This window comes from Arthrobacter sp. UYEF3 (assembly GCF_040546245.1).
Classification (GTDB): Bacteria; Actinomycetota; Actinomycetes; order Actinomycetales; family Micrococcaceae; genus Arthrobacter.
Genome location: NZ_JBEPNK010000003.1, coordinates 169,910 through 225,212 on the forward strand (window position 1 = coordinate 169,910; position 55,303 = coordinate 225,212).

General features: G+C 65.9%; 55 protein-coding genes and 1 pseudogene (1 of these 56 only partly in view). 26 read left to right on the forward strand and 30 right to left on the reverse strand.

From position 1 onward, the window contains the following. Both ABIB14_RS03365 and ABIB14_RS03370 read left to right on the forward strand, forming a co-directional pair. A protein-coding gene (locus tag ABIB14_RS03365; protein ID WP_354234069.1) for an L-lactate permease crosses the window boundary here: on the forward strand, nt 1–545 show its final stretch. Its footprint begins 1,210 nt before the window's first position; only the last 545 of its 1,755 coding nucleotides appear in the window; its start codon lies beyond the left edge, outside the window; the stop codon is at nt 543–545. A gap of 78 nt (nt 546–623) precedes the next feature. Further along, complete coding sequence (locus ABIB14_RS03370; RefSeq protein WP_502909598.1) at nt 624–2,018, forward strand: FAD-binding oxidoreductase; 1,395 nt, start codon at nt 624–626, stop codon at nt 2,016–2,018. Between the two features lie 550 nt (nt 2,019–2,568). Here the strand turns inward: ABIB14_RS03370 and ABIB14_RS03375 are convergent. Continuing rightward, nucleotides 2,569–2,745, reverse strand: a complete 177-nt coding sequence (locus ABIB14_RS03375; protein ID WP_354234071.1) for a CsbD family protein — start codon at nt 2,743–2,745, stop codon at nt 2,569–2,571. A gap of 588 nt (nt 2,746–3,333) precedes the next feature. Next, a complete protein-coding gene (locus ABIB14_RS03380; protein ID WP_354234072.1) occupies nt 3,334–3,834 on the reverse strand; it encodes a hypothetical protein in 501 nt (166 codons plus the stop codon). 138 nt (nt 3,835–3,972) lie between these two features. Between ABIB14_RS03380 and ABIB14_RS03385 the strand changes: the two genes are divergently transcribed. The 3 genes from ABIB14_RS03385 to ABIB14_RS03395 all read left to right on the forward strand — a co-directional run bounded on the left by ABIB14_RS03385 (nt 3,973) and on the right by ABIB14_RS03395 (nt 6,678). Further along, nucleotides 3,973–4,338, forward strand: coding sequence for an ArsR/SmtB family transcription factor (locus tag ABIB14_RS03385; RefSeq protein WP_354234074.1), 366 nt, complete (start codon nt 3,973–3,975; stop codon nt 4,336–4,338). After that, nucleotides 4,335–5,429, forward strand: coding sequence for a cation diffusion facilitator family transporter (locus tag ABIB14_RS03390; protein WP_354234075.1), 1,095 nt, complete (start codon nt 4,335–4,337; stop codon nt 5,427–5,429). Before ABIB14_RS03385 ends, ABIB14_RS03390 begins: the two co-directional genes overlap by 4 nt. Before the next feature lie 184 nt (nt 5,430–5,613). Next, nucleotides 5,614–6,678, forward strand: coding sequence for a sodium:calcium antiporter (locus tag ABIB14_RS03395; protein WP_354234076.1), 1,065 nt, complete (start codon nt 5,614–5,616; stop codon nt 6,676–6,678). 81 nt (nt 6,679–6,759) lie between these two features. On the opposite strand, the gene ABIB14_RS03400 is transcribed toward ABIB14_RS03395, so the two are convergent. After that, nucleotides 6,760–7,218, reverse strand: coding sequence for a universal stress protein (locus tag ABIB14_RS03400; protein WP_354234077.1), 459 nt, complete (start codon nt 7,216–7,218; stop codon nt 6,760–6,762). Between the two features lie 132 nt (nt 7,219–7,350). Here ABIB14_RS03400 and ABIB14_RS03405 point away from each other — a divergent pair, with 132 nt between their 5' ends. Further along, nucleotides 7,351–8,691, forward strand: a complete 1,341-nt coding sequence (locus ABIB14_RS03405) for an APC family permease (RefSeq protein WP_354234078.1) — start codon at nt 7,351–7,353, stop codon at nt 8,689–8,691. Nucleotides 8,692–9,062: 371 nt separating this feature from the next. Here ABIB14_RS03405 and ABIB14_RS03410 read toward each other — a convergent pair whose 3' ends face one another. Next, nucleotides 9,063–10,247, reverse strand: a complete 1,185-nt coding sequence (locus tag ABIB14_RS03410; protein WP_354234080.1) for a cation:proton antiporter domain-containing protein — start codon at nt 10,245–10,247, stop codon at nt 9,063–9,065. Nucleotides 10,248–10,515: 268 nt separating this feature from the next. On the opposite strand from ABIB14_RS03410, the gene ABIB14_RS03415 reads away from it, so the two are divergent. Further along, nucleotides 10,516–10,875, forward strand: coding sequence for a DUF2254 family protein (locus tag ABIB14_RS03415; protein WP_354234081.1), 360 nt, complete (start codon nt 10,516–10,518; stop codon nt 10,873–10,875). Nucleotides 10,876–11,153: 278 nt separating this feature from the next. Beyond that, on the forward strand, nt 11,154–11,600 hold the full coding sequence (locus tag ABIB14_RS03420; protein WP_354234082.1) for a MaoC family dehydratase: 447 nt from the start codon (nt 11,154–11,156) through the stop codon (nt 11,598–11,600). 110 nt (nt 11,601–11,710) lie between these two features. Here ABIB14_RS03420 and ABIB14_RS03425 read toward each other — a convergent pair whose 3' ends face one another. The 5 genes from ABIB14_RS03425 to ABIB14_RS03445 form a co-directional block, all read right to left on the reverse strand. Continuing rightward, nucleotides 11,711–12,913: an MFS transporter gene (locus ABIB14_RS03425; protein WP_354234083.1), complete on the reverse strand. Its 1,203-nt coding sequence runs from the start codon at nt 12,911–12,913 to the stop codon at nt 11,711–11,713. Between the two features lie 62 nt (nt 12,914–12,975). Beyond that, nucleotides 12,976–13,782 (reverse strand): SDR family NAD(P)-dependent oxidoreductase, encoded by an 807-nt coding sequence (locus tag ABIB14_RS03430; RefSeq protein ID WP_354234084.1) that lies wholly within the window; start codon nt 13,780–13,782, stop codon nt 12,976–12,978. Between the two features lie 747 nt (nt 13,783–14,529). Beyond that, entirely contained in the window at nt 14,530–15,171 is a 642-nt protein-coding gene (locus tag ABIB14_RS03435) for a DUF305 domain-containing protein (RefSeq protein ID WP_354234085.1), read from the reverse strand. A 123-nt stretch (nt 15,172–15,294) separates the two neighbouring features. After that, nucleotides 15,295–15,774: a hypothetical protein gene (locus ABIB14_RS03440; protein WP_354234087.1), complete on the reverse strand. Its 480-nt coding sequence runs from the start codon at nt 15,772–15,774 to the stop codon at nt 15,295–15,297. A gap of 124 nt (nt 15,775–15,898) precedes the next feature. Beyond that, nucleotides 15,899–18,055, reverse strand: a complete 2,157-nt coding sequence (locus ABIB14_RS03445; protein ID WP_354234089.1) for a heavy metal translocating P-type ATPase — start codon at nt 18,053–18,055, stop codon at nt 15,899–15,901. Nucleotides 18,056–18,509: 454 nt separating this feature from the next. Here ABIB14_RS03445 and ABIB14_RS03450 point away from each other — a divergent pair, with 454 nt between their 5' ends. The 3 genes from ABIB14_RS03450 (at nt 18,510) to ABIB14_RS03460 (ending at nt 20,908) form a co-directional block, all read left to right on the forward strand. Continuing rightward, a complete protein-coding gene (locus ABIB14_RS03450; protein ID WP_354234091.1) occupies nt 18,510–18,851 on the forward strand; it encodes a YnfA family protein in 342 nt (113 codons plus the stop codon). An 88-nt stretch (nt 18,852–18,939) separates the two neighbouring features. Continuing rightward, nucleotides 18,940–20,532, forward strand: a complete 1,593-nt coding sequence (locus tag ABIB14_RS03455) for an ABC-F family ATP-binding cassette domain-containing protein (protein WP_354234093.1) — start codon at nt 18,940–18,942, stop codon at nt 20,530–20,532. A 46-nt stretch (nt 20,533–20,578) separates the two neighbouring features. Then, nucleotides 20,579–20,908, forward strand: a complete 330-nt coding sequence (locus ABIB14_RS03460; protein ID WP_354234094.1) for a hypothetical protein — start codon at nt 20,579–20,581, stop codon at nt 20,906–20,908. Nucleotides 20,909–20,939: 31 nt separating this feature from the next. Here ABIB14_RS03460 and corA read toward each other — a convergent pair whose 3' ends face one another. Further along, a complete protein-coding gene (gene corA, locus ABIB14_RS03465) occupies nt 20,940–21,935 on the reverse strand; it encodes a magnesium/cobalt transporter CorA (RefSeq protein ID WP_354234096.1) in 996 nt (331 codons plus the stop codon). A gap of 7 nt (nt 21,936–21,942) precedes the next feature. Continuing rightward, complete coding sequence (locus ABIB14_RS03470) at nt 21,943–22,500, reverse strand: Lrp/AsnC family transcriptional regulator (RefSeq protein WP_354234097.1); 558 nt, start codon at nt 22,498–22,500, stop codon at nt 21,943–21,945. A gap of 154 nt (nt 22,501–22,654) precedes the next feature. Between ABIB14_RS03470 and ABIB14_RS03475 the strand changes: the two genes are divergently transcribed. Continuing rightward, nucleotides 22,655–23,887 (forward strand): MFS transporter, encoded by a 1,233-nt coding sequence (locus tag ABIB14_RS03475; RefSeq protein ID WP_354234099.1) that lies wholly within the window; start codon nt 22,655–22,657, stop codon nt 23,885–23,887. Here the strand turns inward: ABIB14_RS03475 and ABIB14_RS03480 are convergent. Beyond that, nucleotides 23,884–24,390, reverse strand: a complete 507-nt coding sequence (locus tag ABIB14_RS03480) for an Lrp/AsnC family transcriptional regulator (RefSeq protein WP_354234101.1) — start codon at nt 24,388–24,390, stop codon at nt 23,884–23,886. The two genes, ABIB14_RS03475 and ABIB14_RS03480, sit on opposite strands and share 4 nt — an antisense overlap. A 132-nt stretch (nt 24,391–24,522) precedes the next feature. Here ABIB14_RS03480 and ABIB14_RS03485 point away from each other — a divergent pair, with 132 nt between their 5' ends. Then, nucleotides 24,523–25,686: a trans-sulfuration enzyme family protein gene (locus ABIB14_RS03485; protein WP_354234102.1), complete on the forward strand. Its 1,164-nt coding sequence runs from the start codon at nt 24,523–24,525 to the stop codon at nt 25,684–25,686. Here ABIB14_RS03485 and ABIB14_RS03490 read toward each other — a convergent pair. Further along, entirely contained in the window at nt 25,683–26,969 is a 1,287-nt protein-coding gene (locus tag ABIB14_RS03490; protein WP_354234104.1) for an MFS transporter, read from the reverse strand. The genes ABIB14_RS03485 and ABIB14_RS03490 overlap by 4 nt on opposite strands. A 26-nt stretch (nt 26,970–26,995) precedes the next feature. Here ABIB14_RS03490 and ABIB14_RS03495 point away from each other — a divergent pair, with 26 nt between their 5' ends. Further along, entirely contained in the window at nt 26,996–27,937 is a 942-nt protein-coding gene (locus ABIB14_RS03495) for a LysR substrate-binding domain-containing protein (protein ID WP_354234149.1), read from the forward strand. Between the two features lie 19 nt (nt 27,938–27,956). Here the strand turns inward: ABIB14_RS03495 and ABIB14_RS03500 are convergent, their stop codons facing one another. Continuing rightward, complete coding sequence (locus ABIB14_RS03500) at nt 27,957–28,976, reverse strand: nitronate monooxygenase (protein WP_354234105.1); 1,020 nt, start codon at nt 28,974–28,976, stop codon at nt 27,957–27,959. 36 nt (nt 28,977–29,012) lie between these two features. On the opposite strand from ABIB14_RS03500, the gene ABIB14_RS03505 reads away from it, so the two are divergent. The 8 genes from ABIB14_RS03505 (at nt 29,013) to ABIB14_RS03540 (ending at nt 36,422) form a co-directional block, all read left to right on the forward strand. Further along, nucleotides 29,013–29,945, forward strand: a complete 933-nt coding sequence (locus ABIB14_RS03505; protein ID WP_354234107.1) for an N-acetylglucosamine kinase — start codon at nt 29,013–29,015, stop codon at nt 29,943–29,945. Between the two features lie 59 nt (nt 29,946–30,004). After that, complete coding sequence (locus ABIB14_RS03510; protein ID WP_354234108.1) at nt 30,005–30,457, forward strand: NUDIX hydrolase; 453 nt, start codon at nt 30,005–30,007, stop codon at nt 30,455–30,457. A 238-nt stretch (nt 30,458–30,695) separates the two neighbouring features. Further along, a complete protein-coding gene (locus ABIB14_RS03515) occupies nt 30,696–31,793 on the forward strand; it encodes an ABC transporter ATP-binding protein (RefSeq protein WP_354234110.1) in 1,098 nt (365 codons plus the stop codon). Then, a complete protein-coding gene (locus ABIB14_RS03520; protein WP_354234111.1) occupies nt 31,793–32,503 on the forward strand; it encodes an ABC transporter permease in 711 nt (236 codons plus the stop codon). Before ABIB14_RS03515 ends, ABIB14_RS03520 begins: the two co-directional genes overlap by 1 nt. Further along, nucleotides 32,500–33,246: an ABC transporter permease gene (locus tag ABIB14_RS03525; RefSeq protein WP_354234113.1), complete on the forward strand. Its 747-nt coding sequence runs from the start codon at nt 32,500–32,502 to the stop codon at nt 33,244–33,246. Before ABIB14_RS03520 ends, ABIB14_RS03525 begins: the two co-directional genes overlap by 4 nt. Then, complete coding sequence (locus ABIB14_RS03530) at nt 33,243–34,205, forward strand: ABC transporter substrate-binding protein (RefSeq protein WP_354234115.1); 963 nt, start codon at nt 33,243–33,245, stop codon at nt 34,203–34,205. Before ABIB14_RS03525 ends, ABIB14_RS03530 begins: the two co-directional genes overlap by 4 nt. A 75-nt stretch (nt 34,206–34,280) precedes the next feature. Further along, nucleotides 34,281–35,501 carry a pyridoxal phosphate-dependent aminotransferase gene (locus tag ABIB14_RS03535; RefSeq protein ID WP_354234116.1) on the forward strand — a complete coding sequence of 407 codons (1,221 nt, stop codon included), beginning with the start codon at nt 34,281–34,283 and terminating at the stop codon, nt 35,499–35,501. Between the two features lie 66 nt (nt 35,502–35,567). Continuing rightward, on the forward strand, nt 35,568–36,422 hold the full coding sequence (locus ABIB14_RS03540; RefSeq protein WP_354234117.1) for a PPK2 family polyphosphate kinase: 855 nt from the start codon (nt 35,568–35,570) through the stop codon (nt 36,420–36,422). A 34-nt stretch (nt 36,423–36,456) separates the two neighbouring features. Here the strand turns inward: ABIB14_RS03540 and ABIB14_RS03545 are convergent, their stop codons facing one another. Together ABIB14_RS03545 and xseA are read right to left on the reverse strand one after the other, a co-directional pair. Continuing rightward, the gene (locus ABIB14_RS03545; RefSeq protein WP_354234118.1) at nt 36,457–36,699 is read right to left on the reverse strand and encodes an exodeoxyribonuclease VII small subunit; all 243 of its coding nucleotides are present in this window, start codon (nt 36,697–36,699) and stop codon (nt 36,457–36,459) included. Nucleotides 36,700–36,784: 85 nt separating this feature from the next. Then, nucleotides 36,785–38,068: an exodeoxyribonuclease VII large subunit gene (gene xseA, locus ABIB14_RS03550; RefSeq protein ID WP_354234119.1), complete on the reverse strand. Its 1,284-nt coding sequence runs from the start codon at nt 38,066–38,068 to the stop codon at nt 36,785–36,787. Between the two features lie 196 nt (nt 38,069–38,264). Between xseA and ABIB14_RS03555 the strand changes: the two genes are divergently transcribed. Together ABIB14_RS03555 and ABIB14_RS03560 are read left to right on the forward strand one after the other, a co-directional pair. Continuing rightward, on the forward strand, nt 38,265–39,128 hold the full coding sequence (locus tag ABIB14_RS03555; RefSeq protein WP_354234120.1) for a hypothetical protein: 864 nt from the start codon (nt 38,265–38,267) through the stop codon (nt 39,126–39,128). Nucleotides 39,129–39,150: 22 nt separating this feature from the next. Beyond that, entirely contained in the window at nt 39,151–40,242 is a 1,092-nt protein-coding gene (locus ABIB14_RS03560) for a 4-hydroxy-3-methylbut-2-enyl diphosphate reductase (RefSeq protein ID WP_354234121.1), read from the forward strand. Here ABIB14_RS03560 and ABIB14_RS03565 read toward each other — a convergent pair. Next, nucleotides 40,239–41,525, reverse strand: coding sequence for a DNA recombination protein RmuC (locus ABIB14_RS03565; protein WP_354234122.1), 1,287 nt, complete (start codon nt 41,523–41,525; stop codon nt 40,239–40,241). The two genes, ABIB14_RS03560 and ABIB14_RS03565, sit on opposite strands and share 4 nt — an antisense overlap. A 127-nt stretch (nt 41,526–41,652) precedes the next feature. Between ABIB14_RS03565 and ychF the strand changes: the two genes are divergently transcribed. Then, entirely contained in the window at nt 41,653–42,738 is a 1,086-nt protein-coding gene (ychF, locus tag ABIB14_RS03570; RefSeq protein WP_354234123.1) for a redox-regulated ATPase YchF, read from the forward strand. Between the two features lie 89 nt (nt 42,739–42,827). On the opposite strand, the gene ABIB14_RS03575 is transcribed toward ychF, so the two are convergent. The 10 genes from ABIB14_RS03575 to ABIB14_RS03620 all read right to left on the reverse strand — a co-directional run bounded on the left by ABIB14_RS03575 (nt 42,828) and on the right by ABIB14_RS03620 (nt 51,395). Continuing rightward, on the reverse strand, nt 42,828–43,574 hold the full coding sequence (locus ABIB14_RS03575) for a class I SAM-dependent methyltransferase (protein WP_354234124.1): 747 nt from the start codon (nt 43,572–43,574) through the stop codon (nt 42,828–42,830). Nucleotides 43,575–43,845: 271 nt separating this feature from the next. Further along, nucleotides 43,846–44,475 (reverse strand): maleylpyruvate isomerase family mycothiol-dependent enzyme, encoded by a 630-nt coding sequence (locus ABIB14_RS03580; protein ID WP_354234125.1) that lies wholly within the window; start codon nt 44,473–44,475, stop codon nt 43,846–43,848. Further along, complete coding sequence (locus ABIB14_RS03585; RefSeq protein ID WP_354234126.1) at nt 44,472–44,915, reverse strand: SRPBCC family protein; 444 nt, start codon at nt 44,913–44,915, stop codon at nt 44,472–44,474. Before ABIB14_RS03585 ends, ABIB14_RS03580 begins: the two co-directional genes overlap by 4 nt. Further along, entirely contained in the window at nt 44,908–45,264 is a 357-nt protein-coding gene (locus ABIB14_RS03590) for an ArsR/SmtB family transcription factor (RefSeq protein WP_354234127.1), read from the reverse strand. Before ABIB14_RS03590 ends, ABIB14_RS03585 begins: the two co-directional genes overlap by 8 nt. A 371-nt stretch (nt 45,265–45,635) precedes the next feature. After that, nucleotides 45,636–45,821, reverse strand: a complete 186-nt coding sequence (locus ABIB14_RS03595; protein ID WP_354234128.1) for an SRPBCC family protein — start codon at nt 45,819–45,821, stop codon at nt 45,636–45,638. A gap of 347 nt (nt 45,822–46,168) precedes the next feature. Continuing rightward, nucleotides 46,169–47,284 carry a S1C family serine protease gene (locus tag ABIB14_RS03600; protein WP_354234129.1) on the reverse strand — a complete coding sequence of 372 codons (1,116 nt, stop codon included), beginning with the start codon at nt 47,282–47,284 and terminating at the stop codon, nt 46,169–46,171. 145 nt (nt 47,285–47,429) lie between these two features. Further along, nucleotides 47,430–48,551 carry an enolase C-terminal domain-like protein gene (locus tag ABIB14_RS03605; RefSeq protein ID WP_354234130.1) on the reverse strand — a complete coding sequence of 374 codons (1,122 nt, stop codon included), beginning with the start codon at nt 48,549–48,551 and terminating at the stop codon, nt 47,430–47,432. An 83-nt stretch (nt 48,552–48,634) separates the two neighbouring features. After that, nucleotides 48,635–50,272: a GMC family oxidoreductase gene (locus ABIB14_RS03610; protein ID WP_354234131.1), complete on the reverse strand. Its 1,638-nt coding sequence runs from the start codon at nt 50,270–50,272 to the stop codon at nt 48,635–48,637. Further along, on the reverse strand, nt 50,272–50,925 hold the full coding sequence (locus tag ABIB14_RS03615) for a gluconate 2-dehydrogenase subunit 3 family protein (RefSeq protein ID WP_354234132.1): 654 nt from the start codon (nt 50,923–50,925) through the stop codon (nt 50,272–50,274). Before ABIB14_RS03615 ends, ABIB14_RS03610 begins: the two co-directional genes overlap by 1 nt. After that, nucleotides 50,922–51,395: a hypothetical protein gene (locus ABIB14_RS03620; protein ID WP_354234134.1), complete on the reverse strand. Its 474-nt coding sequence runs from the start codon at nt 51,393–51,395 to the stop codon at nt 50,922–50,924. Before ABIB14_RS03620 ends, ABIB14_RS03615 begins: the two co-directional genes overlap by 4 nt. 78 nt (nt 51,396–51,473) lie before the next feature. On the opposite strand from ABIB14_RS03620, the gene ABIB14_RS03625 reads away from it, so the two are divergent. Continuing rightward, complete coding sequence (locus tag ABIB14_RS03625) at nt 51,474–51,974, forward strand: MarR family winged helix-turn-helix transcriptional regulator (protein ID WP_354234135.1); 501 nt, start codon at nt 51,474–51,476, stop codon at nt 51,972–51,974. Between the two features lie 392 nt (nt 51,975–52,366). Here the strand turns inward: ABIB14_RS03625 and ABIB14_RS03630 are convergent, their stop codons facing one another. From ABIB14_RS03630 to ABIB14_RS03640, 3 genes and pseudogenes are all read right to left on the reverse strand, one after another. Beyond that, nucleotides 52,367–53,392, reverse strand: coding sequence for an SDR family oxidoreductase (locus ABIB14_RS03630; RefSeq protein WP_354234136.1), 1,026 nt, complete (start codon nt 53,390–53,392; stop codon nt 52,367–52,369). A 53-nt stretch (nt 53,393–53,445) separates the two neighbouring features. After that, complete coding sequence (locus ABIB14_RS03635) at nt 53,446–53,910, reverse strand: glycoside hydrolase family 15 protein (protein ID WP_354234151.1); 465 nt, start codon at nt 53,908–53,910, stop codon at nt 53,446–53,448. After that, nucleotides 53,841–55,250, reverse strand: a pseudogene (locus ABIB14_RS03640) (glycoside hydrolase family 15 protein); the annotation flags it as partial. The pseudogene ABIB14_RS03640 and the gene ABIB14_RS03635, both read right to left, overlap by 70 nt. Nucleotides 55,251–55,303 lie beyond the last annotated feature (53 nt).

The following is a 55,303-nucleotide window of genomic DNA, read 5'->3' on the forward strand; positions in this document are numbered from 1 at the left end:
CCGGCACATTGCTGCTGATCTCAGGCCTTATCACCATGGCCCTTTACAAGCTCAAACCGCTGCCGGGCTTCCGTATCTACCGCGACACGCTGTTCCAGCTGCGCTGGACCATCGTCTCGGTCACGTCCGTCCTGGCGCTGGCGTTTGTCATGAACGTGTCGGGCCAGACGAACTCGCTCGGCATCGCGCTGGCCTCCGCGGGCGGGTTCTTCGCCTTCCTCTCGCCGCTGCTCGGCTGGATCGGCGTGGCACTCACCGGCTCGGACACTTCCTCGAATTCACTCTTCGGGCAGCTTCAGGTCACCGCCGCGCAGCAGACCGGCCTGTCGCCAACGCTGATGGCAGCCTCGAACTCGTCAGCCGGGGTGCTGGGGAAGATGCTTTCGCTGCAGAACCTGGCCGTCGCGTCGGCCGCCGTCGGCCTGGACGGGGCCGAAAGTGTCCTGTTCCGCAAGCTGCTGGGCTGGAGTCTGGGGCTGTTGGCATTCATCACCATCCTCATCCTCCTGCAGTCCACACCAATCCTGGGCTGGATGGTTCCCTAGGAAACGGCCGGGCCCGTTACGCCGGAGTCCCGGCCGACAGTTGCCCGGCGGAGCCGGGTGAAGAACGTCAAGCACACGATGGAGAGCAGACCTGTGAGTACTACCGCAAACGACATTAACGCGCAGGCGGGGGCGGCGCTCCTGGCCGCGGCCAGGCACGGCTCCGCCGACGAAGCCGACCGGATAAGCGTCAATACCGACCGGTCCGGGTACACGCCGGGAACGCTCCCGGACGGCGTTGTATACGCCACAAGCGTCGAGGACGTCGTCGAGACCATGGTCCGTGCGACAGCGGGACGCATCCCCATCGTCGTTCGGGGCGCCGGGACCGGCCTCGCCGCTGGTTCCTCCGCCCAGGCCGGCGAGATCGTCCTAGACCTTTCCAAAATGAACCGCGTGCTGCGCGTGGACCCGCTGGAACAGCTCATCGTCGTCGAACCTGGTGTCCTCAACGCCGAGGTCAATGCCGCCGCCGGCGAGCACGGCCTCTTCTACGCCCCGGATCCGGCCAGCACCGCGATCTGCTCCATCGGCGGCAATATTGCCACCAACGCCGGCGGCATGCGATGCGCCAAGTACGGCGTCACCCGGGAATCCGTGCTGGCCTTGAAGGTCGTCCTGCCGGACGGCCGGATCCTGGTGACCGGCCGCGAAACCATCAAGGGCGTCACTGGCTATGACCTCAACGCCCTGTTCATAGGCTCGGAGGGAACCCTCGGCGTGGTGATCGAAGCCACCCTCCGGCTCCGGCCGCTCCCGGTCTCGACTGCGACCGTCGCGGCCTTCTTCCCGGACATTGTCACGGCCGCCCAAGCCGCGTCCGCCATCATCGCTTCCCGGATCACGCCGTCGGTGCTTGAGCTCATGGACGGGCCTACCCTGGCCGCCGTCGATGCCGCTCTGGGGACCGACTACCGGAGCCGCGGCGGAGCCTTCCTGCTGGCGCAGACCGACGGATACGGTGCCTTCCTGGAACAAGACGTGCTGATCCGGGCGATCGAGCCCTTCGCCACGTCCTATGAAAAAGCCACCGACCCGGAGCGCACCGCCGAACTCCTGCGGGCCCGCCGGGAGGCGATCCCGTCCCTGGAACTGCTGGGCGACGTCTGCATAGGGGACGTCGGGGTGCCGCGCGGCCATCTAGCCGAAATGGTGACCGGCATCGAGGAAATCTCCCGCCGCACCGGTGTTCGGATATTCACCGTCGCGCACGCCGCCGACGGCAACTTGCACCCCATGATCGTGCTGGACGAGGGCCAGCCCTCCACGGAGGGGCCGGCGAAGGCCGCGCTGGGCCAGATGTTCGAGCTGGCCCGCAGCCTGGGCGGCACGCTGACCGGGGAACACGGCGTCGGACTGCTCAAACGCGACTGGCTGGTCGACGAGCTGGGCGACGATTCACTGGGCGTGCAGCATGCGATCAAGAAAGTCTTCGACCCGCTCGGCATCCTCAACCCAGGGAAGGCAATATAGGGAGATCAACTCTTGAAGAGGAGGCTCTGCGAACCGTCGAGCGGCAACCTGGAAGGGTCGTCGCAGATTTCGACGACGGCCGGCGGCCGAGAAGCTTGGTAGTCCAGTGAGTCCACGCTGCCAAGCGCTGACGCCGCAGCAACTCCTCATTCGTAAAGTGAGTTTTTCCTGGTGAATAAAAGCTGTCGACGTCAACCACCAGGAGTCGGCGGAGATAGCCCTTTTTCGTCGCCTTATCCAACTCGGCGCTCTCCGGCGGCGTCAGCCCGAGGCGCGTCGCCGGCGACGCGTCCGCCCATCCGGAAGCAACCACTGGCGGCACACCCGCAGCGGCGATAAGGACGTCACCGTCATCATTGACCTGACCCCGATCAGGGACGGCACCGGCCCGTCCCGCCTGCTGGACGTGGTCGAGGGCCGCTCAAAATAGGTCTTCGCGACCCGGCTGCAGGAACGGTTTTAGTGACCGGTCCAGTTATAGTCGCAGAGTTCCAGGCATAACGAAGGGCGCACCGCTGTGTCAGCCGTGCGCCCTCCGCCTGCGTTCTGGTCAGTCCTTCTTAAAGGCGTCCTTGACCTTCTCGCCGGCCTGCTTCAAGTCGCCTTTGGCCTGGTCAGCTTTGCCTTCAGCCTTCAGGCTATCGTCGCCGGTGGCGGCGCCGGCAGCTTCCTTGCCCTTACCGCCAGCTTTCTCAGCAGCGTTCTCAATCTTGTCGCCTAGTCCCATGGTGTGTCCTCCTCTGGTTGGCGGCCGATCAATCCGGCCATACCCCATCCTAAGCATACTTAGCATCAGGATTTCAAGTGGGAGTTTGTCCGGGCCGGTGGAGACAGTCCGTTGCCCCTGCCCGCGAGGCCCCCGCTGCATACGCCGCGGCGTATTTCCAGCCTGGGGGATCGTGGGAAGTGTGTCACCTACCCTGGGCTGCCGCCGGTCTACTTGCGGTGGCCGTCAGGTTTGTCCGCGGCTCGAGGGGATCGGGCCGGATCGATTCGGCAAGCTGAAAGGCTATTCGGAGATCGCGTTGGGCGCCGTCTTGCCGGCGCCCTTCGTTCCACGTCGCTTGGTGGGGCAGGGGCTGGGCGTTTTCTCCGGTTCGTTATTCCCCGCGGCTGCTGTTCATCCGCGGCCCCGTCAGCCTGCGAACCGGCGCGGACCGCCACCTTCATCCAGGCCCTGCGCCAGCTGCCAAGTGCCGAAGCATGGGTGACGATCCCGGAGAACCAGCTCCGTAAGCTTGATTACCTGCGCAACTCGATGACCTCGTCGGAGGCGACGGGACATCCCATCGTCATCGGCGTCCACGAGGCATCCTTAGCGCTGCCGGGGCCCGGCATTCCTTGCTTGATGCAAGGCAACAAGAGCCACGGCGCTTGCCGTGAGCCGGAGGGCGTTGACCCTGTACCACTTCGTCAGCAAGGGTTTGCGCCGCATCTCGCTCAGAGGCTGCGGGCTGAAGAACAGCCTGGGGTTGACGGAACGGAGCAGATACACTGTGGCCGCCGCGCCCGCCGTCGAGCTCCCGGCCGCCACGGCCAGCCACGCCCGGCCGCCGGAACGGTTCCAGCCAGCCAAGAGGGCCGCGATGGCGGCAGGTGCGTTGAGCGGGCCGATCAGGACGTAGTAGCGCCCGGGGCTTCCCGGTCCGAAGGGGGACCGGGGCAGGTCAGGGGTGGCTTCCGCCGCCGCGACCCGGTCCGGGACTTTGACGACGGCCTCGTAAAGATTGCCGAAAAACCAGTGCGCGTGACTGAACGCTGCGACGCCCAGGAGGCGGTCAGCGAGCACGCCCCGGGGGTCTGACGTCTGTGCCATGTCCACAATCTACTCCGCACGGCGAGCTTCGGACCAGCAACTGCGCGCCCGCCCAGCGTCCGTCGCCCGTTCCGGTCCCCGCCATCCAGGACATCGGGACGTCACTCACTCGACTGTCGGGTATGTAAGAATCTATCTATGCATGCAGATAAGCAAATATGCGGCCGGGAACCCGACAGCCAGTACGTGGAGCTTGCCGTCGAGGTGTTCGGCATGCTGGCCGATGCCACCCGGGTCAGGATCATCCTTGCCCTGCGCGACGGTGAACTGCCGGTCGGCCGGCTCGCCGAGATAGTCCATAAATCACCGGCGGCTGTGTCCCAGCATCTGGCAAAAATGCGCTTGGGCCGGCTCGTGACCACCAGGCAAGATGGAACGCGCGTGTTCTACCGCCTGGAGAACGAGCACGCGAGCCAACTCGTCACCGATGCCATCTTCCAAGCCGAACACTCCCTCGGTGGCATCCCCCGCCACCACCACGCCGAAAGCACGGACATGTCATGAGCGCAGGCCACGGTCACCTCCATCCCGGCGCGACGGCCGCACCCGGCCACTCCCAGCCCGGCGACTCCGGACACGGCCACGACCATGGCGGTCACGGACACGGCCACGAGCATCCGACCGGGATCAAGGGATTCTTCTTCAGGCTATTCGTCCCGCACACGCACGACGCCGCAGACTCTATCGACGACGCGCTCGAGGCTAGCGTCCAGGGTGTCCGGGCAGTCAAAATCAGTCTCTTCATGCTGCTCGGCACCACCGTCCTTCAATTCATTGTGGTGCTCATCAGCGGATCCGTTGCCCTGCTGGCTGACACCATCCACAATTTCTCGGACGCCATGACGGCGGTGCCGCTGTGGATCGCTTTCATTCTCTCCCGCCGTCCGGCAAACCGCCGCTACACCTACGGCTTCGGACGGGCCGAAGACCTGGCCGGCCTCTTCATCGTCGTCGTCGTCGCGCTGTCCGCCGTCGTTGCCGGCTGGCAGTCCATCGACCGGCTCATCCACCCCCAACCGCTGCATAACCTGTGGTGGGTGGCGGCGGCAGGGCTGGTGGGTTTTGCCGGCAACGAGGCGGTGGCCGTTTACCGGATCCGCATTGGGCGAAAAATCGGATCAGCGGCGCTGGTTGCCGACGGTGTGCACGCCAGGATGGACGGCTTCACCTCCCTCGCTGTGGTGCTCGGTGCTCTCGGGGTGTGGGCCGGCTTCCCGCTGGCCGACCCGATCGTCGGTTTGCTGATTGCCGCGGCCATTATCGTCCTGCTGTGGGGAACCGTCCGGAGCATCGGCCGCCGCCTGATGGACGGCATCGAACCCGAACTGGTGGAGAGAGCCAGACAGGCCCTCTCCACCACCCCCGGAGTTGAGTCCGTCCCGGCGCTGCAGCTCCGCTGGATCGGCCACCGCCTCCAAGGCAATGCCACCATCCAGGTCGCGGACATGACCATCTCGGCCGGCCAGCAGATCGTCCGGGACGCTGAGCACCGGCTCGGGCATGCGCTGCCGAACCTTGACGGGATGTCCGTCCGCGCCGCCACGGAAGCGGCCGATGTCTCGGCCCCACCCGACCTTCCCGCCTCCCTCCGCTAGCGGACCCAGAACCGGGAATGCAGCTTTAGGCAGTCATCCAACGGTGTCCTCATGACCGGCCGAAGGTACAAACTAAGTAGACCGATGTTTCGTTGGCGTTGCTCATTACCACCGGCTCCGCCTGCCGCGGTCAGGCTCAGCACAGATACGTCTGAATCACCACACCAGGGAAACGGAGTACGTCATGGAATCTTTGCCTCTTGTTGTCCTGGTGCTTATTTTCGCCGCAGCCGCGGCAGTGATCTGGGTGGCCGGAATACAGCTGTCCAGACAAACCGATGTACTGGACACCCGGTTTCATCTCGGGTCCGCTCTTGGCGGGCTGATTCTCTTAGCCATCGCCACGAACCTCCCCGAAATCGCTATCACTTTTAGTGCGGCCGCGGCCGGGAACGTCGGAGTAGCGGTTGGCAACATCCTCGGCGGCATAGCCATCCAGACAGTGGTCCTCGTTGTCCTGGATACCTTCGGAAACAAAGGCAAAAAACCTCTCAGCTACCAGGCGGCGTCCCTGTCCCTGGTTATCGAGGCCGTCACAGTCATCGGCGTGCTCGCAGTGGTCATCGCTGGAAGCCAGATGCCTCCGGGCCTGGTCCTCTTTCGGCTTACCCCCGCAACTGTGCTGATCGTCCTGATCTGGGTGCTGGGTCTTTTCCTTGTGCAACGATCACAGAAGTCCCTCCCGTGGCACAGTCAGGGCCACGCCCCTAACAGCCAGGCGCAACCCCAGGGGCACAGCAAGACCAGCAAGTCAGGCGGCGATAAGCAACCCGGCGCGCGTAAGGCGACGCTGATTTTCCTACTCGCGGCCGGTGCCACCCTCGGCGCGGGAGTAGTGCTTGAACGTAGCGGGGAGGCCATCGCCGGGGACATCGGGCTCTCCGGCGTCCTCTTCGGCGCGACTTTCCTTGCATTGGCAACCTCCCTGCCGGAAATCTCCACCGGCCTGACGTCCGTGAAACAGGGCGACTACAAGCTGGCCTTCAGCGACATATTTGGCGGCAATGCTTTCCTACCGGTTCTGTTTCTCGCGGCCGTCCTCATCTCCGGAAAGCCCGTGCTCCCGCAGGCGCACGCGACGGATATTTATCTCACCGCCCTCGCGATCCTTCTGACCCTCGTCTACATGCTGGGCCTGATTTTCCGCCCAACACGCAAAATTATTGGGATGGGCGTCGACTCGCTCGTCGTCCTCATGCTGTACCTGATTGGAGTCGCAGGACTGTTTGCCGTTGCCTCAACGGGGTAACACCGTCTTCCCGTACGAGAGTTGGGGGAGCATATCGACCGCCACTCAATCCGGCCGGGTGCGATTGCCCGCGGTCACGCCTCAAGAGGTTTTCGGTCGGACGGCCAGGACGGGACATGGTGCGTGGTTGATGACCTGGGTCGAGACCGAGCCGAGGTGTAAGCCGGGAAATCCGCCGTGACCCCTGGAGCCGACGATAATCAGATCCGCGTCCTGGGCGGCGCCGAGTATCGCTGACGCCGGTGAATCACTGTGGACAAGCTGCCCGCTGGCGGTCACGCCTTCTTCTGCGGCGGACTTCAGCGCCTCAGCCTGCAGCGTCCCTGCGATTTTCTCTGGAGACTCTTCAGCGGCAATTTCACCCGCCGCCGTTTCCAGCACCGCCGGGTACCACGCCATCGGAGGCTTGCTCCAGGCCGTGATCAGGCGGAGCCGGCCGTTGCGCTGGCGGGCCTCGTCGACGGCCCAGTTCAGTGCTGCCTGGGAATGTTCGGAACCGTCAAAACCAACCACAATCGTGAATGAGCTGATACTGGTCATTGTCTTCACCTTTCACTGGCCTCAATGAGCATCCTAGACCCCGCGTTCGGGGCGCCGTTCTGAGTGGGTAGTGCTACGGTCGGCACAGGCACGGACGCTGGCCGTCACTGCCATACAGATTGGGCGCACGACATGGATAGCGGACCTCCGACAGCCAAGGCGGCGTTTCATCCCAGGACGGCCGCGCGACGGGACAAGGGGCTGGGCAGGCTCCGCCTGCGTGATGCGGTGGCGATGGCGGTCGGGGGCATGATCGGCGGGGGCATCTTCAGCGTCCTGGGCGTGACCGATGCACTTGCCGGCCATCTCGCCGTCGGAAGCTTCGTGACCGGCGGGGCCATCGCCATGGTGACCGCGCATTCCTTCGCGGCGCTCTCGGAAAGGGCCGGCCGCTCCGGCGGCCTCTTCGTCTACCTGCACAATGCCGGGTTCCCGCGAACCGGCTCCTACACCTCCTGGCTGCTGATGTTCGGCTATCTGATCGTATTAGCGGTCTACGGGTTCACCTTCGGCCACTACGCGGCGCACGCCTTTGGTTTGCCGGGGGCCTTCGCGAACGGATTCGCGGTCCTGATCCTGCTGGTGTTTCTGGGGATCAACCTGCGCGGCGTGGGCGCCTCGGCACTGTCCGAGGACCTCGTTGTCCTGATCAAGGTCGCGGTCCTGGCCCTGATCTCCGCCATCGGGTTTGCGCACTTCTCCCCGGAACGGCTTGCCCCGCTAGATGACAAGGGCCTGGCCGGGGCCATCGTGGCATCGGCATCGATCTTCGTCGCCTACGAGGGATTCGAACTGCTCGCCTACGACTATGACGACCTGGTCAGGCCGCGCTGGACACTGCCGAGGGCCCTCTATCTCTCGGTCGCGATCGTAGCCCTGGTCTACGTCACCGTGACGATCGGCTCTCAAATGCTGGTCAGCGACGAGGTCATCGTGGCCCAGAAGGAAGTCGCGTTCGCCGCAGCCGGTCAGGCGGCCCTCGGGCCGGCGGGGTACTGGATCGCGAGCCTGGGCGCGCTTCTGGCGGCGAGTTCTGCGATCAACGCCACCCTGTTCTCCACGGCCCGCCAGATGCACGAGATCGCCCAGGCAAACGAGCTACCGGCGGCGTTCGCACGGACCCGGGCCGGTCTGCCCGTCACCGCGCTCGTCTTTCTGGCAGTGTTCGGCGGCGCCTTCGCCATGCTGCCGGACATAACGGCGCTCCTGATCTTCGGATCGGCGGTCTTCCTGGCCGTCTTCGGAGCCACCAACCTCCTCGCCGCCCTGGTCCTGGCAGGGTTCTGGACCCGGCTGGTCAGCGGTACCGGGTTTCTGGCCTGCCTCGGCGCCCTGGTCGTCCTGGGGATACAGCTCATCCTCCACGACCAGGCCACGCTGCTGCTCATCGGAGTGTCGCTGGCCTCCGTCAGCATCCTGCACCTCGCCTTTAGCTGGCAGCAGAAACGCAATCCGCGAAGCGGTGCAGTCTAAACCAAACCAGCGACTGAGGAACGACCGGTCCTGGCTCTGACAACCCGCAGTTGCGTGCAGGAGAATAGGCACGTTCGAGGCTCCTTTGGCGGGGGAACCGCTTGAGGATCCCGAATATGCAAGTGGGGCCCAGGCCTTTACCCGTAGACAGCCCGTGCAGGCGAGCGTCGGATTTCAACACTCCACGAGCAGCCCCCCAACTGCAGAGTCGGCCGGAAGTATTCGCCCGGTCTCGTCGGCGCGGGTGTAACGGGTGGCGGGTCGGGGCCTCGATGGTCGCTGCGGCACACCGCCGCGAATTCGGGGGCTTTCCTTAGCCACCGGCTGGGGCTGAGCGGTCGGTCCGAGTATTCCTTCGGCGCGCCGGAGGTTCATCCAGGCTTTGCCGCAGGAGGGCGCGCAGTGAACTGCCTAGCGATGACGACGTCGGTGGAGGAATGGGCGAGGATGGACAACACGATGACGAGTGCCACCAGGTGAAAGAGCTCATCGGAGCGCTCCACCCCGGATTCGAGGACGAGGAGTCCGTAGACGACGGAGGCGAATCCCTTGGGACCGAACCACATGGCCGCGAGTTGCTCCTTAGCCGGCAGCCCTGTGCCGAGGAAGGACACCAGCAGCGCCAGTGGCCTGGCCGCCACGATGGCGAGGGCTGCGAAGACCCACCCTTTCAGGGCGATCTCGCCGAAGAGGAACGTTGGAGTGATCAGGGTACCGAACACCAGGATGGCGGCGAGCTTCAACAGTTCGGATACCAACTCTCCGAATTGTTCGAATTCTTCCCGAAAGCCAGAGCCTGCTGTGGCGACAGTTATTCCGGCGGAGAACGCCGCCAGGAAGAGATTGGCCCCGGTGACCAGACAGATGGATAGCACGAGCAGGCCGATGGATACGGCAACCAGGGGCTGTAGGCCCTTTGTGGCCTTGAGGAAAGGCAGCCGTTCGAGCCAGATTACTGTCAGGGGGACGAGAATGCCGACAAGCAGTCCCAGGCCGATTTCTTCGGCAAGCACGGCGAGCCCGAGATCGGTACCCCCGCCCACGGCGAGCAGCACAAGGACGACGGGAAGTGCCAGCCCGTCGTTAAGACCCGACTCAACGTTCAGCAGGTGGCGCAAGCGCCCCGGGACTTCCTTCCGGCCCACGATGGCCGCAGCGAAAACCGGATCCGTCGGTGAAAGAACAGCGCCCAGCAGGAGGCTTTGAAGCCAGGGTAACCCTACGAGGAAATGAGCGAGCAAGGCGGTGATGATGAGCGTCAAGGGAAGCCCGAAGAGAAGGGCTCGTCCAGGCAACCGCCATGCCCTGCGGAGGTCGGTCAGCCCTACCTTCATCCCGTCGGTAAACAGGACTGAGAAGAGGGCCAGTTGGGACAGCACGCCGACGGCAGGATCGCCGGACTGTATGGGGACAACGTTGAGCATTCCCGGACCCAGAAAGAAGCCGCCCAGAAGAAACAACACTGCTGTGGACAGCACCGTGCGGCTGGCGAGCTCTGAGATCAGAACTCCGAGCAACAGCAATACCGCAAAGGCGAGCGTCAGAACAGGAACCACAGGAGTTTCCCCAATCGGGCCCTACTTTTCGCCTGAAGGCGCAGGAACCGAAGGGCCACGTTAACGTCAGGGGTGGCCGCGACGCTGCGGCCACCCCTGACAGCCTAGGCAGGAAGTGCGATGGACACAACAGGCCTGTCGGACTTCTCGCGGCTGACGGGTCGGCCGGACAACGGGCGCGATTACGGCATCACTCTGCGGGCCGCGGGTGATCTATTGCCGAGACCAAGGCCCAGGCCAAGGCCGAACCGCCTGGCCGGCGCCGGCCTTGGCCGCGGTTGCAGCCGTGGTTTTGGGCGGTGCCCTTCCTGCCCTGGATGCCTCAGTGGACGGGCGGCTGCCCGCAGGCGTGGCGGTCCTTCTCTTTGGCGGCGGTCCCGAGGCGGCAGGTCTGTGCTGCAGGCTATTGCCTGGCCGCTGGCGCTTGGGGCCGAACGTCCTCGGCCAGCTCTCCGCGCTGCTGTGCCGGTTGGCCGACCGCAACCCGGGCCCTGACCTGCTCGCCGATGAGGCTGGAAATGCCAGGGTCATCCTCGTCCAGCCCGGGTTCGGGGACCTGCTGGACCTTGCGGTGGGACAGGTCAGGCTTTACGGGAGGGATAGCGCCGAGAGTCGCGACACGTCATGATGCCGGACGAGATTCAATGGTTTGCGGGCAACCAAATGCATCAGCAGCGTCTGCCCCGGTCTTCCACGGAGAGGGACACTAGGAGTAAGGGACGCTGCCGGAAAGCCCCGGACCCCGGATGGACATAATAATGTGTCCTGCTTCAGCGACTGCGGCCTCAGAACCGCGTGTATGAGGTTTGGCGGGTAGGTTTCATGGTGAAAGGCGGGGCACGCTATGACAGGTGACGGAGTGGCGCACGGGCTGGGTCTTTGCAGGGCCGGTTCTTCGATGACTAAGTGCCGGGGTCCGTGGAGGTGTTTGGCGCCGAAACGGTCAGCGAGGCGGACATTCTGGCTTTCGCGTCCCGCTTCGACCCCCAGGGCATTCATACCGACGCCTCAGCGGCCGCCAACGGCCCGTTCAACGGTCTGATTGCCAGCGGCTGGCACACGATGGCTGTCATGATGCGGATTCTGGTCCGGTATTGCCTTAACGAGGTGGCAAGTCTGGCATCGCCGGGAGTTGACGACCTGCGCTGGCTGATGCCGGTCCGTCCCGGGGATGTACTCTCCCTTCGATGCACTATTTTGCAGGCACGGCCTTCACGGAGCAAACCCGACCGCGGGCTCGTGCACACAGCTATCGAGATCCTCAACCAGAACCACGAAATGGTGGCGACCTTTACGATGATGAATCTTATCCGCCGCCGCCCCGGCCCGGTCCCGTCCGGGGCGGGCGGGTGAGCCGCGCGTTCCGCTGATCAGGACAGGTCTTTGCCCGGCGTGACAGCACTGACCATGCCCATCCGGCCAGGGCGTTTCGGCACCGTGGCGGCCTGGGCGGGAGAGGCAGGTCAGGTATTGTTCGTTTCTGGTCCGGGCCGGTGGCCGGCGCGTCCTGCCAGGAATATGGTGGCCAGCGTCAAGGTGGCGGCGGTTGCGGTGAAGAGCAGCGCCTCAGGGTAGCCGGTGTACGGGGCCAGGAGGGCGATGAGGTACGGTACGGCCAGGCCGGAGTACGCCAGACTATAGAACAGGGCGACCACAGCGCCGAGCTCCCCGGGCGCGGCGATGTCCTCGACCTCCCGCAGACCCACGATGAGACAGACTCCATACCCCGCGCCGAGCAGCAGGGCCGCCACCGCTGCGGCGGGCATCCCGGGGGAGGCCGTGGCAAACGCAGCCGCCGCGCAGCCGGCGGCGATGGTGCCAAGGCCCGTCATCGCCGGGGCGGTCCCGCCGCGGGATGCTCCGGCCTGGTGCAGGCGCCGGCCCAAAGGCTGCGACATCACGCCCGCTGCGAGGGCTCCGGCGGCGAGCATCCCGGGGAAGGCCACGCCGAGGACACCGGTCGGGCCGGTCGCATGCGCCGGGAGGGTGGTGAAGGCCAGCGTGACGCTGCCGAACACCCATGGCGCCATGGGTACGACCACGCGCAGGAAACGCGCCGAGGACACCGAGGCGGGCAAGAAAGGCGTCCGGGAGGCCCGCGCGCCGATTTGCGGCAGCGTTTCGCGTGCGCGCGGGAGCAATACCAGGGCGGTACCGGCCAGGGCCAGGTGCACCACGTAGGGCAGAACCTGTGGTGCGGGCCCCCATTGGGCCAGCAGACCGGCGACGAGAGGGCCGACTCCGAACCCCGCAGTCAGCGCCAGCGCGGCCCGCCGCGCACCCGTGCCGGATGCGCCTTCCCCGGAGAGCTCCTTCACCCAGGCTGTGCCGGCAGTAAAGACGGTCCCGGATACGACGCCGGTGAGCAGCCTGCCCGCGTATAACCCGGCAACGCCCCACTGACCGGTGATCAGTACTGCTGATGCCAGCAGCGACAACGCGGTAAAGGCCAGCATGACCGGACGGCGTCCCCTGGCATCGCTGACCCTGCCGCCCAGGATCAGCCCCGGGATCAGGCCCAAGGCGTAGACGCCGAACACGGCCGTCGCTTCCGCATCCGAGAGGGCCAGCGTGCGGCGATAGAGCGCCAGCAGGGGAACGAACTGGTTCGCCCCGTAACCGGCGGTGAACATCGCCAGCGCAGGCCAGCGCCACGAACCCCTCATGGACAAATTCCTTTCAAGCAAGAGTCACCTGCCACGACCCCAGTCCCCATCATGGAAGCGGTTCAGAGGCTCGAATGCTGGGCCACTGCTTCCTCCAGGGCTCCCTTTCGCGCAGAGAGCGTCCTGTCCACCGCGGCAGGATCTTCACGGTTCAGGGCGATCATCGCACTGCGGGTGACGCCTCCGCGCACCACTGTCAGGGCGCCCTGTTCCATCCCGGCAACGACCGCGGCTGCGACGTCCTCCGGGCTCTCATAGTCGAAGCCATGCTCAGCCCCGGCCTGGGAGCTGTCCATCATCGGCGTACTGGTCGCGCCGGGATAGACGTTGAGAACATGGACACCCTCATCGTAGAGTTCCCGGCGCAGGGCCTCCCCGAAATGCGCGATCCCGGCCTTCGTTGCAGCATACGTGGAATAAAACGGCATGCCGATCAGCCCGATGCCCGATGAAACGTTTACGACCAGTCCGTCACCGGAAGCCCGGAGCGCCGGGATGGCCGCCCGGGTCAGAAGGATCGGCGCGGTCAGGTTCAACGCGATCTGGGCCAGCACCTCGGACTCATCCAGGGACTCCAACCGGCCGGCGCGGACATTCCCGGCGTTATTGATCAGGACGTCAACGCCCCCAAGGTGTTCCTGTGCGGCCGCGACCGCCGCGGCTGGGGCGCCGGGCGCTGTCAGATCCAGGGCCACCACGTTCGCCTGACCGCCTCGTGCACGCACCATAGCGGCGACCTCTTCCAACGGTTCACTCCGGCGGCCCACCAGGGTGAGCCTGGCCGAACGCGAGGCCAGCTCCAACGCCATCGCCGCGCCGATACCGCTGCCGGCACCAGTAAGCAGAATAGAACGCTCTTGCAGATCCATAAAAGTCCCTTCAGAAAGCAAACGACCAACACCTGGTTAAGAACGGTCAGTGACCCCAGGAATTCCTGCCTCCAAACCACAACCGCCGCCTCACCGTCCGAATTCCCCCATCTTCAAAACCACGGAACTGCGACGTCGGTCCGCGGGCCTGGCCGGGTCGGGTTATCGCAGCGTTCTGGGCCGGTCCGCTGCAGTTTGGGGCCGAAGCCAGTGGAGGGCGGCTTGTTGCGCGGTCCCCGTGAGGTGAGGAGGGCCAGACCAGGATGGCGGCGGGGCCAGCTGTGAAATACGCGGGAGTGTACATGGCTCCTCCGGTCCAGGATCAAGTTGGGCGTCTGCGGCTGGCTGCGCCTGAAGCCGCTGTCCACGCCAATGAACCTGTGAGTAAGTGCCGTCCGAGGCAAGCGAGACGCCCGAGGCCTCCGGTAGGACGTCATCGACCAGCCCGCGCTGCCGCCCGGCACCCGAGGCTCTGAAAGGCGGCGGCCGGGAACCGGAGGCATGCGCGTCCGGCGTTATGTTCCGTCCGCAGCAGTCCCCGCCCGAACCCGGGGACTCGCCCCCGAATGCCTTGACTTAAATCCCCGTGGCGCCCCTTCTATGTGGGGCTAGAACAAGTGCCGCACTCGTCACGACTGCGGCCAAGGGACGGACTGTGAGGGGGAAAGGCATGGGGACTTCAGGGCCGGGGAGGGACTGTGAAGAGCGGCACCGGCCCCCAAGGGACCGGTGCCTGAAACGAGCCGGTTAGAGTGCGGCCAGCAGCTTCCGCATTTCCTGGATTTCCGCTTCCTGAGCGGCCGCGATGTCTTTACTGAGCCGGACGGCGTCGGCGTTCTTCCCTTGCGTCATTTCGGTCTTCGCCATCATGACGGCGCCTTCGTGGTGGGCAATCATCTGCTGCAGAAAGAGCCTGGCTGCCTCCGTGCCTTGGGCTGCGTTGAGCTTCTTCAAATCATCGTCGCCCATCATGCCGTCCATGCCGTGCCCGGCGGACATCGTCGCTGACTCGTTCCAGCTTTTTAGCCAGCCCGTCATAGTTGCGATCTCCGGGCCCTGGGCAGCCTTGATCTTGGTGGCCAGAGCCGTCACCGATGCCGGGATGTCCTTCTTGGTGAGCATCATGTCGCTCATTTCCACGGCCTGGGTGTGGTGGGGAATCATCCCCTGGGTAAACATAGTGTCGGCCGGGTTGTGGTCTGAGGCTGCCGTCGCGGTGCCGGAGCCCATGCCGGGCATGGCGCCGTGGTCCATGCCCGGCATGCCACTGCTGCTGGAGCCGGTGCCCGGCGTGGTGCTGCTCGAGGAGCCGGCGCCGGAGGCGCACCCGGCAAGGGCGATGACAGACGCCAGGGCAGTTGCGGAAACGGCGAGAAACTTGGTGTTCATGGAAATTCGAGTCCTTCAAGACGTCAGGGGCGCAGTGCACCCCCGTGGGGGACCCTGGACGGCGGAAGTGGCTCGTCAGGGTAGGGCGTAAGGGACCGGAAAAGGGACCGGCGGTGCCCTGTGTTACGTCCTGCTGATGCAGAGCTCGCCCGGTGACGGACTGACGGGCAAATAGAACCACCGAACGGTGCCTGCGAGGAGTGCACCATCATTGGTGTTGACGGCGTGGACAATGGTTCGCGGCATCGGGGCGGCGAGGGATCCGCCGGCGGCCGACGGGATGCAGCCAGGAGGCATGGTCTGCATGCCGGGGCAACTGCACGGGTCCGGGTACTGGGCCAGCGAGGTGCGGGTTGTGTGCGTAGCCGCAGATGGAAGCGATACGGAGGGAGCCGCCGCGGCACTGTGCCCTGCCTGACCGTCGGCTGGTCCGGCGTGCACCAGCCCGGCCGGCGCAGCCGTGGCGGTGTCGGGTGGGTGCATGGAGGAGGTGCCGGTCATCACGTGCATGCCGAAAATTCCGGCGATGACGGCCAATACGGCGGCGATCATCCCGCCGCGGTGGAGGAACGCGGTCAGGCTGCTTTGGCGCGTTGCGTTCATGTGGTTCCTCCTTTCCACGGCTCTCTTCTTTTCTTCAAGGACACCGGCGGGACCTTCAAGGCTACCCGCCGGACTGCGGGGGATGTGCTGCGGGGGATGTGCTTGCAGCCCGGCCACGGCAGGGTCAGCGGACCTGGGCCGGGTTCAGCTTCACTCGCCGCAGCAGCTGCGCGTTCAGGGCGACCACAATTGTGGAGATGGACATCAGGACTGCGCCGGCGGCGGGGGAGAGTATGACGCCGGCGAAGGCGAGCACGCCGGCTGCCAGCGGCACCGAAATGACGTTGTAGCCGGTGGCCCACACCAGGTTTTGCCACATTTTCCGGTAAGTGGCCCGGGACAGATCAACCATCGACAGGACCGCGCGGGGATCATTGCCGGCCAGAACCACTCCGGCCGATTCCATGGCCACATCCGTGCCGGCGCCGATCGCAATGCCCACCTCGGCCCTGGCCAGTGCCGGGGAGTCGTTGACGCCGTCACCAACCATGGCCACCTTTAAGCCGCGGCCCTGCAGCTCGGCGACCTTCTTGTCCTTATCAGCGGGGAGGACTTCGGCGAAGATCTCATCGATGTTCAGCTCCGATCCCACGGCCGCGGCCACCTGGTGCGCATCCCCGGTAATCATGGCGACCTTGATTCCGCGGTTCTGCAGGGCGGCAACGGCTTGGCGCGACTCCTCCCGCACGGCGTCTTCCAGGCTCACGGCGCCGAGAATCCGGTTCCCGTCGAGGACGTGCAGCACAGCCGCACCACGATCCATCCACGCCTTGGTGGCGGTAGCAAGGGCTGCCGGTACGGCGGCGCCGACTTCCCGGAGCAGGGCCGGGCCGCCCACGGCGATGTCCCGGCCCTCGACGGTCGCGCGGACGCCCCGGCCGGTCATGGAGCTGAAGCCGGTGGCCCGCGGCACGTCCAGGCCCTGGTCATGGGCTGCCCGGACAATGGCCCGTGCCACGGGGTGTTCGCTGTCTGCCTCCACCGCGGAGGCCAGGGCGAGCAGCTCGCCCCGGCTGACGCCGTCGGCCGCAGCCACGTCCTTGAGTTCGGGTTCACCCTTGGTCAGGGTTCCGGTCTTGTCGAACAGGACGACGTCGATGGTCCGCATGCGTTCGAGCGCCATCCTGTTCTTGATCAGCACGCCGGCCCGGGCCGCCTGCTCGGTGGAAATGGCGATCACCAGCGGAATGGCCAGGCCCAGGGCGTGCGGGCAGGCGATCACCAGGACGGTCACGGTCCGGGTGACGGCCTCGGGGACGCTGCCCAGCAGCGACCAGACGATGAAGGTGATGACGCCGGCCCCGGCGGCGAAGTAGAACAGAAACGCGGCGGCCCGGTCGGCCAAGGCCTGCGCCTTGGAGGAGGACGCCTGCGCCTCGGCGACGAGGCGTTGGATGCCGGCCAGGGCGGTGTCGTCCCCGGTAGCGGTGACCCGGACCCTGACCGTGTTGTCGGTGGCGACCGTGCCGGCCACCACCGGGTCGCCCGCCGAGCGGAGCACGGTCTTGGATTCGCCGGTGATCATCGATTCATCGAATTCAGCCTGGCCCTCAACCACGGTGCCGTCTGCCGGCATCCGCGCCCCCGACCGGACCAGGACGGTGTCTCCGGTCCGGAGGTCCGAGACGCTGACGGTTTCGGTTCCCGTCTCGGTGATGCGTTCGGCCTCGTCGGGAAGCAGCGCGGCGAGGGCGTCGAGGGCGCCCTGGGCGGAGCCGAGGGCACGCATCTCGATCCAGTGGCCCAGCAGCATGATCGCCACTAGCAGAGCCAGTTCCCACCAGAAGTCAAGATCGAAGCCGCCGATACCCAGGCTGGTGATCCAGGAAGCAATGAAAGCGACGCTGATGGCCATGCCGATCAGCAGCATCATCCCCGGCTGCCGCGATTTCAGCTCACCGAGTCCGCCCTTCAGGAACGGCATGCCGCCGTAGAAGAAAATCACGGTACCCAGGATCGGCGGGATCCAGGCCGCGCCGGGGAATTCCGGTGGCATGTAGCCGAGCAGATGACCGAACATCGGGCTGAAGTAAACGACGGGCACGGACAGGGCCAGCGTCAGCCAGAACCGGTCCTTGAACATCGCCGTGCTGTGCCCGGCGTGTTGGCCGTGGCTGTGGACGACGTGATCGTCATCGGTGCCGTGGCCGCCGTGGTGGTCGGGGTGCCCGGGGGCGGCGGTGGCGACCGCTGCGGGCGGCGGCGCACTTCCGGGTGAGCCATGGCCGGGCCTGTGTGAGCCGCTGGCGTGGTGGTCATGGTGCTGGGTGTGGTTTTCCATAAGTTCTCCTCGAGACGATCGGCCGGCCGCTTACCAGCGGTCCGCAGAGTGGTCGGACCCGAACTAGCTGCGGACCAGGCTGTACCCGGCGTTGGTCACAGCCCGGCGGACAGCGGCGTCAGCGGCGGTTCCTTGAACCAGCAGAAGCGATCGGCCGCCCGGGACGAGGTCGACCGATGCGGCGCTCACCCCGTTCAAGGCGCCCACTGCAGCTGCAGCCCGAAGCGGAGGAAGACACCAGGGGAAGTTCTTTGCCGGAGTGTGTTTCGCGCATGTCAGTTCCATTCTTCTCGTAGAAAGAGGTGATGGTGCTGTGGTTGAACGGCTGTGATGGCCGGCGAGGCGCCGTCCGGGACATACCAGTTCACTGACAACGCTTCAAATATACCCCCAGGGGGTATGGAATGCAAGGGCCGGCCGCCCGGCCTGGTTCCGGTGCGGCATGATGAGGGACATGACCATCGCAAAGTCCGTGTTGCTGTTCATCCTGGCCGCAGCCGCCGAGATCGGCGGCGCCTGGCTGGTGTGGCAGGCCGTGCGGGAAGGGCGGGCCTGGTGGTGGGCCGGGCTCGGAATCATCGCCCTGGGTCTCTACGGATTCGTTGCGACCCTGCAGCCCGACGCGCATTTCGGCAGGATTCTGGCCGCGTACGGCGGCGTCTTCGTCGCCGGGTCGCTGGCCTGGGGAATGGCTTTCGACGGATTTCGGCCCGACCGCTGGGACGTCATCGGATCCATGATCTGCGTCGCGGGGGTGGCCGTGATCATGTTCGCTCCCCGCGGGCCTGTTTCTTAGGACGCGATCAGCGGAGGGACGCGTCAGGCCGTCCTGCCGGTTCGGGATAGTCTGAAGCCGCACCCCAACCCCTGAGAGGACAGCATTTATGAGCCTGATCCGGCTGCATGACGTCAGCGTCCGCTTCGACAACACCCAGATCCTTCGGGAAGCGTTCTTCCGGCTCGAGCCCGGGGACAGGGTGGGCCTGATCGGCAAGAACGGGTCCGGCAAGACCACCATCCTGAAGCTGATCCTGGACCAGGTGGCTCCGGACACCGGCACGGTCAGCGTGGAGCTCGGGACCAGGGTGGGCTACTTCTCCCAGTTCTCCGAGCTGAACGGCGAATCCACCATCACCGAGGTCCTTGACGGGCTGTTCGGCGAGATCAAGGCCGTCGAGGCCGAGCTAGCCGCGATTGACGCGGCCATTGCGGAGAATCCCGCGGCCGAGGAACTGGACCGCCTGATCGGACGCCAGGCCGGACTGTTCGAGGACATGGACCGGCTCGACGGCTGGGACTACCCCCGCCGCATCGATACGGTGCTGACCACCCTGGGGTTCGATGAGCCCCACCGCCACTGCGCGATCGACGCGCTGTCCGGCGGCTGGCGCAACCGCGCCGCACTGGCCAAGATCCTGCTCGAGGGGCCGGACGTCCTCCTGCTCGATGAGCCCACCAACTTCCTGGACGTGGCCGGCGTCGAATGGCTGGAAAGCTGGTTCCGCGACTTCAAGGGTGCCGCCGTGATCGTCTCGCACGATCGGAAGTTCCTCGATGCGGTCGTCACCAGGATCATCGAGGTGGAAAACTTCCACCTGCACGAATACCCCGGAAACTTCGGCGAATACGTGGTCCAGAAACAGTTCCGGCTCAAGACCCTTGAGCAGCAGTTCGTGCACGAAGCCGAACTGCTGGCGTTTGAGGCCGAGGGGATCGCGGACCGCCGTGAAGCGGCCAAAGCCGCGGGCCGCGGACTGGGCAACCAGCTCGCCAAGATCAAGAAATCCCGGACACCCCGGCCGGTGGACCAGATCGTCACCGAGATCTACGGCGGACTGCACGTAAAGGACGTCCTGTGCCGGGTGGAGGGGCTGGGCAAGTCCTACGGCGACAAACTGCTGTTCGACGATTTGAGTTTCGAAATCCGCAAGGGCAACCGGATCGCGGTGCTCGGCGCCAACGGCAGCGGAAAATCCACACTGCTGAAAGTGCTGACCGGCGAGGAGTGCGCCGATTCCGGCGGCGTGGTCTGGGCCAAGGGCCCCGGTTTCGTTTCGTACAACCGGATGCTGGAGGACCTCGACGACGGCGATACGGTGTCCCACGCGGTCAACGCCCTGCCGGACAGCCTCGCCTTCAGCGCCACGAAGAAGTCCGTCAACCGTTTCCTCGCCATGTTCCAGTTCTCCGAGGCGGACCTCAAGCAGAAAATCGGCAACCTCTCCGGCGGCCAAAAGGCCCGCGTGGCCATGGCGCAGTGCTTGCTCTCCGGCGCCTCGGCCCTGCTGCTCGACGAACCGACCAACCATCTGGACCTCTCCAGCACCCAGATGATGGAACGGGCGCTGCTGCATTTCCCCGGCGCCGTCGTCGTGGTCAGCCACGACCGTTTCTTCACCGAGAAGATCGCCACCCGCCGGCTCATCTTCGGGGCGGCGGGCGCCGGTCGCGGCGAGGTCGCGCAGCACGCGGCCTGAGCCGAAAACTGCGGTAACGCGGGATAAAAGGCGGGATAATAGGAGCATGTCCGAACAGCGCCGGGAACACGAAGGTGACCCGTGGGAGGAATTCGACCGGCTCGAACCGGCCTCGCCGGACCGTGTCAGCGGCGTTCCCGGCGGTGAGCCCCACGGCTTCGGCTTCCGCACGGGGGTACGCAGCGCGCGCGTGGCCGTCGGCTTCGCTGTGTACGCCCTCGCACTCGGCACAGTGCTGGTCCTGCTCGGGGCGATCTACTTCATCGGCCACGGGCAATGGCTCTGGCTGGCTCTCATGGGATTGATCGAGACCGGCTTCGTTCTAGCGTTCGTCCGGCTCGTGGCCCAGGCCCGCAACCGCCGCTCAACGCCTTAGCCCAACGCCCTAGCCCAACTCTGCAGCCCGGTTAGAGCCAGCCCTTCCGCTTGAAAATGGCATACATGATCGTCGCGGTGCCGGCCATCATGCCGATCGCCATCGGGTAGCCGAAGGTCCACTGTAGTTCCGGCATCCGGACGAAGTTCATCCCGTATACCCCGGCCACAAAGGAGGGCGCGAAGAAGATGGCCGCCCATGATGAAATCTTCTTGACCTGCTCATTTTGTTCCGCGCTGGCCTCGTTCTGACGGTTGGCCGTCAGTGTGCCGTCCAGGGTGAGCGCATTCTGCAGCAGGTCGCGGAACGAATCGGCGCGGGAGATCAGCCGCTCTACGTGGTCCTCGACGTCGCGGAGACTGTGCTGCAGTTCCGTGTCCACGTGGTATTTCTCGAAGCCGCGACGCAGCTGCTGCATCATGGCCGGCAACGGATGGATAGCACGCTGGAAATGGATGACCTCGCGTGCGAGGTCGTAGATGCGCCGGGAAACCAGCGCGTCCCCGCTGAAGAGCTGGTCCTCGATCTCGTCGATGTCGTTCTCCAGTCCGGCCACCACGGGGAGATAGTCATCCACTACCTGGTCCAGGAGGGCGTAGAGGACCGCTTCGGGGCCGTGGCACAGCAGGTCCGGGCGGCCCTCCAGGCGGTGCCGGACCTGGCCGACAACGCCCGTCTCGGCATGCCGAACAGTCACCACAAAATTCCGGCCCGTGAAGACGTGCAGTTCGCCGAATTCCACGGTCTCCGACTCGTCCAGGTACCGGGCCGGACGGAGGACGGTGAACAGGTTGTCGTCGTAGCGCTCCAGCTTGGCGCGCTGGTGCGCGGAAATCGCATCCTCCACCGCCAGACGGTGCAGTCCAAACTCGGCCGCGACGGCGGCCATTTCTTCTTCCGTCGGCCGGTACAGGCCGATCCAGGCCATGCCGCCGAGTTCGGTCAGGGTCTCGAAGGTCTGTTCAAGACTGCTCGGCTCGGCACGGCGGATGCCGTCAACGTAAACGGCGTTATCAATGATAGTCACTGGGACATTATCCCGTGTTTGGCTGGCGTTCCGCGGACCCTGCATGGCGCGACGCGGACCGCCCGGGCGCCAGCGCGCTGCCTTGGGCCAGCCTGCTGATGAGCGGCTCGGTGCGGTACGGGATGTGGGTGTGCAGGGCCAGCACGGTTTCGGTCCGGATGACGCCCTTGATCCTCAGGATGGACCGCAGGGCGGCCTGGAGGTTGTGCGTGTCGGTCGCCACCACCCGGCACCAGACATCGCCGCGGCCGGAAATCTCGTGAACCTCCAGGACCTGGGGGATCAGGCGCAGTGCGCCCACGACGCCGTCGAGTTCACGGTGGTTCACCTCGATCGTAACGAAGGCGACGACGTCGTACCCCACAGCCTCCAGATCGATTTCCCGGCCGCCGTCGTGCAACAGGCCGGAGCGCAGCATCCGCCGGACGCGGGTCTGGGCGGTGTTCCTCGCGATCCCCAGGGCGTCGCCGAGCTCGCCGATCTGGATCCGCGGGTCCTTGATCAGTTCGAGCAGAATCTTCAAATCGGTAGGGTCCAGACTGTTCAAATCATCACTCCGGTTCATGCTAGGCGACAGTGATTGATGGTTTTGCTCAATTTTGACACAAAACTTATCCCGAAAGTTCATGATTGCCGCACTCTGTAGATATCGAACTTCACCGGGCCGGCGCCTCCCCACAGGGAGAACGTGCGGCCCGCTTCAATGCAGGGGCGCCGCCATGACAGTCTTTAGCGAACTTCGCATGCGCCCGGCCGCGGCAGAACGCTGGGGCTGGGATGCTTCCGTCACCGCACGGCTGGTGATGGCTGGCGTCGTCATCTTCACCCTGCTGGTCGGCGCCAACCTCGCGACCCCGCTATATCCGTTGCTGCAGGCCAAGCTAGGCATCACTGCCCTGGACGTCACCGTGGTCTTCTCCGCCTACGTCCTCGCGCTCGTGGCCACCCTGATCCTCGCCGGGCACTGGTCGGACCACATCGGCCGGCGCGCGGCCCTGGTCCTGGCCGTGCTGGTGGGCCTCGCCGGCGGCATTGTCTTTGCCAATGCGGACAGCCTGCTTGCACTGTCAACCGGTCGGGCGTTGCAGGGCGCCGCGGTGGCGCTGGCCACCGGCGCAAGTTCCGCCGCCCTGCGTGAGCTGCTGCCCAGCCGGCCCGAGTGGGCCTCGCGGTTCACGCTGCTGGCATCCTCCGGCGGGGTGGCGGCCGGCCCGGCGATCGGCGGGGTTCTTTCCGTGCTCCCCGGGCCGACCTCCACGCCGTACTACCTGCACTCGGTTGTCCTGATTGCCCTGCTGGTGCCGCTCTACTTGCTTAAGGCCCGGCCTGCCATTACGTCGGTCGCGGGCCGGCAACCGCTGAAGGTCCTCGCACCCCGGCGCCCCTCCGTATCGAGCGAGGCGCGGGGCGCGTTCTGGCTGGCGTCGGCCGTGGGGTTCCTCAGTTTTGCGGTCTTTGGCTTCTGCCTCTCGCTGGCTCCCGGCTATTTCGCCCAGATTGTCCATGCGAACTCGCGGCCGCTGATCGGGCTGCTCGCCGGACTGACACTGGCGGCCTCGGCGCTGAGCCAGCTGCTGGCGGTGCGCGGGCGTTTCGTGGTGCCCATCGGGCTGTCGCTGCTCTCCGCCTCAGTGCTGCTGATCGCGGCAGCCGCGGCGTGGAGCAGCCCCTGGCTGTTGATCGCCGCCAGCATCACCGCCGGCCTGGGCCAGGGGGTCTCCTTCCGGACGGTCTTCAACGACGTCGCCGGAAAGGTGGAGGCGGCCCGCCACGCCCAGATCATCAGCACGGTCTACGTGATCACCTACCTCGGCAGCGCCTTCCCGGTGATCGGGCTGGGGCTGGCGGCCGGCGTCTTCGGCCTGCAGGCGGCCGTGGCGGCCTTCGTCGTGTTGTGCGCCGTCGTTGCCCTCGGCCTGGCAGCCGTCACGCTTCGCAACGCGCGGGGTTAATCCGGCAGGGGGCCGTGGTTGCCCTGGATGTGGTCGAATACCAGGGTGGTCTCGGTGTGGCCCACCACGGGATCGGTCGCCAAATTGTCCAACACCCAGTCGCGCAGGTCCTCCGTGGTGGCGACGGCAATGTGCAGCAGGTAATCCACCGACCCTGAGGTGTGGAAGGTGGACAGCACGGCGGGCAGCTTGGGGACCCGCGCGGTGAAGCGGTCGATCTGTTCGCGGTCGTGCGCCCGCAGCCGGACGGCGATCAGCGCCTGCACTGATCGTCCCACCGCGGCGAGGCTGAGTTTGGCCTCGAAGCCCTCGATGATCCCGCGCTCGGACAGGGCCCGGGTGCGCATGAGGGCCGTGGACGGGGCAATCCCCACGAGCTCGGCCAGTTGCTTGTTGGAGATCCTGGCGTCCGCCACCAGAGCGGCCAGCAGTCGCTCGTCAATGGCGTCCAAAGGTTCGCCGGTGCCCGCTCCCGGCCGAACATTCTTCGTGGTGCTGCTCACGGATCCTCCTCGATGTGGTGTGAGTTCATCATAAACACCACAATCTGACAGTTCTATTCGTAAGCTCTTCAAAACTCCGAATTATTGCCAGATACTTTCAGCATTCAATGGCGAATATTCATAAGGAGTACGGTGCTTTCTCAAGACTCGCTGGCGGTCCACGCCGGCCGGAACGGCCTCACGGAGCTCGGCGTCCACGCCGTTCCGATCGATCTCTCCACCACGGCACCGCTGCCTTCGGTCCACGACGGCGGCCTAGCCTACGAGCAGATGGCCACCGGCGGTCCGCATTTGGACGGACAGAGTACGGTCTACCAGCGGCTCTGGAACCCGACCGTGGCCCGTTTCGAAGAAGGCGTCGCCCTGCTCGAGGACGCTCCCGAGGCAGTGGCGTTCGCCACCGGCATGGCAGCCCTGAGCGCTGTGCTGCTGGCCGTCGTCGGCACCGGGAAGAGGCACGTGGTGGCGGTCCGGCCGCTGTACGGCGGCAGCGACCACCTCCTGGCCTCCGGAGTGCTCGGCACCGAAGTCACTTTCACCACGCCCGACGGCGTGCGGGCGGCCCTGCGCGCCGACACCGGACTCGTCGTCCTGGAGACGCCGGCCAACCCTACCCTGGAGCTCACGGACATTTCCGCCGTGGTGGCCGCCGCGGACGGCGTGCCGCTGCTGGTGGACAACACCTTCGCCACCCCGGTGCTCCAGCAGCCCTACCGGCACGGCGCGGCCCTGGTGCTGCACAGCGCCACCAAATTTTTTGGCGGCCACGGCGATGCCATGGGCGGCGTCGTGGCTGTGTCCCCCGAGTGGGCCGTCCGGCTGCGGCAGATCCGGGCCATTACCGGCGGCATCCTCACGCCCTGGCCCGCCTACCTGCTGCACCGCGGAATCGCCACACTGCCGGTCCGGGTCCGGGCACAGCAGGCCGGTGCGGAGAAGGTCGCGGCCGCCCTGTCGGAGCACGAGCTGATCCGGCGGGTCTATTACCCGGGCCTGCCGGAATGTGATCCGTGGAGCCTGATCGGATCGCAGATGGCGGGGCCCGGTTCGCTGCTGGCGTTTGAGCTGGCCAGCGCCGAGCACGCCCAGCGCGTCCCGGCGGCCGTCAGCATGATCACGCACGCCGTCTCGCTGGGCGGCGTCGATACGCTCATCCAGCACCCCGCCGGGCTGACCCACCGGCCGGTGGCCGCGGAGGCCAAGCCGCACGCCGGCCTGCTGCGGGTCTCCGTGGGCCTGGAGGATCCGGCGGACATCCTGGCGGACCTGGTGCAGGCCCTCGAGGCGACCCGCTAACGCACTGCCGCCGTGGCTGCATTCCGAACGGCGGCGTCCCCTGATCCGGCGGGATGCACGACGACGGTGATCACCGCCGTCGTGCAGGCCAGCCCCATCACTGCCAGGGCCAGGGCAGTCCAGCCGAGAGACTGAAAGAGCAGGCCGCCGGCCCAACCGATGACGCTGGAGCCAAGGTAGTAGGCGAGGTTGTATAGCGAGGCTGCCTGGGCCCGGCCGGTGCTTGCGATCACCCCGGTCCAGCCGGAGCCGATGCTGTGGGCCGCGAAGAAGCCGCCGGTAAAGAGCAGCAGGCCGGCCAGGATCAGGACCAGGAACTGGGTAAGGGTCAGCGCGAGACCGGCGACCATGAGGGCCGTGCCCGTCACCAGAACGTTGCGCCGCCCGAAGCGCAGTGTCAGCCCGGCGGCCCAGCGCGCGGAGACGGTGCCGGACAGATAGGCCAGAAAGATCAGGCTGATGAGCGTGGCCGGCAGGCTGAAAGGCTCGCCGGACAGCCGGAAGCCGAGGAAGTTGTACACCGCCACGAAGCCGCCCATCAGCAGGAACGCCTGGACGTAGATGGCCAGCAACCGTGGGTTCCGGCAGTGGGCGGCCAGCGTGGAGAGGGCGCCACGGAATCCGGCAGCAGCAGCAGGACTGAAATTCCGTGCCGGCGGCACCAGGACCAGGAACAGGACGGCGGCCACCGTCGCCATGACCGAGACGGCCAGCGCTGCGGCCCGCCAACCCCACAACTCGCCGACCGGGCCGGCCACCAGCCGGCCCGCCAGCCCGCCGAGAGTGGTGCCCGCGACGTAGGTGCCCGCCGCTAGGGCGGCGTGGGCCTTGTTGACTTCCTCGTTGAGGTACGCGATGGCGATAGCCGGGATGCCCCCCAGTGCCATGCCCTCCAGCGTGCGGAGGCCCAGCAGGACCGGAAAGTTCGGCGCCAGCGGGGTCAGCAGCCCCAGGACGGTGGCGGCCGAGATGCCCCACGCCATGGCCCGCACCCGTCCGATGCGGTCGGCCAGGAAGGACCACGGAATGACCGTCATGGCCAGGCCCACGGTGGCCAGCGAGACGGTCAGTGCCGCCTCGGCTGCCGTCACCTGGAGCTCGCGGGCGATCAGCGGCAACACGGCCTGGGTGGAATAGAGCTGGGCAAAGGTTGCGACGCCGGCAAACGCCAGACCCGTGAGGATCCGGCGGTAGGCCGCTGAACCCTTGGCGTGGCCGGCCCAGGGAGCAGGGGCCGGCCGGTGGCGGTTGCGAGGGGAGCGGGCGGGGGAGGGACGGGGCATGGAACCAGCGTAGGCCTTGGCTATAGCTGCCCTTGCTCGCCGAACTCGGCCGCAGCCAGCACATCACCGCGACGGCCGACGCGCTGGGCCTCCCGCAGTCCACGGTGAGCCGGGCGATCGCGCGGGCCAGTGCGGTCGTGGGCACCGAACTGCTGGTCCGCGACGGCCGGGGCGTCCGGCTGACGGCCGCCGCCAAGGTCCTTCTGCCGCATGTCGACGCCGCACTGGCCGAATTCCAGGCCGGACTGGGCCTGGTCCGGCACGAAGCCGAGGTGGTGCGCGGACGAATCGCAGTGTCCTTCCAGCACACCTTCGGCGAGGCGGTGCTGCCCCTGCTGATCAGTGCCTTCCGGCAGCGGCATCCGCAAACCGAGTTCAACCTCAGCCAGGGCTCGCGGGACGGCTGCCTGGCTGAACTGGCAGCCGGCGACGCGGACCTGGCGTTGACCGCCCCCATCGCGGCGCCGGGCCGGCTGATTTCCTCGGCGGCCCTGTACCGGGAACCGCTGAGGCTGGTCGTCCACCACCGACACCCGGTCGCCCGGCGTCGGCGCGCCCGCCTCGCGGAGATCCGGCAGGATCCCTTCGTGGCGATGGGCCCCGGCTACGGCATGCGCTCCCTGACGGACGCGCTGTTCCGCGAAGCGGGCTTCCGGCCGCGCATCGCCTTCGAAAGCCAGGACTCCCACACGGCCCGGGGACTCGTCTCGGCAGGGCTCGGACTGAGCATCCTGCCACCCGGCGGGCAGGCCCCCGGGCGCCACCCCGCCGGGCAGGCGGGCGACCTCGGCTGGGTGGAACTCGCTCTGGATTCCGGCCTGGCATTCCGGGAAATCGGTCTGGCCTGGCGGGAGCGGCGCGGGGGAGCGGACGCCGAACCGGACCCGGTGCGGCTGTTCCGAGAGCTGGTACTGAGCGAGGGACCTGCCCTGCTGGCCGGCCTTGTCCGCGTCCGCTCCGGCAACTGAGCCTGAAACCGCGGGCCCATCAGCCCAGCAAGCCTGCCAGTACTTTCGCTACCGAACCGGCCCGCGCCTGCTGCCATCCGGTGCCGGCCCAAAGGTTCAGCCGCTCCGGATCCCCGGCTGCCGCAGCGGCCGCGCGCAGCGGGGCCGTGAGGTGGTGCACAGCCGGGTAGGCGTCCGGTGCGTCCGGGTGGTCCCGGACAAATTCGTTGACCAGTGCCCGGGCCGACCGTCCGGTGAACGCCCTCGTGAGCGCGGTCCGGGTGAAGTGCGGGCTGGCCAGCGCGTCCTTGTGCAACTGCCGGGCCCCGCTCTCGTTTGTGCGGAGAAATGCCGTGCCCAGTTGGGCGGCCTGCGCCCCCGCGGCCAGCACCCGGTCAACCCCAGCGGTGTCCATGATCCCCCCGGCCGCCGCGAGCGGGAGCATGACGGCGGAACGCACTGCCGCGATCAGCTCCGCCGTTGTGGCCGGAACGGCGGAACCCGGCAGGAACGCGGCGCTGTGGCCCCCGGCGCACCCATGCTGCACCACCAGGGCATCCACGCCCAGATCGTCTGCCCGCCGCGCCTCGGCGGCGGAGGTCACCGTGGCGAGCACCGCAGACCCGCCCCGCTGCAGGGCTCGGACGATGTCGGGACCGGGCAGCCCGAAGGTAAAACTGACCAGTTCCACCGGATCTGCCAGCAGGGCATCGATCTTGCCCTGCCATTCGTCGTCGTCATCGAGCCGCGGCGGCGGGAGCTCCACACCGTAGCGCAGGGCATCGGCACTTAGCTCCAGCCGGTACTCCTCCAATACCTCCCGAGCGGCAGCGGACGCCGCCAGCCGGGCCAGATCCGGGACAAACACATTCACGCCGAACCGCACGCCGGACTCCCGGACGGTGCGGATTTCGGCCTGCATGGCCGCCACGCCCTTGTAGCCCGCGGCCAGGAAGCCGAGGCCGCCGGCCGCATGCACTGCTGTTACGAGGGCCGGCGTGGAGGTCCCGCCGGCCATCGGCGCAGCGACAATCCGTACGCCGAAAATGTCCTCCGCCATGGCTCGCTCCTCTCGCCGGTTCAGTAGTCTGGTCCGGTGACTCATTCTGACATCCCGACCTCGGCGGACGCCGGCTCCTCCACCGCTGCCGGCGCCGTGATCGGGCTCGACATCGGGGGAACCAAGACCCGCGGGGTCCGGTTCCAGAACGGCACTCCGGTGGCGGACGAATCAGTGGGCAGCGCCAACGTCCAGAACGTCACGCCCGAGGCAGCCGCCCTCCATTTGGCGGAACTCTTCGCCCGGATCGGCGGGGGAACTATCGCCCAGGTGTACGCCGGAGCCGGCGGCATCGACACCGACGACGACGCCGCGGCGCTCGCCGCCCTGATCGCCCCGCACGCGCCGGGCGCCAAAATCACAGTCGTCCACGACTCCCGCCTCCTGCTGGCCGCCGGCGGAGCCAGCACCGGGGTGGCAGTGATCGCGGGGACGGGATCCGCCGCGTGGGGCAGGAACAGCCGCGGCGAGGAAGCCCGCGCCGGGGGCTGGGGCTACCTGCTCGGCGACGAAGGCAGCGGCTACTGGCTGGGCCGGGAGGCCGTGCGCCACAGCCTGCGCCGGATGAACCAAGGACTGCAGCGCGATGACCTGACGCGGGCCTTGCTGGACTCCTGCGGCGTGGACCACCCGAACAAGCTGATCGCACTGTTCCATTCACCCGACACCGGACGACGCTTCTGGGCCCAGCGCGCCCGGCTCGTCGTAGAGGCCGCCGACGCCGGCCACGCACCGAGCCGGGCGCTGATCGAACAGGCCGGCCGGGACCTCGCCGGTCTGGCCGAACAGACGGTCAGGCAGCTCGGCATCGAGGGGCCCGTCATCCTGGGCAGCGGGCTCGGCATGAACGTGGCTCGGCTGCAGGCAGCGTTCCGCGGCGCACTGGCCGCCGCCGGGATCACGGATGTCCGGGTACTACAGCAGGAGCCGGTCTTTGGCGTGCTCCAGCTCGTGGCCGAGCAGGAGTAAGCGGCCAGGAGAGAGCCACAGATCGCTCCGGGCCCGTGCCGCGCCGCTACGCTGGATCAATGACCCTGCTTTTCGACACCCGCCCGGCCGCCTACGGCATCATCATCCGGGACGACTCCCTCCTGCTGGCCTACTGGAAGCAAGGCGGCCGCGAGGGCTGGACACTGCCCGGCGGCGGCCTAGACCTCGCCGAGCATCCGGTGGACGGCTGCCGGCGCGAGATCTACGAGGAGACCGGCTACCAGGCCGAGATCGGCGCACTGCTCGGCGTCGACGTCGGGCACTGGCCGGCCGAAGCCCGGCTCGACGGCGGGCAACGCGACTTCCAGTCCCTGCGGCTGGTCTATGAGGCGAGTATCACCGGCGGGGATCTGCGGCACGAGGTAGGCGGCAGCACCACCCATGCGGCCTGGATCCCGCTGGCGGAGGTGGCGGGCCTGAACCGCGTCTCGCTCGTGGACGCCGCCCTCCGGCTCCACCGCGAGCGGCCGCTGGACGGCAAACTCTCCTGAGCCGGCGGCGTTGGTTTGCGGCTCCCAACCGAAACCCGGGTGCCGAATGCCGATGGGGGCGCCGCCCGCCTGACACTATGCTGACAATTATCTGGTCCGTTTTTTCGATTCGGGCCGCCGCTTCGTCAGCGTCGGCCGTTAGGCTGGGGGCTACCTGCTTTACAGCCAAAAATCAGCATGCATATGATCAGCTGGCTGGACCGTCCCTTGTTGCCGCCAACAGATAGGTAAGCCCGGAATGGCAGAGGCCATGATCGAGTTCCAGAGCGTCACCAAGCAGTACCAGGGCGGTCAGGCCGCGGTCGACGATCTGACCATGTCCATCGACAAGGGCGCCATCACAGTGTTCGTGGGACCCTCGGGCTGCGGCAAGACCACCTCCCTGCGGATGATCAACCGGATGGTAGAACCGACGTCGGGCACCATCACTGTTGATGGGCAGGATGTCACCTCCGTTCCGGCGGCGCAGCTGCGCCGTTCCATGGGCTACGTGATGCAGTCCTCCGGGCTGATGCCCCACCGGTCCGTGCTGGACAACATCGCAACCGTCCCCAGGCTCAACGGCGTGTCCAGGGCGGCGTCCCGCCAGCGGGCGCAGGAGCTGCTCGACGTCGTCGGCCTCGCCTCCGGGCTCGGCCGGCGCTACCCCTCACAACTTTCCGGCGGCCAGCAGCAGCGCGTGGGCGTGGCCCGGGCCCTGGCAGCGGACCCGCCCGTGCTGCTCATGGACGAGCCGTTCAGCGCGGTGGATCCCGTGGTGCGCGACGAACTGCAGAAGGAACTGCTCCGCCTGCAGCGCGACCTGGCCAAGACCATCGTCTTTGTTACCCACGACATTGACGAGGCGACCGTGCTGGGGGACAAGGTTGCGGTCTTCGCCGGCGGCGGGAAGCTGGCACAGTACGCTGCTCCGGAAGAAATCCTGCGCGCCCCGGCCAACGACTTCGTTGCTGCCTTCGTGGGCCGAGACCGTGGTTTCCGGCACCTGGCGTTCAGCCCGTCGGACGGCGTCACGATCCACCCGGTGAGCACCGTCACCCTCGCTGAACTCGACCGCGACGGCGGCCCCCGGGCGGACGAGTGGCAGTTGGTCGCCGACGCGGATAGTCGGCCGCTTGGCTGGAGCGCACCTGGCGCGAGCCCCAACAAAGTCCCGGGCGGCTCGCTCTTCCACGAAGGCGAAACACTCCGCCGTGCGCTGGACGCGGCCTTGTCCTCGCCTTCCGGACTCGGCGTTGCCGTCGATGCGGAGGGCCGGGTGGCTGGTGTGATCACCGCCGAAGAGGTGCTCGCCGTGATTGAAGCGGCCCGCCGGGTCCGGCAGGGCGCGCTCTGATGGAGTGGTTCCTGGCCAACAGCGGGCAGGTCTTCGGCCTCGCGGGCCAGCACCTCGTTCTGGCACTTTTGCCAATGCTGTTTGGCCTGCTGATTTCCATCCCGCTGGCCCAGCTTGCCAGGCAGAACCGGACCCTGCGCACAGTGATCCTGACTGCTTCCTCGCTGCTGTACACGGTTCCTTCGCTGGCGCTCTTCATCATCCTTCCTACGGTCCTGGGCACCAGGATCCTGGACCCCGTCAACGTGGTGGTGGCGCTGACCATCTACGCCGTCGCGCTCCTGGTACGGGCCGCCCTGGATGCCTTTGACTCGGTCGACCACGACCTCGAACAGGCCGCCGTCGCCATGGGCTTCAAACCCCTGGCCCGCTTCCTGCAGATCGACCTGCCGCTGTCCCTGCCCGTGCTGTTCGCCGGCCTCCGGGTGGTCTCGGTTAGCAACATCTCCCTGGTCAGCGTCGCCGCCCTGCTCGGCATCGGCAACCTCGGAATGTTGTTCACCTCGGGGCTCCAACGCGACTTTGTGACCGAAGTGCTGGTGGGCATCATCGCCATCCTGGTGCTGGCGCTCCTGATGGACGCGGTTCTGGTGCTGCTGGAGCGGCTCCTGACACCCTGGACCCGGGCCGGCACAGGGAAGTCCGGCGAGGCCGAAGAGCCGGCCGCGGCCCGCCTGAAGTCGGACGCCGCGGCAGGGGCGTCCCCATGAGCAACGTCTTCACCGACACCATCGCCTGGCTGGCCGACCCCACGCACTGGACCGGCAGCACCGGAATCCCGATGCGAATCGCCGAGCACCTGCAGTACACGGGCCTGGTGATGCTCATTGCAACAGCCATCGCGGTCCCGATCGGGCTCTTCGTGGGGCACACCGGGCGGGGCCGGGTTGCCGTGGTGGCCCTCGCCGGCGCCCTGCGGGCATTACCGACCCTCGGCCTGCTGACGCTCTTCGTCCTGCTGGTGGGGATCGGGCTGATGCCGCCGGTCTGGGCGCTCGTGATCCTAACCGTGCCGCCGCTGCTGGCCGGAACCTACGCCGGAATCTCCAGCGTGGACCGGAACGTCGTGGACGCGGCCCGGGCCATGGGCATGACCGAACTCCAGGTCCTCTTCCGCGCCGAGTTCCCCAATGCGCTCCCGGTCATGTTCGGCGGGTTCCGCACCGGAGTCCTCCAGGTGATCGCCACCGTGTCGGTCGTCGCGTACATCAACCTGGGCGGCTTGGGCCGCTACCTCTTCGACGGCCTTGTCCTGTCCGATTTCCCGCAGATGCTCGGCGGCTCGCTGCTCATCGCCGGGCTCGCGATCGCCGTCGACCTTTTGCTTGTGCTGTTCCAGCGGCTCTTCCTGTCCCGGGGGACCGCCCTCACACCAAACCGGAGCCAGCAGGCCACGGTTGATCTCACAGACCCCGCGACCGCGGAGTCTGTTGTTCAAGGAGGTACGTCATGAAGGAAAACCGCCAACGAGTATTGGGCAGGCGCGCATTCGGCAGCCTGGCCGCCGGCGTCGGCTTGGCCGTGGCCCTGTCCGCCTGCGGCGGCTCGTCCAACCCGCTGTCCTCGGCTCCTGCCAGCGGCGGCTCCTCCGGCGGGGCCGGCGGGGCCCTCGTGATCGGGTCCGCCGACTTCACCGAGAGCCAGATCATCGCCGAGGTCTACGCCGGGGCGCTCAACGCCGCCGGCGTCACGGCGAGCACCAAACCGAACATCGGATCCCGCGAGGTCTACTTCAAGGCAGTCCAGGACGGCTCGGTCGATGTGGTCCCCGACTACAGCGGAAACCTGCTGCTGCACGTCAACAAGGACGCCACCGAGGTCTCCGCCGCCGACATTGCAAAGGCGCTGCCGGGCAAGCTTCCCGACGGACTGGCCGTGCTGGACGCTGCGAAGGCCGAGGACAAGGACGCCATGGTGGTTACCAAGGCCACCGCGGAGAAGTACAAGCTGAAGTCCATCGAGGACCTGGCCAAGGTCTGCAGCGAAATCGTGGTCGGCGCGCCCGCCACCTTCGCCGAACGCGCCTACGGCCTGCCGGGCCTGAAGAAGAACTACAACTGCGTGCCCAAGAAGCTGGAGCCCTTCAGCGACGGCGGCGGCCCCATCACGGTCAAGGCTTTGCTCACGGACCAGGTCCAGGTCGCCGACATCTACACAACCACTCCGGCCATCGCGGACAACGACCTGGTGGTGCTGGAGGACCCGAAGAACAACTTCATCGCCCAGCAGGTCCTGCCGCTGTACAACAAGGCCAAGATGACGGATAAAGCCAAGGAGGCCCTCAACGCCGTCTCCAAGCTGCTCACCACCGATGATCTGATCAACCTCAACCGAGCGGTCGGAGGCAGCCAGAAGCAGAACCCGAAGGACGCCGCGGCCGCGTGGCTCAAGGACAAGGGTCTGGTCAAGTAAGTCGAAGAACGCGGGCTTCCGCTGTGAGACACGTCTCACAGCGGAAGTACATCCGCCATATGGCATATTTGATGAATGGCAGAATTCAAGCAGTCCACCAAGCTTCATAATGTCCTCTACGACATCCGTGGACCTATTCTTCAGGCCGCCCAGCAGATGGAGGCGGAGGGGCACCGGATCCTCAAACTGAACATCGGTAACCCGGCACCGTTTGGCTTTGAAGCGCCGGACGCGATTTTGGTGGATATGATCCGCCACCTGCCCCACGCCCAGGGCTACAGCGATTCCCGCGGTATTTTCTCCGCCCGCACCGCCGTCTCGCAGTACTACCAGACCCGCGGGATCCAGAACATCCACGTCGATGACATCTACCTTGGCAACGGTGTCAGTGAGCTCATTACGATGTCGCTGATGGCGCTGCTGGACGACGGCGACGAGGTCCTGATTCCCACCCCGGACTACCCGCTTTGGACGGCCTCCGTGGCCCTGGCCGGCGGCCGTCCGGTGCACTATCTGTGCGACGAGGACTCCGGCTGGCAGCCTGACCTGGACGACCTCGAAGCGAAGATCACGCCGCGCACCAAGGGCATCGTGGTGATCAACCCCAACAACCCCACCGGCGCCGTCTACCCCGAGGAAACGCTCAAGAAAATCGTGGCCCTAGCCGAAAAGCACGGTCTGGTGCTGTTCGCCGACGAAATTTACGAGAAAATCCTGTACGAGGATGCCGTGCACGTGAACGTGGCCAGCCTCACCGGCGATGACGTGCTGTGCCTGACCTTCAGCGGGCTCTCCAAAGCCTACCGGGTGTGCGGCTTCCGGGCCGGCTGGATGGCCATCTCGGGTCCGAAGAAGGAGGCCGCGGACTACCTCGAAGGCATCAACCTGCTGGCGAATATGCGCCTGTGCGCCAACGTCCCGGCCCAGCACGCGATCCAGACAGCCCTGGGCGGCTACCAGAGCATCAACGATCTGATCCTGCCGGGCGGCAGGCTGCTGGAGCAGCGGAACAAGGCCTATGACATGCTGAACGCCATCCCGGGCGTCAGTACGCAGCAGGCCCGCGGGGCGATGTACCTCTTCCCGCGGCTTGACCCCGAGGTCTACCACATCCGCGACGACGAGAAGTTCGTCCTGGACCTGCTGCGTCAGCAGAAGATCCTCGTCTCCCACGGCCGTGCGTTCAACTGGGTGCGGCCGGACCATTTCCGGATGGTGACCCTGCCGAACGTCAAGGACCTGGAAGAGGCGATCAACCGGATGGGGGACTTCCTGAGCCGGTACCAGGGCAACTAGGCTTCGGGACAGTAGCGCTGCGGGGCGGATCGGACGGCCGGGCGCCCGAACCGGAAAGAGGCTTTGATGGCAGATGTCGTGAAGTTCGATAAGCAACCCTCCGAAACCCTGAAGGCGGGGAAGAAGTTCAGCCTTGAGAAGGTCGATCCGGGGGCCACGCCGGGCTACGCGGGCGACAAGGCTGCCGGAAAGGAATTGCTCAGCGATCAGGACAGCAAACTGACCCGATTGCAGGAGCAACTCTTCGCGGAGTCCAGGACTGGCGGTAAGAAGCGCGTACTGCTTGTCCTGCAGGCCATGGACACCGCGGGCAAGGGCGGCATCGTCAAACACGTCATGGGCCAGATGGACCCGCAGGGCGTACAGCTGAAGTCGTTCAAGGCGCCCACCCCGGAGGAGCAGTCTTACGACTTCCTCTGGCGGATCGAAAAGGAAGTTCCGGCGGCCGGCATGGTGGGGGTCTTCGACCGCTCGCACTATGAGGATGTCCTGATCCACCGCGTGCACCGCTGGGCGGACGCCGCGGAGCTGGAGCACCGCTACCGGGCCATCAATGAGTTCGAAGCCCGGCAGGCGTCGGCCGGAGCGAAAATCGTCAAAGTCATGCTGCACCTGAGCCGTGATGAGCAGCAGGAACGGCTGCTCGCCCGGCTGGAGGACCCCGCGAAGAGGTGGAAGTACAGCGGAAACGACCTCAAGGAACGGGCGTTCTGGGACGACTACATGGACGCCTATCAGGCTGCCTTTGAGCAGACGAGCTCCGAGATTGCGCCCTGGCATGTGGTGCCGGCGAACAAGAAATGGTACGCCCGGATAGCCGTCCAGCAATTGCTTCTTGAAGCCTTGGAAGGGCTGGCGCTTGAGTGGCCGGTCCCGGACCTCGACGTCGACACGGAGAGCGAGCTGGTGCGGCGGTCCTGACCGGCCCGTTTACCGGTCGGGTCGGCTTCTCCGGTCAGCTTTCCTTGTCTGCCTGGTCCCGGGCGGCAGCGAGCCGCTTGCGGGCGCCTTCGAGCCACTGCTCGCAGCGCTTTGCGAGGGCCTCCCCGCGCTCCCACAACGCGAGGGATTCCTCGAGGCTGGCGCCGCCGGCTTCCAGCCTGCCCACCACCCCCACGAGCTGTTCGCGGGCCTCCTCGTAGCTCAGCCCGTCAATGTCCCTGTTCGGTGCGGCGGTCGCCGCGTTCTCTGCTGCCATGCTGGTTCTCCTTGTCTGGATCCCGGCGGGGCCCGTCGTTGCGGGACCGGGAAGTCTGAGTTCTTGAACTGTCGGGGCGGGATGCTCAGTCCCCGGCGGGCTCCTGGCCGCCGGTGGACTGGGCCGTGAACCCGCCGCCGGCCACCCGTACCGTCAGGCCGGTGCCGGCCGGAACCTGGTCCGGGTGCCGGACCACCTTGTGGTGTGCCAGGCCCGGGTTACCATCGTCGAGCTGGACGACGGCGTAGCCGCGGTCCAGGGTCTTTTGCGGCGACAGGGCACGCACCTGCGCTTTGAGGTGGACCAGGTGGTCCGCCGCCCGGACCACCGCGGTGTTGATGGCCGCGTGCGAGCGGCCCTTGAGCCGTTCGACGTCGTCGTGCCGGGTAGCGACCATGCCCTCCGGGGCCGCCAGCACCGGGCGGGAGCGAAGCGACGCGAGACGGTCCGTTTCGCGCTCCACCAGACGGGTCACCCCGCGGCGGAGCTGGTCGCGGCTCTGCCGGACCCTGGCGAGCTCCTCGACGACGTCGGGCACGATCCGCTTGGCCGCGTCGGTGGGCGTCGAAGCGCGCAGGTCGGCGACGTCGTCGAGAATGGGCCGGTCCGCCTCATGGCCGATCGCGCTGACGACCGGCGTGGCCGCAGCCGCCACGGCCCGGACGAGTTCCTCGCTGCTGAACGGGAGCAGGTCCTCCAGGGCGCCGCCGCCGCGGGCGATAACGATGACGTCCACCTCCGGATGGGCGTCCAGTTCGCGCAGCGCGCCGATGACCTGGGCCACGGCGGTGTTGCCCTGGACGGCCACCTCGCGGATTTCAAATTCGACGGCGGGCCACCGCAGCGCCGCGTTGCGGAGCACGTCCTTTTTGGCATCGGAGTCGCGGCCGGTGATCAGGCCGATCCGGTGGGGGAGGAGCGGCAGGCGCTTCTTGCGTGAGTCGGCGAAGAGCCCCTCCGCCGCGAGCGCCTGGCGGAGCCGTTCAATCCTGGCCAGCAGGTCGCCGAGCCCCACCGGCCGGATGTCCTTGACCGACATGTTCAGCCGGCCCGTTTTCAGCCAGAACTCGGCCTTGAGCAGTGCCACGACCCGGGAGCCACGCTGCAGCGGCGTGGCCTGGCGGTCCAGGACACTCGTCCACACCGACGCGGGGAGGGAGATCTCCGCGTCAACGTCCCGGAGTGTGAGGTAGGCGTTGGTGCCGCGCCGGTTGAGCTCGATCACCTGGCCTTCGACCCAGGCTGCGGGGGCGCGGTCGATGTAGATCTTGAGGTTTTGCGAGAGCAGCTGCAGCGGCCAGGGGTTGTCGGGGCTGGTGCCTGCCGCGGTGGCCGGCAGGGTGCTGGTTGCGGCGGTCTCTTCAGACATGCCGGTAGCCGCCGGCGGAGTGGGGCTGGTGCATGTGCGTGGAGTCCTTTTGACGGAGACTTATGGTGACGGGGATTTGCTTCAACTCTATCCATAGCTATATCGGCATGGTCGGACGTTTTGCTTGGCCCCGCTTTTCGGTTGGCCGCGGTGCCACCGTAGGATGGCACTAATCCCAACCTCCTAGGAGACTTTCGTGCGCACTTTCGTCGCGGCCGTTGCTGTGCTGATCGGCCTCGCCATGGCGGCCGTCGCCGTCCCGGCCATGTGGGTGGACCGCAACATTGTCCAGGAGGACGGGTTCGTCGGACTCACCGCGCCGCTCGGCAAGGACCCCGTCTTCCAGCAGCGGCTGGCTGCGGCCGCCGTGAACGGCATCGGCTTCGGCGGCCGGCAGCTTCCGGACGCCCTCGCCGCTGTGGTCAGGCCAATCCTGGACGACGCCGCGCAGTCCCTGACCGCCATGCCCGGCTACTCGGACGCCTGGGCGGAGACCCTGCGCCGGAGCCACCGGCTGAGCTTCGCGGACCCGGGTACCCTTCCGCCGGAGGTGGCCGGCACTACCTCCCTGACCCTGGATGTGGCGCCGTTGGTGGGGCTGGTGGTCGCGCGGGTCTCGGCGGTTTCGCCCGTGCCGCTGAAGGCGCCGGACCAGGTAAGGATCAGCATCGGGCAAGCCAACCAGCGCCAACTGATTGAACGTGTTTCGGCCTACGCGCCGATGGGATCAGCCGTGGCCGTGGGGTCGGCGATCGCCTTCATCCTGGCCTTCGTCGCGGCGCGGCGGAAGTGGACGGTCCTCGCCGGAATCGGGGTGGGCGCCCTCGTCCTGGCAGCGGTGTGGAAATTCGGCGCTGATGCGGTAAGCCGGTTGGTCCTGGGAACCGGAAACGCCAACGACGTCGCGGAGATCTTCAAACGCGAATTCGTTGCCGCCTCGACGGCAGGCTTCGGACAGTGGATTATGGCGGCGCTGGTGGCAGGAGCTGTCCTGCTGGGTGGGGGAATCATCCTCCGAGTCGCCGGCGCCCGACGGCCGGCGCCAAACGTCAGGCGATAACGAACACCGGTAGCATTGGGGCATGACCTCCACCGCTGTTTCCATTCCGATGCCCTCCGTTCCGCGACGTCGGCGAACGCCGGAAGAAGTGCTGGCGGCGGCGCCCGTGACCGGGCCGAAGAAGGTGCTGCTGGCCGCTCCTCGCGGCTACTGTGCCGGCGTCGACCGTGCCGTGATTGCCGTGGAAAAAGCGCTGGAGCACTACGGGCCTCCCGTCTACGTCCGCAAGCAGATCGTCCACAACGTCCATGTGGTGAGCTCCCTGGAGGAAAAGGGCGCGATCTTCGTTGACGAGACCGACGAGGTTCCCGAAGGCGCCCTCGTGATCTTCTCGGCCCACGGCGTCTCGCCGGCGGTCGTGCAATCCGCCGAGGACCGCGGCTTGCGGACCATCGACGCCACCTGCCCGCTGGTCACCAAAGTGCATCGCGAGGCGGTCCGCTTCGCGAAGGACGATTTCGACATCCTGCTGATCGGCCATGACGGTCACGAGGAAGTCGAAGGGACCGCCGGTGAGGCGCCCGAGCATATCCAGATCATTAACGGTCCGCACGAGGTGGACAAGGTGACTGTCCGCGACCCCGAGAAAGTTATCTGGCTCTCCCAGACCACCCTGAGCGTGGACGAAACCATGGAGACGGTGCGCCTCCTCAAGCAGCGTTTCCCCACCCTGCAGGACCCGCCCAGCGATGACATCTGCTACGCCACCACTAACCGCCAGGTGGCCATCAAGAAGATCTCGCCCCAGGCCGAGCTCGTGATTGTGGTGGGGTCGGCCAACTCCTCGAACTCGGTGCGCCTCGTCGAGGTGGCTCTGGAATACGGGGCCAAGGCATCCTACCGGGTGGACTTCGCCAACGAGGTGGATGAGGCATGGTTTGAAGGCGTCGCCACCGTCGGCGTGACATCGGGTGCCTCCGTGCCGGAGGTCCTGGTCAAGGACGTGCTCCGGCTCCTGGCCGACTACGGCTACGGCTCGGTCGAGGAAGTCGTCACGGCTGAAGAGGACCTCTTGTTCTCCCTGCCGAAGGAACTCCGGGCGACCCTGAAGCAGGCCGGGGACGTCACCCGGGCCTTGGGCGGCCGCGGCGCACGCCCCGCGAAACAGTCCTAGGCGGCTGTCTCCTCCCCGGATTCTTCCTCGCCGTCCCCGGCACTCACGGGTTCACGGCCAGCGTCAGCGTCGCGGGGACCGGCGCCTTGCTGGAGTTCCGGCGCGGCCAACGAACGCGGCGTTGCCTCGACCGTGACCGGGGTGGCGAGTCCGGAGGCGTCCAGGGCATTGAGTTTCCGGGCCGTGGGGAGCACCCGGGCTTCCAGTGTGCCGACCAGCGAGTTGTAGCGGTCCACCGAAGTCTTCAGCGATGAGCCCAGCTTGGAGACGTTCTCACCCAGGGTTCCCATCCGTTCGTAAAGCTGTTGTCCCAGTTCGAAGAGTTCCCGCGCGCTGTCCGTCAGCACGTCCTGCCGCCACGTGAACGCCACGGACTTGAGCACCGCCAGCAGTGTCCCGGGCGACGCGAGGACCACGTTCCTGGACAGCGCGTAGTCCAGCAGCGCAGGATCCGCCGTGAGGGCGGCGGCCAGGATCGACTCCGCGGGCAGGAAACAGACCACCAGTTCGGGGGCATTGCCGGGGATTTCCCAGTACTTCTTGTTGCTCAGCGCGTCGACGTGCCCCTTCAGGGCCTTCGCGTGGCTCGCCAGCAACGAGTGCTGGCTGAGCTGGGCGCTCTGGCCAGAGCCAAGGCCCCATGCGGAGGTGCCAAGTTCCTGCGCCTCGAGGTACGCCGTCAACGGCACCTTGGCGTCCACCACCAGCTGCTTTCCGCCCGGGAGCTGCACCACTAGGTCGGGCCGGACGGTGTTCTCGGAACCGGCACTGTGCAGCTGCTCGTAAAAATCCACGTGCCGGAGCATCCCGGCCGCCTCCACCACGCGGCGCAGCTGCACCTCGCCCCACTGCCCGCGCGCACTGTTGGAGCGCAGGGCCGACTCGAGCGCGTGCGTCGACCGCAGCAGTTGCTCGTCTGACAGCCTGGCCTCCTGCAACTGCTGGGCGAGCTGGCCGTACTGTTCCAGCCGGTCCCGTTCCAGCAGGGATACCTGCTGCTGGACCGCGGTGAGCTTCTCGGCCACCGGCGCCAGCGCACGCAACACGCTGCCGTCCTGGCTCCTCGCTTCACCCAGCTCGCGGTTCTGGGCCGAGAGCAGGCGGCGTTCGGCGTCGGCAGCGGCGAACTGGGCGCTGACCTCGGAGAGTCGGGCCGAGACGCCGTCGAAGTCTCCCTCGAGGGCGGCGCTGCGGCGCCGGGAGACGACGAAGGTGAAGGCGGCGCCGGCCACGGCACCGATCAGCAGCATCAGTAGGGCAAGAATGAGTGCGAAAGCGTCCATGACTTCACTCTGGCACGCAGCCCTGACACTTTTAGCTTCTGACGCACTGCGGCCGGACCGCCATCGACGGCATGGGGTGCCCCGGCGCCGCGTGCTACGGTCGCGTTTACCGGTAGAATCAATGATCGTGGCTCTTACTATCGGCATCGTCGGACTGCCCAACGTCGGCAAATCAACTCTCTTCAACGCACTGACCCGTAATCAGGTGCTCGCAGCGAACTACCCGTTCGCCACGATCGAGCCCAACGTCGGCGTCGTTAACCTGCCGGACCCGCGGCTGGCGAAGCTGGCCGCCGTCTTCGGCTCCCAGCGCCTACTGCCTGCCCCGGTGTCCTTCGTGGACATCGCAGGCATCGTGAAGGGCGCCTCCGAGGGCGAAGGCCTGGGCAACAAGTTCCTCGCCAACATCCGTGAGGCCGAGGCTATCGTCCAGGTTGTCCGTGTTTTCGATGACCCGGACGTCATTCACGTCGACGGCAAGGTGGATCCCCGGTCGGACATGGAGACCATCAACACCGAGCTGATCCTGGCCGACCTCCAGACCATCGAAAAAGCCATTCCACGCATCGAAAAAGAAGTGAAGATCAAGAAGCGGGATGCCGCGGAACTCGCAGCAATCCTGGCGGCCCAGACCGTGCTGGAACGCGGCGACACCATCTTCTCCTCGGTCAAGAGCGACAAACTGGAGATGGAGCACCTCAAGGAGCTCAGCCTCCTGACCGCCAAGCCCTTCATCTATGTGTTCAACGCCGATGATTGCATCCTGGGCAGCCCGGAGAAGCAAGTAGAACTCCGGGCCATGGTTGCCCCGGCGGACGCCATCTTCCTCGATGCCAAGCTTGAATCGGACCTTGTCGAGCTGGATGAGGAGGAAGCTCGGGAGATGCTGGAAATGAACGGCCAGGACGAATCAGGTCTGGACCAGCTGGCCCGCGTCGGCTTCCACACGCTAGGGCTGCAGACCTACCTGACGGCAGGACCCAAGGAAACCCGCGCCTGGACGATCCACCAGGGAGACACCGCCCCGCAGGCTGCCGGCGTGATCCACTCCGATTTCCAGCGGGGTTTCATTAAAGCTGAAGTGGTGTCCTTCGACGATCTGATGGAGGCCGGCACCATGGCCGAGGCCAAGGCCCGTGGCAAGGTCCGGATCGAAGGCAAGGAATACGTCATGGCCGACGGCGACGTGGTGGAATTTAGATTTAACGTCTAGCTCCTGACGCCCTTGGGTCTTTTGCGACTTGCCTAGTCCAAACGATGCCGCCAGCATTTTGCTGCCTAGGGAAGTGGCCGGGCGGAATCCTAAGGCGAGCCCGTCACCAGCCCTGAAATTTTGACGCGGTGTTTTTCTTGGAGGCCCTTATCATTCGCAGATTCAACTAGGGCATCGGGCGCCAATGTAAGTTGCGCGTCCCGTTTTTCGTTGTCCCCGCAAGCCGAACCCCGCCGAGCACCGTCGCGGCGGGCGAGAATTGCCCCGTGAGGTCGCTGCCCGGTGGTTGTCCTTGCGTGCGTCTCGACCACATCGAAGCCCGTGGCTACCAGCTCGTCGCAGAGATCACTTACCGGCCACCGGTATGCCGGGACGACCACATGATCGAACTTTTCGAGGACATGCCCATCGAAGAAGCCGATCAGCAGGCCGCCGCCAGGGCTGAGGACTCGATGGAACTCCAAGAGAGGAGTGCGGATCGTGTCTGGCTCATGGTGGATCAGTGAGTACCAAGCGAGCACTCCACCAACTGTCCCGGTGCTGACATCGAGGGCGTTGAGGCTTCCTGTCCGGAACGGAATGCCGGGATAGGCAGCGCGGGCGTGCACGATGAACTCGGGAACCAGATCCACTCCGAGTGCAGGAGTCCCAGCTTCATTGAGAAAGTTCGTCCATTGGCCCGGACCGCAGCCAGCGTCGAGTACCGCACCCTCGACGCCATCCGCCCAAGTCGCCACCAGTTGACGATCTGAAGGGTGTACATCCCCCATTGAAGCGAAGCGTTCGACGTATTCCGCCGCCCTGCTCGAATACGCATCGCTTACAACGTTGACCATCGTTCGAGTGTAGGCAAGCTACGGATAAATGCCCGGTATCCGATTGGTCAGCGGGCAGCTGTGGTTGACTCACCCATGATGCTCCTTTAGGCGTCAAATTGAGTATGCCCTAATCCTGAAGCTGTTCAGCAGGCGAGCTAAACGGTCGGCAATATGCGCGGGTGGCGGGGCATGGTCTTCGAGGGGGATGCCGTCCCAAAGGACACGGTTCCTCCTGCCGCCTCAACGTCCGTGTGTCGAGAGTGTCCGGCAACGACTTGCCGGGGCTGGATCAGGCAGTCGTGAACCGAGCGGTTGCGTGGCCTGTCAGGACCCCGGTCGGCAGCCTGCGGTTCATGAGGACCATTAGGAGGTGGTGGGCGGCGCCACGGAGCGGTTCGCCGTCTCCGAATGCCCAGTCGAGGTCGTTGGCTTCGAGCCGGATGCCGGTCAGGTCAAGCCGAAAATGTTTCTGGCTGAGGGGGCTGGTTGCGTGGTCGAGGACCGTGAGGAGGTTGACGTCGCTGACCGGGTGTTTGGTGTCGAGCGGGATTGTGATGTCCAGGCCGTGGACGATGTCGTGGGTGAGGGCGCCTTGGAGGCCGCCGCCGGGTGGTTTCCACCGGGTGTCCTCATTCGTACGCCAGCGGTAGAGCAGGGTGCTGATGGGTTCTTGGGCGTCGTGGCGGGCGACTCGATCTGCCATGTGGTCGAAGTTGCCGCGGGAGCGGAGCATCTCGGCTATGAACTGTGGGGTTGAGAGGCGCAGGGGCATGGTCAGGTGCGCGACTACTTCGCGCACCCGCCAGCCCGTGCATAGTGAGGGGGAGTTCCAGTCCTGGTGGGGGAGTTCTTCCAGGATGTGGGTGAAGGCCCTCCGTTCGGCGGCTATGCTGGCCATCAGGTCGTAGCCCGCGCTCATCGGTTGACTCCGGTCTGCTGGGCCAGGTAGGTGTCGAAGCGGTCCAGGGAGGTGAGGAATCCGGCCTGGGCGGCGGGGTCCATCATTGGTGCCGGGACGTTGGTTTGTTCTATTTCGACTTGGGTCCGGTCGGTTCCGAGTTCGGTGAAGGTGATGGTCACGGTCATCCCTGAGTGGTCTTCGATCCATGACAGCCGCTCTGGTGGGTTTACCTCAAGGTATTTTGCACTGGTCGGGTAGGTGCTGCCGTCGGCGTCGTTGACCATGACGGTCGTGAAGACCCCGCCGACGCGGGCGTCTACGGTGATGGAGTCCAAAGGTGTGGTGACCCCGATCGGACCCCAGAAGTGAGTCAGATGCTCGGGGTCGATCATGCAGTTGAAAACCAGCTGCCGTGGCGCATCGAAGGTGCGGGTGAAACAGAGGGTGTTCTCATTCATGGTGCTCTCCATTCAGGGGTCCTTGCAGGGTGCGGAGGTGTCGGTCGAGCTTGTCGAAGCGCTCCGACCAGAGGCGCCGGTTCTCGTCGATCCATTCGGCAGCGACCTCGAGGGCCTGCAACTCCAAGTGACAGGGGCGGAACTGCGCTTGCCGGCCCCGGCTGATCAGCCCCGAACGCTCAAGCACCTTCAGGTGCTTGGATATGCCTGGCAGGCTCAGCTTGAACGGTTCCGCCAGTTCATTGACTGTTGCGTCACCGGCGGCGAGCCGGACCACGATTGCCCGCCGCGTTGGGTCGGAGAGCGCCCTGAACATCCCGTCGAGCTGCTGATCTTCCGCCACAGTCATGAGGTCCTCCGGAATCTCTTCACTATTGCATTTTACTGATTAGTTAATTAACCGTCAAGTAAAATAATAGTTCTGGATTCCGCCGGGAACGGGCCCGCAAGTGGGCGTTTGCGGGCTGCCTTAAAAGTTTGACTCTCGGCAGGAAGTAGTCCCAGCCGCAGGCGTAGTCGCGGTAGTGCTCCTCGAGTACGGCCGGCTGCCACACCTTCTACCGGAAACACGTCTCGGTGAACCGCAGCAGCGTGCCCCGTCCGACGGGATCAGGTCGAAGGTCACCAGGAGCGAGTTGGAAAACGTCGCGGTCTCACCGTCGGCCTACACCCACCGGAAGGAGAACCGGCGAGAAGAGCTGGCTTCCACCACCGTGAGAGTTACGATCTCTGCCTGCGGCGCAGACCTATCGCCAAACGAGATGACCACGGTCGCCCCGGCACCGGTTCGCACTCCGCCTCATCCGGCCACCACTCGCGCAGGTGCTCAGGCGTGGAACTGACCTCGTAGACCACCTCGGGCGTGGCTTCGATGTGGACCACCCGCTCGATGCTGCCGCACTCCACCCTGCGCCCCTGACCACGATACTGCCCTAGGTTGAAGCAATGATGATCCTTAAGGGGGAGGCCCAGCGGCTTGCGGACATGCCTGCCAGGCTCGATGACGCTGGCATGCGGGCGCTAACGGGACCGGTCCGCTCGGCGGGGCGGCTTCCGTGACGGGCCATCAGGGAATGGCTGTTGCTGACGAGGACTGCAAAAGCGATGGTGATCCCTGCAGGTACAGCGATGGACGACATCCGGGGGTTGGCCTGCCGTCGACGGTCACTAAGGCATCTCCCGGAACCGCACCGGGTCCGCTCCTTCGTCTCCGGTTCCCGGACCGAGCGGTTGTGGTTGCGGGTTGGTCAGGGTTAATGTTGGGCAGCTAGATTCCCGAGGGTGACGTGCAGGGTTTGGGAGGTTTTGCCGCGCTGCACGTCGATGTCCACCTGCTGGCCGGGATCTTGTTTCCTGAGGGCCGCGAGCAGGTCGGTCACGTTAGCCACCGGTGTCCCGGCGAACTTGGTGATGATGTCGCCGGCCTGCATGCCCGCCTGCTCGGCCGGGCTGCCCTGGGAGACGTTGATTACCAGCGCTCCGGAGGAGGTGGGAACAGAGAAACGCTGGGCCAGTTGTGGGGTGATGTCGGTGGGGACCACGCCGAGGGCGGCATGCTTGACGGTGCCGCTCTTCAGCAGCTGGTCGGCGACCTCGGTGACGGTGGTCGATGGCGTCACGAAGCCTATTGCCACCGCTCCGGAACTCGGTGGCAGGTACGCCTCGGAGAGTCCGATGATCTGCCCGCTGGAGTCGGCCACGGCCCCGCCGGAGTTTCCGGGGGAGATGGGTGCATCGGTCTGGAGCAGGTCGATCGCGCCATGGGGGGATTCCTTGGAGGGCGGCATGTTCCGGTGCAGGCCAGAGACAATTCCGGAGGTGACGGTTTCCTCCAGTCCAAGTGGGCTGCCGATGACCACGGTCATCGAGCCCACCTCCGGGGTCGATTTGGCGAATTTCGCGGCGGGAAGGCCTGTGCGGTTAACTTTCAGGACGGCGACGTCGGTGACGTCGTCGACGCCGACGACGGTGGCCTGGGTCTGGGAGCCGTCCGCGAACTGGACTTGCACGTTGTTGAAGGGCTGTTTTTGTTGATCTTCGACGACGTGGGCGTCGGTGACGATTGCTCCGTCGCTGTGATAGACGACGCCGCTGCCCAGCCCCACGGCGGTCCGGATCGTGACGACGGACGGCTCGACGTCTTTGACCACCCCGGGAATAGCGGGCAGGCCGGCCCCGGCGGGCAGATCGGTCGGCGAAGAAGTACTTGGCGATGCCGCTGACGGACCCGTCCCGGTTGTGGCGTTACCCGTGGGGTTACCGGTGCAGCCGGTCAGTGTGAGCGCCGCCGCGGTCACTCCGGCCGCCACGTAGAGTCGGAGATACTTCGCTGGTACTTCGCGGAATACTTCTGGTCCGGTGTTACTCATGGTGAAAATCCTTTTTTTTGGTCCGCCCCTGAGGAGCGTCCCGGCAGTGGGCGATGGTGTGGTTCCCGCGTTCCGGAAGTGATGGAGACGGCGTATCGCGCCGGTGGTCAGAAGAGTCGCAGGTTTGTTCAGCGGCCTTGCTTTTCTAACCCACCCGGTACTTTTCGACGGCGGTTTGGCGGAACGCGAGTCCGTTGCCGGGGGACCGGGCATCCGGTGCGATGGCCCCGCCGGTGGGATCCAGAGACCCGTCGAAAAACGTCCGTTCAATTCGCACGTGGTCGTGGAACCACTCCAGATGTCGGAAATTTTCTGTAGCGGCGGCCACGGGAGCGCTCAAATGCGGTGCGCAGTGTCCGGACACCTGAAGTCCGTACGCTGCCGCCAGGGCGGCGATCCGCAGCCATTGGGTGATGCCGCCGCATCGTGACACGTCGAGCTGTACGCAGTCAACGGCCCCGGCCTGGCACAGGCGTTGGAAGTAGAACAGGTCGGTGCCGTATTCCCCGGCTGCAACGTCGGCGGGGATTGCTTCCTTGACTGTCCGCAGTCCGGTCAGGTGGTCGGAGGAAACAGGTTCTTCAAACCACGAGAGCCGGGATTCCTGAGCCGCTTTGAAAACTCTTACGGCTTGTTTTGCCGTGTAGGCGCCGTTAGCGTCGACGAACAGTTCGGCGTCGTCGCCGATGATGGTCCGTGCCTCAAGAATGCGCTGCAAATCGCGGGGAACGTTGGCTCCTCCGTCTTGCCCGATCTTGATTTTCACGCGTGGGATGTGCTGGCCGTGGACCCAGCTGGCGAGCTGGTCCTCTAGCTGGCGATGGGAGTAGGTGGTGAAACCCCCGCTTCCATATATATCTACCTTCTCGCGCACTGCGCCGAGGAGTCGGTACAGGGGTAGGTCAAGCAGGCGTGCCTTCAGGTCCCACAAGGCACAGTCCACCGCAGAGATGGCGTAGCCCGCCAGCCCGCTCCGGCCGGTATTGCGAACGGCCTGCAGCATCGAAAGCGCCGCGCCTGCGGTGTCCCACGCCGACCGCCCGGAAATGGCTGGTGTCAGCTGTTCTGTGATCAGCTGTGCGCAGGAGGGCGGTGCGTAGGTCCAGCCGAGCCCTTCGCAGCCGCCAGCGCGGGCCCGGACCAGCACCATGGTGGTGGAGTCCCAGGCGAACGTGCCGTCTGCTTCAGGGCTGTCGGTAGGGATCGTGTAGCTGCTTACGTCCAGGCCGCTGAGGGCCGGATCGGGTGTGGTTCGAGTGGCGGGCATGATCAGCCTTTCTTGTGCGCGAGGATTTGCTGCTATTTGGTCTTGCATCCCCTGGCGAAGCTTGATATCGGGCTGGGTTTGGTTCAGGCGGCATCGTTGGCACCACTTGCGATCAGCCGTTCTGCCGCGCGCGCCGCGACGGCCATGATGGTCAGGGCCGGGTTGGCGCTTCCCTGGGTGGGCAGCACGCTGCCGTCAGTGATGTAGAGGTTGGGGACGGCGAAGCTGCGGCAATCGGCGTCGACGACGCCGTGCTGTTCATCGGCGGCCATCCGGGCTCCCCCCACCAGGTGGGCAAAGCGCTTGATGGTGATAACCTCGTCGGCGCCTGCGCCTTTCAGGATCTTTTCCATGACTTTCTGCGCGGCTACCATGAGTTGGCGGTCGTTTTCGCACTGTGAGTAGCGGAAGTGCGCGACCGGCATCGAGTTCCGGTCCTTTTCCTGCGCCAAGGTGACGCGGTTGTCCGCCTGCGGCAGGAATTCGCACAGCGCCCCCAGGCAGGCCCAGTGCACGTAATCGCTCATGTACTCGCGCAGTTGCGCCCCCCAATGACCCTGCGCCGCGACGTGTTCGGCCCAGGTGATAGGTAGCGGTGACACTGTCTGTATCGAGAAGCCGCGCTTGTACGGTTTGGACGGGTCTGTTTCGTAGAAGTCTTCTGAGCTCACTTCCGGCGGCGGCGCCTTCCACATGCGCACTTCGGAGTCGAACCTGCCGGCCGTCTGCGGCGCTCCCTGCACCATCAGGTACCGCCCCACCTGGTCGAAGTCATTGCACAACCCTTCCGGGAAACGCTGAGACGTGGAGTTAAGCAGCAACCGCGGAGTCTCGATTGAATACCCGGCGACCGCGACAATCCGGGCGCGCTGGAAGCGGCTGCGGCCGTGGCGGACGTAGTGCACGCCGCTCGCCTTGCTAGTCCTGTCGTCTATTTCGATCCTGGTCACCATCGAGTCGGCCCTTACTTCTGCGCCGTGGTGGAGGGCGTCCGGAATGTGCGTGATCAGGGGCGAGGCTTTGGCGTTGACCTTGCATCCCTGCAGGCAGAAACCGCGGTAGATGCAGTGCGGCCGGTTGCCGAAGCGGCCGTTGGAGATCGCGACCGGTCCGACCTTGGCCGTAATTCCGCTGGCCAGCGCACCGCGCAGAAAGAGCTCACCGTTGCCGGACACCGGGTGCGGGCTGTGCGGATAGGAGTGCGGGTCACCCCACGGCCAGTGCTCGCCGGCCACGGGAAGTTCGCCCTCGATGTCCTCGTAGTAAGGCTTGAGGTTCTCGTATTCGAAGGGCCAGTCGGCGCCCACGCCGTCCGTGCGGTGGGTGTGGAAGTCACTTGGGTGGAACCTGGGCGTGTAACCGGCATAGTGCACCATTGAGCCGCCCACGCCCCGGCCCGAGTTGTTCGAGCCCAGCGGCACGGGGTCGTCTCCCGAAATCACGCGGGGTTCGGTCCAGTACAAGTGGTGCGAGCCCGCCTCGTCACTGACCCAGTCGCGTTCCGGGTCCCAAAACGGTCCCGCGTCCAAGGCCACGGCTTTCCAGCCGGCATGGGCGAGGCGCTGTAGCAGGGTCGAACCGCCGGCGCCGCAGCCCACGATCACTATGTCAACTTCCTCCTCGTCCCGGAACCGCGCCATGTCAGTGCGCATGGCATGGTTGGTTCCCGGCACAGGAGCCAGCAGCCATGCCGAGGCGTTCCGCTTTTTTACTGACGCCATCAGTGCCTGCCTCTCCCGGACTTGGCCTTGGGATTGGCGGGATCCTGTCCCGGGCGAACGTCGGCAACCTCGAAAGGCTCGCGGGCGTCGAGCCCAAGGTTCTTATATCCGCGCGGATAGGCCGGCCCGGCGAAACCTATCTCGTTCCAGGCCGAGGGGTGCGAGTAGTAAGCGGTGCACGCGTAACGTGTCCACAGGCTCCAGACCCGCGCCGCCTGCCGGCCCCGCCACTGGTCCGCGTTGTGGACGTCTGTAAGGAGTACCTTTTGTTCCTCCCAGGAAAGCCCGGCGAACCCGCTTCCGTGCCGTTCCCGGGCCTCGGAGTCAAGGTCCGCAAGTGTGCCGCGCCAGGCCTCCGCATCCGGTTCCATATCCTCGTAATGCCAGCCGTCGGTTTGATCCTCAGCGAGGCGCGCATCGACCATATTCACCACCGGAATTCGTGGCTCCTGACGCTGGTCCAGCAATTGATCGAACAGCCCCCTCGCCGTGGCCTCCTCCGCCACGGTAAAGAACCGCAGGTCTGCCGGCCGCCCGAGACGGGCCAGCACGACCCCTTGAGTTATAGGGTCCCAGTGCGCGGACTGCCCCTGCACATCAAAGCCAGGAAAACGGCCGCCGCCCTCCGACGGGTCAAGTGGCGCCGCCGTCATTTTTCTCTCCTCAGCGCTGCGGCGAGCAGACCCATGCCGCCGACCAGTGTTACCAATAGCGGCGCCAGTAACGGCGGCCCCATCTCCATGTTGTACACCAGGTTCGAAAACCCGCCGGGCTTCTGCGCAATGCCCCGGGCGTGCAGATAAGTACCCTGCAGACCGTTGGCAACGATCGCCGCCGAGGCAAGTGGAAGTGCGGTTTTGGCCATCCGCTTACTGAAGACTCCGGCGATGCCGGCAGCCGCTCCGACCGGACCGAGGGCAACAGGAATCCACATCAGTTTGTTGCCGAAGCTTGCCTTGTCGTGTTCGAAATATATTTCTGCCGCGGTGACCAGAGCACCGACTGCCGTCAGCCCAGAAAGGGACCGTTCGAACCTTCCGGTCTCTACGTTCCGGATCATCCGGTCTATCCCGTGGACGGATGCCTCTGGTACAAGTGGTGACTTCATGCCGCTCCCTTTCATCAAACTGGCTCTTCTATTTCGCAAAGATTGCCGTTGCGCAACGGAAGGATGGATACTCGTGGTGTGAAAGATTCTGAATTGGCTAAACAGCCCGCTGGAACGCCCGCGGTACCCTTGGACGTCGCCCAGGTGGACGCTGTCGTCCGGGCGGCGAACATTTTTCTTCGGGTGGCGGCCCAATCGGTAGCAGAAGTGGAAGACATAGTTACAACGCCGCAGTTGCGGGTGTTGGTGCTGATCGCCACCCGGGGACCCCAAAACCTTGGCGCCGTGGCTGTTGAACTGGGCGTACACCCCTCCAACGCCACGCGCACCTGTGACCGCCTCGTCCACGCCGGGTTGATCGAGCGGGGAGAAGACAGCCAGGACCGCCGACTGTCAAGGCTCGTCCTCAGTGCCGAGGGCAGACAACTGGTGGAACAAGTGATGTCCCACCGCCGGGGTGCGGTGGCGGCCGTGATGGAGCACCTCACCGCAGAAATGCGGACCTCGCTCGTCGCCGCGATGGACGCCTTCGCCCAAGCCTCCGGGGAAACGGAAACTGAGGACGGGCGCTTCGCCCTTACCCTCCACCGCTGATTCAGCACCGTGTCACCTCGGTCACCTCCGCTTCCGGAGGCATGCGGGCAGAAGCGGCCTGCTAGGGCGGGCACGGGCAAATTCCATGCCTGCGAATAGTCCGGCAATCATGGCGTCCAAGGCTGCCACCCTGCGGCGTCGGCGGTCCGCGACCGCCAACGCGACCATGCTGGCCGAGTGCAATGAATCCACCATGCCGCCGCCGAGGTGCAGAGCGCGTGAGGTCGGGGCAGCGCCGATGATCGCCGCCTGTAAGAGGTGCCTGGCGCCTAGAATGCGGATTACGACGCGGACGTGCGGTTCCGGTTGGTGTCCGACCGCCAGACGGAATAGCAGGGTCGGATAGGCCAGTTGGCACAGGCCGTAGGATGCGCGCGCGGCTTCGAGCACTTTCATCGCCGCCTTGTCTTTCCCAGCAGTGAAACGCCCAACGCGAGCAGGCCCATCGCGGCAGCTCCTGCAGCCGCGAAGACCGTGCCATGGTGGTGGGACGCCCAGAGTTGGGGGCTTCGCCCCGCGGAACGCGCATCGAATGCTCCGTGAGTGCCGAAATCCCGGTCCTCGTCGGCCGGTTCCCAGAGGTTGACGGGCTGGCGAGGGTCGCGCGGCTGCGGTCTTTGCTGGGATGCAACCCCCGTCCGGGCGAGATATCGGTCCAGCAACCCGGGGGCCACGGCGTTGGCCACCAAGGTGGCCGCGGTGCTTGCTCCCACCCAGTACTCCCGGCGCTGCGGATGGGCGGCGGCAAAGAGCACGCCCCGTGCCGCGATCTCTGGCTGGTAAATCGGCGGAACCGGCTGGGCCTTGTTCGGCAGACGCGACAGCACCCAGTCGAACTGTGGTGTGTTGACGGCAGGCATTTGCACCATTGTTGTTCTGATCGGGCTTCGATCGTGCAGCAATTCGCAGCGGAGTGATTCATTGAAGCCCTGGATTGCATGCTTGGCACCGCAATATGCGGACTGGAGCGGGATGCCCCGATAGGCCAGGGCCGATCCGACCTGGACGATGGCGCCACGGTTGTGTTTCTTCATCCGCTCCAGCGCGATCATCGTTCCGTAGACGTATCCCAAATAGCTGACTTCGGTGACGCGTTCGTACTCTTCCGGTGCAATCTCGGTGAAGGGCGCGAAGACGGAGGTGAAGGCGACGTTGACCCAGACGTCAATGGGTCCGAGCTCCTGCTCGACGCGGGCGGCGGCCGCAGCGAGGGCGTCGTGGTCAGCGGTGTCCACCTCGATCGTCAGTGCCGTGCCCCCGGAAGCTTCAACTTCCTTCGCGGCGCCTGCCAGTCCTGCTTCGCCGCGGGCCAGCAGGGCGACCGCGGCGCCATGCCGGCCGAAGGCAATGGCGGTCGCCCGGCCGATACCGCCGCTGGCTCCCGTAACGACGATTGTTTTGCCTTTGAAGGTCTTCATGCGTTCGCCTCGTCCTGGTCCGGACAGTTGGCCCGGGAGATGACTGAAATTGCTTACTGCTGGGAATTCAGCCCGTGCCATGGCGGAGAAGGATCTTCTGCCAGCCGCCGGGATGTCTCCAGCATGGCTGCGTGCACAAAGGCCTGGGGGAAATTTCCCCGAAGCTGGCGTTGCTCAATGTCGTACTCCTCAGTGAAGAGTCCCGGGGAGCCGCAGGCCGCGCGGTTTCTTTCGAACCAGCGTGCCGCTTCGGTGGTCTCACCGCTTTGGTGCAGAGCCATGGCCATATCGAAGCCGCACAGCAGGAAAGCACCTTCGGACTTCTCCAAGGGCCGTCCGTCCTGACGGAAGCGGTACAGGTACCCGTCCCGGGCCAGGTCGTCGCGGACCGCCTTGAGTGTGGCGACCGACCGGGGATCGTCGGGCGGAAGGGCCCCCGGATTACCGGGAGCAGCAGGGATGCGTCGACGCGCTCGTCGTCGGGTGCCCGTTGCCAGCGCCCGCTGGGGTGCAGGCAGTCGTTGGCCACGTCAGAGATCAGAGCGTCGCACTGCGAGGTCCACATGGCGCCCTGGGCTGGAGGGGCGCTGCGGCCGATCGCCCGCAAACCGGCGGCGCAGATGAGGCGAGAGTGTGCCCACCTCCTGTTTTCGAGTTCCCACATGCCCGCGTCCGGTTCCTGCCAGTGCGCCATGATGGCCTCCGCGCAGATCTCCGCGGCCTTCCATTGCTCAAGATTCAGCCGGTCATTCTCCGCAGCGGCAGCGAACAGCAGCAACGATTCCCCGAACGCGTCGAGCTGGAACTGGTCATTGACCCAGTTCCCGGCTCTGGCCGTCCCACCGGGGTAACCGGGCAACCCCACCTCCCACTCATCCGGGACCCGGCCACCTTCAGTGGTGTAGGCAGGCCTCATCTTTGGCCCGTCCGAAAGCAGCCTCGCCGCAACGAAACCTACCGCGTCGTCCAGCAGCGGAAACATCCTGCACGCGGCCACCGACTGGCCGACGAAGCACTGATCCCGGATCCACGCGTAGCGGTAGTCATAATTCCTTTTCTGCGCTGCCCGTTCGGGCAAGCCCATCGTCGACGCGGCGACCATCGCTCCCCCAACCCCGGTCATACCACGAAGGACAGCGTAGGACTGCCGGCAGTCGTCGGGAGATATCGTATTGTCAAAGCGAGGGACCGCCGAGTGCCACGCATTTTCTGTTGCGCTCCATGCCGGCGCCGCGAGGACCGGTTCATCAGGCAGCTCGTGGTTCGCGATTTCCAGGACCAGATCGTGGTGTTCGCCTTGCGCTAGTCGGAGAACCATCTCAAGTCCGGTCTCTCCGGCCTTCGCCTCCGCTGCACCTTCCAGACGAACTCTGAGGTCCCCAGACCTCGCGGTCCAGGTGCCGTCATCACAGGACAGCCTGCCCATTTTGTGCTTGCCGAAGTTCGCCCGGGCGTCCAACGTCACCCGCACGGACGCCGGGCCGTGGACAGCACGGATCCGGCGCAGCAACACAGCTCGGGCAGGATCCCCGGGATAAGCTAGAGCTTCCCGGCACTCAACGATCCCGGTCCCGGTTACCCACCGACTCACCCAAATCAGGGTGCCGTCCTCATACCGGCCGCCCCACACGGTGTGCGGATCGGAGGGAGTCACGGCAAAAGTGCCGGGACCGCCCAGCAACCCGGAGAACACCGCGTCATCGTGCCATTGCGGTGCGCACATCCACGCCACGTCTCCGCGTGGACCAATCAGCGCAGCGCGGACACCATCGGCAACCATCGCGTACTCGCGTAAAACGTGAGGGGGAAAATCAGTTGGCGAATTACTACGCATACTAATCAGCATACGTGCAACCATTGCGCATACGCAATGAAATTCCCGAAGACTGCTGAGGATTTGAGGCGAGGCCC

Coding starts and splice junctions, on each gene's coding strand:
- ABIB14_RS03370 (WP_502909598.1), top strand. CDS start 624: ATGGAGAGCAGACCTGTGAGTACTACCGCAAACGACATTAACGCGCAG.
- ABIB14_RS03375 (WP_354234071.1), bottom strand. CDS start 2,745: ATGGGACTAGGCGACAAGATTGAGAACGCTGCTGAGAAAGCTGGCGGT.
- ABIB14_RS03380 (WP_354234072.1), bottom strand. CDS start 3,834: ATGGCACAGACGTCAGACCCCCGGGGCGTGCTCGCTGACCGCCTCCTG.
- ABIB14_RS03385 (WP_354234074.1), top strand. CDS start 3,973: ATGCATGCAGATAAGCAAATATGCGGCCGGGAACCCGACAGCCAGTAC.
- ABIB14_RS03390 (WP_354234075.1), top strand. CDS start 4,335: ATGAGCGCAGGCCACGGTCACCTCCATCCCGGCGCGACGGCCGCACCC.
- ABIB14_RS03395 (WP_354234076.1), top strand. CDS start 5,614: ATGGAATCTTTGCCTCTTGTTGTCCTGGTGCTTATTTTCGCCGCAGCC.
- ABIB14_RS03400 (WP_354234077.1), bottom strand. CDS start 7,218: ATGACCAGTATCAGCTCATTCACGATTGTGGTTGGTTTTGACGGTTCC.
- ABIB14_RS03405 (WP_354234078.1), top strand. CDS start 7,351: ATGGATAGCGGACCTCCGACAGCCAAGGCGGCGTTTCATCCCAGGACG.
- ABIB14_RS03425 (WP_354234083.1), bottom strand. CDS start 12,913: ATGAGGGGTTCGTGGCGCTGGCCTGCGCTGGCGATGTTCACCGCCGGT.
- ABIB14_RS03430 (WP_354234084.1), bottom strand. CDS start 13,782: ATGGATCTGCAAGAGCGTTCTATTCTGCTTACTGGTGCCGGCAGCGGT.
- ABIB14_RS03435 (WP_354234085.1), bottom strand. CDS start 15,171: ATGAACACCAAGTTTCTCGCCGTTTCCGCAACTGCCCTGGCGTCTGTC.
- ABIB14_RS03440 (WP_354234087.1), bottom strand. CDS start 15,774: ATGAACGCAACGCGCCAAAGCAGCCTGACCGCGTTCCTCCACCGCGGC.
- ABIB14_RS03445 (WP_354234089.1), bottom strand. CDS start 18,055: ATGGAAAACCACACCCAGCACCATGACCACCACGCCAGCGGCTCACAC.
- ABIB14_RS03450 (WP_354234091.1), top strand. CDS start 18,510: ATGACCATCGCAAAGTCCGTGTTGCTGTTCATCCTGGCCGCAGCCGCC.
- ABIB14_RS03455 (WP_354234093.1), top strand. CDS start 18,940: ATGAGCCTGATCCGGCTGCATGACGTCAGCGTCCGCTTCGACAACACC.
- ABIB14_RS03460 (WP_354234094.1), top strand. CDS start 20,579: ATGTCCGAACAGCGCCGGGAACACGAAGGTGACCCGTGGGAGGAATTC.
- ABIB14_RS03470 (WP_354234097.1), bottom strand. CDS start 22,500: ATGAACCGGAGTGATGATTTGAACAGTCTGGACCCTACCGATTTGAAG.
- ABIB14_RS03475 (WP_354234099.1), top strand. CDS start 22,655: ATGACAGTCTTTAGCGAACTTCGCATGCGCCCGGCCGCGGCAGAACGC.
- ABIB14_RS03490 (WP_354234104.1), bottom strand. CDS start 26,969: ATGCCCCGTCCCTCCCCCGCCCGCTCCCCTCGCAACCGCCACCGGCCG.
- ABIB14_RS03500 (WP_354234105.1), bottom strand. CDS start 28,976: ATGGCGGAGGACATTTTCGGCGTACGGATTGTCGCTGCGCCGATGGCC.
- ABIB14_RS03510 (WP_354234108.1), top strand. CDS start 30,005: ATGACCCTGCTTTTCGACACCCGCCCGGCCGCCTACGGCATCATCATC.
- ABIB14_RS03515 (WP_354234110.1), top strand. CDS start 30,696: ATGGCAGAGGCCATGATCGAGTTCCAGAGCGTCACCAAGCAGTACCAG.
- ABIB14_RS03520 (WP_354234111.1), top strand. CDS start 31,793: ATGGAGTGGTTCCTGGCCAACAGCGGGCAGGTCTTCGGCCTCGCGGGC.
- ABIB14_RS03525 (WP_354234113.1), top strand. CDS start 32,500: ATGAGCAACGTCTTCACCGACACCATCGCCTGGCTGGCCGACCCCACG.
- ABIB14_RS03530 (WP_354234115.1), top strand. CDS start 33,243: ATGAAGGAAAACCGCCAACGAGTATTGGGCAGGCGCGCATTCGGCAGC.
- ABIB14_RS03535 (WP_354234116.1), top strand. CDS start 34,281: ATGGCAGAATTCAAGCAGTCCACCAAGCTTCATAATGTCCTCTACGAC.
- ABIB14_RS03540 (WP_354234117.1), top strand. CDS start 35,568: ATGGCAGATGTCGTGAAGTTCGATAAGCAACCCTCCGAAACCCTGAAG.
- ABIB14_RS03545 (WP_354234118.1), bottom strand. CDS start 36,699: ATGGCAGCAGAGAACGCGGCGACCGCCGCACCGAACAGGGACATTGAC.
- xseA (WP_354234119.1), bottom strand. CDS start 38,068: ATGTCTGAAGAGACCGCCGCAACCAGCACCCTGCCGGCCACCGCGGCA.
- ABIB14_RS03560 (WP_354234121.1), top strand. CDS start 39,151: ATGACCTCCACCGCTGTTTCCATTCCGATGCCCTCCGTTCCGCGACGT.
- ABIB14_RS03565 (WP_354234122.1), bottom strand. CDS start 41,525: ATGGACGCTTTCGCACTCATTCTTGCCCTACTGATGCTGCTGATCGGT.
- ABIB14_RS03575 (WP_354234124.1), bottom strand. CDS start 43,574: ATGGTCAACGTTGTAAGCGATGCGTATTCGAGCAGGGCGGCGGAATAC.
- ABIB14_RS03580 (WP_354234125.1), bottom strand. CDS start 44,475: ATGAGCGCGGGCTACGACCTGATGGCCAGCATAGCCGCCGAACGGAGG.
- ABIB14_RS03585 (WP_354234126.1), bottom strand. CDS start 44,915: ATGAATGAGAACACCCTCTGTTTCACCCGCACCTTCGATGCGCCACGG.
- ABIB14_RS03590 (WP_354234127.1), bottom strand. CDS start 45,264: ATGACTGTGGCGGAAGATCAGCAGCTCGACGGGATGTTCAGGGCGCTC.
- ABIB14_RS03600 (WP_354234129.1), bottom strand. CDS start 47,284: ATGAGTAACACCGGACCAGAAGTATTCCGCGAAGTACCAGCGAAGTAT.
- ABIB14_RS03605 (WP_354234130.1), bottom strand. CDS start 48,551: ATGCCCGCCACTCGAACCACACCCGATCCGGCCCTCAGCGGCCTGGAC.
- ABIB14_RS03610 (WP_354234131.1), bottom strand. CDS start 50,272: ATGGCGTCAGTAAAAAAGCGGAACGCCTCGGCATGGCTGCTGGCTCCT.
- ABIB14_RS03615 (WP_354234132.1), bottom strand. CDS start 50,925: ATGACGGCGGCGCCACTTGACCCGTCGGAGGGCGGCGGCCGTTTTCCT.
- ABIB14_RS03620 (WP_354234134.1), bottom strand. CDS start 51,395: ATGAAAGGGAGCGGCATGAAGTCACCACTTGTACCAGAGGCATCCGTC.
- ABIB14_RS03630 (WP_354234136.1), bottom strand. CDS start 53,392: ATGAAGACCTTCAAAGGCAAAACAATCGTCGTTACGGGAGCCAGCGGC.